Source organism: Flavobacterium notoginsengisoli, assembly GCF_042686225.1.
In the GTDB taxonomy this organism is placed as follows: domain Bacteria; phylum Bacteroidota; class Bacteroidia; order Flavobacteriales; family Flavobacteriaceae; genus Flavobacterium; species Flavobacterium notoginsengisoli.
Window position 1 is genome coordinate 1 of the sequence record NZ_JBHUOT010000016.1, and the last position, 57,671, is coordinate 57,671.

Annotated in this window: 48 protein-coding genes (1 of these 48 running past the window's edge); 41 read left to right on the forward strand and 7 right to left on the reverse strand. The window is 33.5% G+C overall.

Annotated features, from left to right (window positions below):
* The 3 genes from ACFS3A_RS25145 to ACFS3A_RS25155 form a co-directional block, all read left to right on the forward strand.
* Positions 1 to 1,136 (forward strand): thioesterase domain-containing protein (locus ACFS3A_RS25145; protein ID WP_379828310.1); only part of this gene is annotated, 1,136 nt, incomplete at its 5' end.
* A gap of 34 nt (positions 1,137 to 1,170) precedes the next feature.
* The gene (locus ACFS3A_RS25150) at positions 1,171 to 2,085 is read left to right on the forward strand and encodes a cupin-like domain-containing protein (RefSeq protein ID WP_379828311.1); all 915 of its coding nucleotides are present in this window, start codon (positions 1,171 to 1,173) and stop codon (positions 2,083 to 2,085) included.
* A gap of 153 nt (positions 2,086 to 2,238) precedes the next feature.
* Positions 2,239 to 3,852, forward strand: coding sequence for an MBL fold metallo-hydrolase (locus ACFS3A_RS25155; RefSeq protein ID WP_379828312.1), 1,614 nt, complete (start codon positions 2,239 to 2,241; stop codon positions 3,850 to 3,852).
* Between the two features lie 389 nt (positions 3,853 to 4,241).
* Here the strand turns inward: ACFS3A_RS25155 and ACFS3A_RS25160 are convergent, their stop codons facing one another.
* Positions 4,242 to 5,513 carry an MFS transporter gene (locus ACFS3A_RS25160; protein ID WP_379828313.1) on the reverse strand — a complete coding sequence of 424 codons (1,272 nt, stop codon included), beginning with the start codon at positions 5,511 to 5,513 and terminating at the stop codon, positions 4,242 to 4,244.
* A 272-nt stretch (positions 5,514 to 5,785) separates the two neighbouring features.
* On the opposite strand from ACFS3A_RS25160, the gene ACFS3A_RS25165 reads away from it, so the two are divergent.
* Positions 5,786 to 6,004, forward strand: coding sequence for a TraM recognition domain-containing protein (locus ACFS3A_RS25165; protein ID WP_379828376.1), 219 nt, complete (start codon positions 5,786 to 5,788; stop codon positions 6,002 to 6,004).
* Positions 6,005 to 6,164: 160 nt separating this feature from the next.
* Here the strand turns inward: ACFS3A_RS25165 and ACFS3A_RS25170 are convergent, their stop codons facing one another.
* Positions 6,165 to 6,449: a hypothetical protein gene (locus ACFS3A_RS25170; RefSeq protein ID WP_379828314.1), complete on the reverse strand. Its 285-nt coding sequence runs from the start codon at positions 6,447 to 6,449 to the stop codon at positions 6,165 to 6,167.
* A gap of 841 nt (positions 6,450 to 7,290) precedes the next feature.
* Between ACFS3A_RS25170 and ACFS3A_RS25175 the strand changes: the two genes are divergently transcribed.
* The 9 genes from ACFS3A_RS25175 (at position 7,291) to ACFS3A_RS25215 (ending at position 20,519) form a co-directional block, all read left to right on the forward strand.
* Positions 7,291 to 7,833, forward strand: coding sequence for an RNA polymerase sigma-70 factor (locus ACFS3A_RS25175; protein WP_379828315.1), 543 nt, complete (start codon positions 7,291 to 7,293; stop codon positions 7,831 to 7,833).
* 132 nt (positions 7,834 to 7,965) lie between these two features.
* Positions 7,966 to 9,111, forward strand: a complete 1,146-nt coding sequence (locus ACFS3A_RS25180) for a FecR family protein (protein ID WP_379828316.1) — start codon at positions 7,966 to 7,968, stop codon at positions 9,109 to 9,111.
* Between the two features lie 106 nt (positions 9,112 to 9,217).
* Complete coding sequence (locus ACFS3A_RS25185; RefSeq protein WP_379828317.1) at positions 9,218 to 12,592, forward strand: SusC/RagA family TonB-linked outer membrane protein; 3,375 nt, start codon at positions 9,218 to 9,220, stop codon at positions 12,590 to 12,592.
* Positions 12,593 to 12,625: 33 nt separating this feature from the next.
* Positions 12,626 to 14,065 (forward strand): RagB/SusD family nutrient uptake outer membrane protein, encoded by a 1,440-nt coding sequence (locus ACFS3A_RS25190; RefSeq protein ID WP_379828318.1) that lies wholly within the window; start codon positions 12,626 to 12,628, stop codon positions 14,063 to 14,065.
* Between the two features lie 22 nt (positions 14,066 to 14,087).
* The gene (locus ACFS3A_RS25195; protein WP_379828319.1) at positions 14,088 to 14,843 is read left to right on the forward strand and encodes a DUF4843 domain-containing protein; all 756 of its coding nucleotides are present in this window, start codon (positions 14,088 to 14,090) and stop codon (positions 14,841 to 14,843) included.
* Between the two features lie 32 nt (positions 14,844 to 14,875).
* Positions 14,876 to 16,441 carry a PKD-like family lipoprotein gene (locus ACFS3A_RS25200; protein ID WP_379828320.1) on the forward strand — a complete coding sequence of 522 codons (1,566 nt, stop codon included), beginning with the start codon at positions 14,876 to 14,878 and terminating at the stop codon, positions 16,439 to 16,441.
* Between the two features lie 81 nt (positions 16,442 to 16,522).
* The gene (locus tag ACFS3A_RS25205) at positions 16,523 to 17,677 is read left to right on the forward strand and encodes a peroxiredoxin family protein (protein WP_379828321.1); all 1,155 of its coding nucleotides are present in this window, start codon (positions 16,523 to 16,525) and stop codon (positions 17,675 to 17,677) included.
* Positions 17,678 to 17,683: 6 nt separating this feature from the next.
* Positions 17,684 to 18,871 carry a TlpA family protein disulfide reductase gene (locus ACFS3A_RS25210; protein ID WP_379828322.1) on the forward strand — a complete coding sequence of 396 codons (1,188 nt, stop codon included), beginning with the start codon at positions 17,684 to 17,686 and terminating at the stop codon, positions 18,869 to 18,871.
* The gene (locus tag ACFS3A_RS25215; RefSeq protein ID WP_379828323.1) at positions 18,861 to 20,519 is read left to right on the forward strand and encodes a S1C family serine protease; all 1,659 of its coding nucleotides are present in this window, start codon (positions 18,861 to 18,863) and stop codon (positions 20,517 to 20,519) included. The genes ACFS3A_RS25210 and ACFS3A_RS25215 overlap by 11 nt, the downstream gene beginning before the upstream one ends.
* A 200-nt stretch (positions 20,520 to 20,719) precedes the next feature.
* Here ACFS3A_RS25215 and ACFS3A_RS25220 read toward each other — a convergent pair whose 3' ends face one another.
* The gene (locus tag ACFS3A_RS25220; protein ID WP_379828324.1) at positions 20,720 to 22,294 is read right to left on the reverse strand and encodes a hypothetical protein; all 1,575 of its coding nucleotides are present in this window, start codon (positions 22,292 to 22,294) and stop codon (positions 20,720 to 20,722) included.
* A 571-nt stretch (positions 22,295 to 22,865) separates the two neighbouring features.
* On the opposite strand from ACFS3A_RS25220, the gene ACFS3A_RS25225 reads away from it, so the two are divergent.
* The 5 genes from ACFS3A_RS25225 (at position 22,866) to ACFS3A_RS25245 (ending at position 31,423) form a co-directional block, all read left to right on the forward strand.
* Complete coding sequence (locus ACFS3A_RS25225; RefSeq protein WP_379828325.1) at positions 22,866 to 23,423, forward strand: RNA polymerase sigma-70 factor; 558 nt, start codon at positions 22,866 to 22,868, stop codon at positions 23,421 to 23,423.
* Between the two features lie 113 nt (positions 23,424 to 23,536).
* Positions 23,537 to 24,457, forward strand: coding sequence for a FecR family protein (locus tag ACFS3A_RS25230; protein WP_379828326.1), 921 nt, complete (start codon positions 23,537 to 23,539; stop codon positions 24,455 to 24,457).
* A gap of 73 nt (positions 24,458 to 24,530) precedes the next feature.
* Complete coding sequence (locus ACFS3A_RS25235) at positions 24,531 to 27,905, forward strand: TonB-dependent receptor (protein ID WP_379828327.1); 3,375 nt, start codon at positions 24,531 to 24,533, stop codon at positions 27,903 to 27,905.
* Between the two features lie 18 nt (positions 27,906 to 27,923).
* Positions 27,924 to 29,459 carry a RagB/SusD family nutrient uptake outer membrane protein gene (locus tag ACFS3A_RS25240; protein ID WP_379828328.1) on the forward strand — a complete coding sequence of 512 codons (1,536 nt, stop codon included), beginning with the start codon at positions 27,924 to 27,926 and terminating at the stop codon, positions 29,457 to 29,459.
* A gap of 146 nt (positions 29,460 to 29,605) precedes the next feature.
* Positions 29,606 to 31,423, forward strand: a complete 1,818-nt coding sequence (locus tag ACFS3A_RS25245) for an alkaline phosphatase (protein ID WP_379828329.1) — start codon at positions 29,606 to 29,608, stop codon at positions 31,421 to 31,423.
* 309 nt (positions 31,424 to 31,732) lie between these two features.
* Here the strand turns inward: ACFS3A_RS25245 and ACFS3A_RS25250 are convergent, their stop codons facing one another.
* From ACFS3A_RS25250 to ACFS3A_RS25260, 3 genes are all read right to left on the reverse strand, one after another.
* Positions 31,733 to 32,110, reverse strand: coding sequence for a hypothetical protein (locus tag ACFS3A_RS25250; RefSeq protein WP_379828330.1), 378 nt, complete (start codon positions 32,108 to 32,110; stop codon positions 31,733 to 31,735).
* Between the two features lie 436 nt (positions 32,111 to 32,546).
* On the reverse strand, positions 32,547 to 32,912 hold the full coding sequence (locus ACFS3A_RS25255; RefSeq protein WP_379828331.1) for a response regulator transcription factor: 366 nt from the start codon (positions 32,910 to 32,912) through the stop codon (positions 32,547 to 32,549).
* A gap of 688 nt (positions 32,913 to 33,600) precedes the next feature.
* Positions 33,601 to 34,371, reverse strand: coding sequence for a response regulator transcription factor (locus ACFS3A_RS25260; protein ID WP_379828332.1), 771 nt, complete (start codon positions 34,369 to 34,371; stop codon positions 33,601 to 33,603).
* A gap of 116 nt (positions 34,372 to 34,487) precedes the next feature.
* Between ACFS3A_RS25260 and ACFS3A_RS25265 the strand changes: the two genes are divergently transcribed.
* The 3 genes from ACFS3A_RS25265 (at position 34,488) to ACFS3A_RS25275 (ending at position 37,509) form a co-directional block, all read left to right on the forward strand.
* Entirely contained in the window at positions 34,488 to 36,500 is a 2,013-nt protein-coding gene (locus ACFS3A_RS25265) for a sensor histidine kinase (RefSeq protein ID WP_379828333.1), read from the forward strand.
* Positions 36,487 to 36,954: a response regulator gene (locus tag ACFS3A_RS25270; RefSeq protein WP_379828334.1), complete on the forward strand. Its 468-nt coding sequence runs from the start codon at positions 36,487 to 36,489 to the stop codon at positions 36,952 to 36,954. The genes ACFS3A_RS25265 and ACFS3A_RS25270 overlap by 14 nt, the downstream gene beginning before the upstream one ends.
* A 210-nt stretch (positions 36,955 to 37,164) precedes the next feature.
* Positions 37,165 to 37,509, forward strand: a complete 345-nt coding sequence (locus tag ACFS3A_RS25275; RefSeq protein ID WP_379828335.1) for a helix-turn-helix domain-containing protein — start codon at positions 37,165 to 37,167, stop codon at positions 37,507 to 37,509.
* Positions 37,510 to 37,627: 118 nt separating this feature from the next.
* Here the strand turns inward: ACFS3A_RS25275 and ACFS3A_RS25280 are convergent, their stop codons facing one another.
* Positions 37,628 to 39,019, reverse strand: a complete 1,392-nt coding sequence (locus ACFS3A_RS25280; RefSeq protein ID WP_379828336.1) for a UDP-glucose 6-dehydrogenase — start codon at positions 39,017 to 39,019, stop codon at positions 37,628 to 37,630.
* Between the two features lie 541 nt (positions 39,020 to 39,560).
* On the opposite strand from ACFS3A_RS25280, the gene ACFS3A_RS25285 reads away from it, so the two are divergent.
* The 20 genes from ACFS3A_RS25285 to ACFS3A_RS25380 form a co-directional block, all read left to right on the forward strand.
* A complete protein-coding gene (locus ACFS3A_RS25285) occupies positions 39,561 to 39,989 on the forward strand; it encodes an adenylyltransferase/cytidyltransferase family protein (protein WP_379828337.1) in 429 nt (142 codons plus the stop codon).
* A complete protein-coding gene (locus tag ACFS3A_RS25290; RefSeq protein ID WP_379828338.1) occupies positions 39,986 to 40,990 on the forward strand; it encodes a mannose-1-phosphate guanylyltransferase in 1,005 nt (334 codons plus the stop codon). The genes ACFS3A_RS25285 and ACFS3A_RS25290 overlap by 4 nt, the downstream gene beginning before the upstream one ends.
* Before the next feature lie 48 nt (positions 40,991 to 41,038).
* Entirely contained in the window at positions 41,039 to 42,163 is a 1,125-nt protein-coding gene (gene gmd, locus ACFS3A_RS25295) for a GDP-mannose 4,6-dehydratase (protein WP_379828339.1), read from the forward strand.
* A 7-nt stretch (positions 42,164 to 42,170) separates the two neighbouring features.
* Complete coding sequence (locus tag ACFS3A_RS25300; RefSeq protein ID WP_379828377.1) at positions 42,171 to 43,127, forward strand: GDP-L-fucose synthase family protein; 957 nt, start codon at positions 42,171 to 42,173, stop codon at positions 43,125 to 43,127.
* Between the two features lie 185 nt (positions 43,128 to 43,312).
* The gene (locus tag ACFS3A_RS25305; RefSeq protein WP_379828340.1) at positions 43,313 to 43,690 is read left to right on the forward strand and encodes a hypothetical protein; all 378 of its coding nucleotides are present in this window, start codon (positions 43,313 to 43,315) and stop codon (positions 43,688 to 43,690) included.
* A gap of 39 nt (positions 43,691 to 43,729) precedes the next feature.
* The gene (locus ACFS3A_RS25310) at positions 43,730 to 44,461 is read left to right on the forward strand and encodes a sensor histidine kinase (RefSeq protein WP_379828341.1); all 732 of its coding nucleotides are present in this window, start codon (positions 43,730 to 43,732) and stop codon (positions 44,459 to 44,461) included.
* Between the two features lie 71 nt (positions 44,462 to 44,532).
* On the forward strand, positions 44,533 to 45,606 hold the full coding sequence (locus ACFS3A_RS25315; RefSeq protein ID WP_379828342.1) for a glycosyltransferase: 1,074 nt from the start codon (positions 44,533 to 44,535) through the stop codon (positions 45,604 to 45,606).
* Between the two features lie 2 nt (positions 45,607 to 45,608).
* Positions 45,609 to 47,096: a hypothetical protein gene (locus ACFS3A_RS25320; RefSeq protein ID WP_379828343.1), complete on the forward strand. Its 1,488-nt coding sequence runs from the start codon at positions 45,609 to 45,611 to the stop codon at positions 47,094 to 47,096.
* A gap of 4 nt (positions 47,097 to 47,100) precedes the next feature.
* Complete coding sequence (locus ACFS3A_RS25325) at positions 47,101 to 48,378, forward strand: glycosyltransferase (protein WP_379828344.1); 1,278 nt, start codon at positions 47,101 to 47,103, stop codon at positions 48,376 to 48,378.
* Positions 48,375 to 49,514 carry a glycosyltransferase family 4 protein gene (locus ACFS3A_RS25330; RefSeq protein WP_379828345.1) on the forward strand — a complete coding sequence of 380 codons (1,140 nt, stop codon included), beginning with the start codon at positions 48,375 to 48,377 and terminating at the stop codon, positions 49,512 to 49,514. The genes ACFS3A_RS25325 and ACFS3A_RS25330 overlap by 4 nt, the downstream gene beginning before the upstream one ends.
* Entirely contained in the window at positions 49,511 to 50,194 is a 684-nt protein-coding gene (locus tag ACFS3A_RS25335; RefSeq protein ID WP_379828346.1) for an acyltransferase, read from the forward strand. Before ACFS3A_RS25330 ends, ACFS3A_RS25335 begins: the two co-directional genes overlap by 4 nt.
* Positions 50,195 to 50,218: 24 nt before the next feature.
* Positions 50,219 to 51,760, forward strand: coding sequence for a lipopolysaccharide biosynthesis protein (locus ACFS3A_RS25340; RefSeq protein ID WP_379828347.1), 1,542 nt, complete (start codon positions 50,219 to 50,221; stop codon positions 51,758 to 51,760).
* On the forward strand, positions 51,757 to 52,296 hold the full coding sequence (locus ACFS3A_RS25345; RefSeq protein ID WP_379828348.1) for an acyltransferase: 540 nt from the start codon (positions 51,757 to 51,759) through the stop codon (positions 52,294 to 52,296). The genes ACFS3A_RS25340 and ACFS3A_RS25345 overlap by 4 nt, the downstream gene beginning before the upstream one ends.
* Before the next feature lie 4 nt (positions 52,297 to 52,300).
* Entirely contained in the window at positions 52,301 to 53,386 is a 1,086-nt protein-coding gene (locus tag ACFS3A_RS25350) for a glycosyltransferase family 4 protein (RefSeq protein WP_379828349.1), read from the forward strand.
* 11 nt (positions 53,387 to 53,397) lie between these two features.
* Positions 53,398 to 53,946: a WcaF family extracellular polysaccharide biosynthesis acetyltransferase gene (locus ACFS3A_RS25355; protein WP_379828350.1), complete on the forward strand. Its 549-nt coding sequence runs from the start codon at positions 53,398 to 53,400 to the stop codon at positions 53,944 to 53,946.
* Positions 53,947 to 54,130: 184 nt separating this feature from the next.
* Positions 54,131 to 54,889: a glycosyltransferase family 2 protein gene (locus ACFS3A_RS25360; RefSeq protein ID WP_379828351.1), complete on the forward strand. Its 759-nt coding sequence runs from the start codon at positions 54,131 to 54,133 to the stop codon at positions 54,887 to 54,889.
* Positions 54,890 to 54,902: 13 nt separating this feature from the next.
* Complete coding sequence (locus ACFS3A_RS25365; protein WP_379828352.1) at positions 54,903 to 55,349, forward strand: VanZ family protein; 447 nt, start codon at positions 54,903 to 54,905, stop codon at positions 55,347 to 55,349.
* On the forward strand, positions 55,342 to 56,742 hold the full coding sequence (locus ACFS3A_RS25370; RefSeq protein WP_379828353.1) for an exopolysaccharide biosynthesis polyprenyl glycosylphosphotransferase: 1,401 nt from the start codon (positions 55,342 to 55,344) through the stop codon (positions 56,740 to 56,742). Before ACFS3A_RS25365 ends, ACFS3A_RS25370 begins: the two co-directional genes overlap by 8 nt.
* Before the next feature lie 18 nt (positions 56,743 to 56,760).
* Positions 56,761 to 56,961 (forward strand): hypothetical protein, encoded by a 201-nt coding sequence (locus tag ACFS3A_RS25375; RefSeq protein ID WP_179002422.1) that lies wholly within the window; start codon positions 56,761 to 56,763, stop codon positions 56,959 to 56,961.
* Positions 56,962 to 57,037: 76 nt separating this feature from the next.
* Positions 57,038 to 57,671, forward strand: the 5' portion of a protein-coding gene (locus ACFS3A_RS25380; RefSeq protein ID WP_379828354.1) for a polysaccharide biosynthesis/export family protein. 131 nt of this gene lie beyond the right edge of the window; the window shows 634 of its 765 coding nt (coding positions 1-634); it begins with the start codon at positions 57,038 to 57,040; its stop codon lies off the right edge, out of view.

Consider the following 57,671-nt stretch of genomic DNA (forward strand, 5'->3'; position numbering starts at 1 on the left):
ACAAGAAATCCCTGCCTGAACCGGATAGTTCTGTATTATCGACAAAGCAATACGTGGAACCCCGAAATGATGTTGAAATGCGATTGGCCGCTATCTGGCAGGATTTGCTGGGAGTTGAAAAAGTAGGTATCCATGACAACTTCTTTGAGTTGGGAGGACATAGTTTATTGGTTATAAAATTAGTTGTTCGTATTAATGAAGCATTTACATTAGATATAAACATTAACAGTATATTTGAATATCCAACTATTTCTGAGTTCATTGTGAATATGTATACAGCAATTTCTAGTAAGGATGCGATCATGATCCCTTTGCAGGAAACCGGAAATCAAAAAGCTTTATATTTAGCACCACCAGGAAGTGGGACAATCAATTGTTATGTAGAGTTGGCTAAATTATTAGGGGAAAATTACCCTGTCTACGCTTTTCAGTCTCCTGGATTATATGGGAAATCTAAAATTTCAACATCAATTGAAGAAATGGCATCTTTGTTTATTACAGAAATGCAAACAATAGATCCCTATGGTCCTTATCGACTTGGAGGATATTCTTTTGGAGGGCTTGTTGCTTATGAAATGGCATTGCAATTACGCAGTAAAGGATTTGATATTGAGGAATTAATAATATTTGACAGTTCTCTTATTGATGTTAATAGCATAAAACTCGAAGAGAGGGATCTCGATCAGGCGTTTAGGGATTATTTGCATGAAGAAATAAATGATATGTTCCGTAAAGAGTTTAATTGGTCAAATTTAGTACTTGAAGGAAAATCAAAGCAAGAGCAATTAGAGGAGGTATGTAAGTTATCTCAAAACTCAAATTTTAAAATAAATGAAGAAGAAATAAGAGGACGCTTGGAAGTCAAGTTTAATAATGAAAATTATTCATACTTGCATAAGCCGGAAGAAAAGAAACTAGATGTAGAGGTAACTTTGTTTAAGGCAATGTATGGTTTAATTGAAAAGGATGATGAAACTAGTATTATTGAAAATGATATGGAAGTTGATTACGGATGGAGCCAATTTACGACTAAAGAAGTGATCGTACATTTAATTCCTGCAACCCACATGTCCCTCTTAGATAATAATCATATTGGACAAATATATGAATGCTTGAAAGCAGAAGTTAAATTTTAAGAAAAAAACGTTTAAATAAAAAATAATAAATAAGATGAAAATACCAAGAGTTAAAAACATAACAGAAGAAAAATTTATAGAAGATTATATTTTTGCTAATAAACCAGTCATTGTAACAGATGGTATGGAAAAATGGGATATGGGAAAATTTACGCCCGAATATCTAAAAAAAACCTTTGGGAACCATAAAGTTCAAGTTTATAATGACTTATTTGATTTACAAACTATTCAGCCACTCGAAAAATACATAGACAATAATTTTTTTAGAACAGAAAAAGAAGGGTTCTCCAATAAATATATGAGATGGTATACAAAACTAAAAGAAGTAGAATTTTATTGGTCAGATAAAGTTTTTGAAGATTTAAAAAGTTCGTGGGGACATCCATACTTTATTCCAAAAACTTCATTAGCTATACCAAGTAATAATGATGTTTTAAACAGAAATGTAAATGAGTTCAATTATCCATATAAAGGATTATTTATTTCTGGCAAAGGTTCAAGAACAAGGCTACATAAGGATCCATTTACTAGTAATGCTGTTTTATGTCAATTTTATGGAGAAAAAAAAATATACTTATTTAGCCCAGATAAAGAATTGAATGTGATGGATAATAATCACGATTTTGTAGATGTTAAAAATCCGGATTATGTTAAGTTTCCAAATTTTAAAAATATTACACATGATTATGAAGATACATTGGTTCCGGGTGAAATCGTTTTTTTTCCTTCAGGTTGGTTTCACGATGTAACGTGTACATCAGATAGTATATCCATTACATGGAATTTCGTTCATGCTTTGCAGGTAGAGAGATTATGTAATCATATTGAAAATCATCCGGAAGATGATCAATTAGAAATTGCTAAATTTTTCCTTAAGGATGAAATCGATGGAAAAGCCGATTCAAACGAAATGATACAATTTTTTAAAAATAAATTTGCGATCGTTTAATAGATCCTAAATTGTATTTGAATACAAAATATTAAAAGATTTATTTCTATGGAGTTTCTATTTAGTAATAAGATGTAACACAATATTATAATTTAAAAGCTAATTTATAATAGAAAAAATCTGCCGCAAAAATTATATATCAAATTCTAAAAAATGAATAATCAGAAATTGTTTCTAAAACCAAATGTAGTAATTGAGCCATTGTTTGATAATTGGTATGCGTGGAGTCATTTGATTTCTCCTGCTACCAGTGCAATGAATATTACAGGGCGAAATTTGAAAATTATGAATTCCTATATTCAGGCACCTTCCGCTCATGCTGCAGCCGTTAAAAATCCTAAAATGCTCGGAGGCCCTTTTATTGATTATGATGGAAAAAGAGTTGATGAAATCCAACAATTAAAAGAAGAGACTCTGGAAAAGCAAAAAGATATGGTAGCTTTTAGTGAAGCAATCAAAACTCTGGATACTCTTTTGAAAAACAAAGCAAAAGGATACTCTTTAGATCCGTTGTATGAGGAAGTTCCTGAAATACTCAAGGGATATGTAGAACTTTATTATGACCTGAACAATCAAGCTTCTTTTAGATTTTTTGAACCTCTTTTGTATCATAGCAAATTTTACAATCCATCTTCACAAAGTATCTTATTATGGTTAACAGAAAACGATGAGCGTCCTTTTGTTTTAAGTACACCGCGTTTAGCAGATAAAGACAAGATTCATCTTAATATCCCATTCAGCCATAAAGGTCTGGATGCGTTAAGCAGAATGAAAAAAAATCCAGGAGATTTGGATTCTGTAAAAAAAGTATTAGGAATTAGTGAAGAAGACGAACCTGTTTTTGATTCTTTTTTTACTACTGAAGCCCCAAAAGAGTACAATAAATACGAAGGAGACAAGGTAAGAATGAGGTATTTCGGGCATGCTTGTATACTGGTAGAAACAAAAGATATCAGTATAATGTTAGATCCGGTAATAAGTTATTATGGATACGATCAGAAGGTTGAACGTTATTCGGATATGGATTTACCGGAAAGTATTGATTATGTTTTAATTACTCACAATCATCAGGACCATATTTTGTTTGAAACATTAATTCCTTTGCGCCATAAGATTAAGAATATTGTTGTGCCCAGATCTTCTAATGGTGCATTGCAGGATCCAAGTATAAAATTGATGCTAAATGCAATCGGTTTTGATAATGTTATTGAAATTGATGAAATGGAAGCAATCAAGTTTAGTGACTGTGTAATAACAGGTGTACCTTTTGTAGGGGAACATTCGGATTTAAATATACAGGCCAAAATATGCCATCATGTAAGTGTTGGAGATTTTAAAATGCTTTTTGTCGCAGATTCTTGTAATATTGAGTCTAGATTGTATCAACATGTTCAAAAGGTTTTGGGCGATGTTGATGTGCTTTTCTTAGGAATGGAGTGTGATGGAGCCCCTTTATCATGGCTTTATGGTCCCTTATTAACAGAAAGTTTACCAAGGGATAAAGATATATCACGAAGATTAGCAGGTTCAAATTTTGAAAAAGGTAAGGGACTTATTAATGCTTTTAATGCAAAAGAAGTATATGTTTACGCTATGGGACAAGAACCTTGGCTAGAATTCATTAGCAGTATAAAATATACAGATGAATCTAATCCAATTGTACAATCTAATATTCTTATTGAATATTGTAAAGAAAGAAATATTATTTCTGAAAGACTTTTTGGTGAGAAAGAAATTTTTTACAATTATTCAAGTGCAGAGGTTTAATTAAAATTATAAAAGGATAGAGTACTAAGAATATCTTTATTACTCAATATTACGATGCAGATCACAGGGTTTCTTTATTTTTTTACAATATAGATACTAACATAATTATTTTTTAGTGATCTAAAAAGAAATCGAATCAAGAAAACTGCATTCTGATTGAATTCAGAATGCAGTTTTTTTATTTCTATCAACGAAAAGTGTTTTTTGGTTTGAATTGCCACATTAAAAAAATTGGGACACCACCAAGTAATTTAATACGTAATATTATTAACATTAACGATCTTAAAAAATTTACTTTAGGTTATTTTAGACTCTGTGAATCGAATTTGGTTTCCTATGCAGTCAAATAAAGAGTAATTTTTTAAATAGCATTTGTCTCTTTTTTAGATTTATACTCTTGTAACCTCGTCCTCATCAGTCATATCTATAGTTTTTGGATGCAGGCTCAACAGTTGTAAAAAGATTGCAGTAAAAACTACAAATAAGAGTAGTACAAAAACGTTTCTTATTCCTCCACCATCAGCTGCTTTTCCTAAAAATTCTGTGATAACAGCTCCGGCCGAAATACCTGTAAAATTCATAATTCCATATCCCGTAGCCCTGTAGCGGGGCGCAACAAACTGACAAAGAATAGGCATATTGTTGGTGTCGTATATTCCAAATCCAAGTCCAAAAAGGATAGCGCCAAAAATAATAGCTGCTATGTCACAGCAATAGCCAAATAAAAACAATGCCGGAATGGTAAGAAACAATCCAATAGCGCTGGTATAAATTCTTCCTTTAAGATGTTTCATCACCCATCTGTCTGAAATGGCACCTCCAATTAAAACGCCAAAAAAGGAAGACATCGAAATAGTTACCGTTGCAATTGGTCCCGCTAGAGACATGTCTAAATGTAAAGTTTCAGTAAATAAGGTGGGTAACCAGTTTTTGGCTGCCCAGCCCGGTAAACTTGGTGCAGAGAAATAAAAGAGCAAAACCCAAAAGGAGATATTACCAAATAATATTCCCAATCCTTTGAACATTTGTCTGAATTCATTGTGGCCAGATGACTTTTTTGCTGGATCTGAGAAGTAAGTTTTTTTTTCTTGTATAAAAAATATTAGTATTAAACTGTAAAGCACACCGATTAAACCTACGGAATGAAAGCTGAAATGCCAGGAAAAATACTTGGAAATAGTAGCTCCAAAACCACCGAGTGCCTGTCCTAAATAAATTCCGGTGGTATGAATCGCAATTGCAAAAGAGCGTGTTTTTTCCTGATGGTAATCTGTAATTAAGGATAAGGCAGCCGGAATATAAAAGGCTTCGCTAAAACCCATAATGCCACGCAAAATATAAATCTGATTGAAAGTTGTGGCATAACCCATAGCCATAGTCACCCCGGACCAGATAAAAAGACTTCCTACAATGATTCTTTTTCGGTTAAACCGATCGGCTATAATTCCGGAAACAGGGCTCATAAACGCATAAATCCAAAGGAATATAGCCATCAAAAGACCGAAATTTTCAGCTTTAGCTAATTCAGGAATGTCATCCATCATCGCTGACTTCATAGTGGAGAGCATTTGTCGGTCTAAATAATTCAATAAAGCAACAAACCATAGTAAGCCAACAACAATCCATGGATAGGATTTTTTTTCATTCAATTTTGCAATCATTCTCTTTTTTCAAAATAAAGGCCGAATATACGAATTCAAACGCAACAGGAGAGCATTGTTTTTCCATGTTGTTTGTTTAATATGTTCGTACCGTAACTTCTTACATCCCGATTTTGCTGAATTCTTTATTTTTCAATATGTAAAGTGTCAAGATTGTGCCACAAAACTTTTGTTCGGCTTTATGAATATTGAAAATTGTTAGTTAGTTTAAGACTGTTTTGTGATTACTTTTGTTTTTCTTTTTGGACGGAGAAGGTACAGCTGGCAATAAAGTGGTCACCTGTTTAGTAATACAGGGCTTCAGCCAGCTGAGCAAAGGCTATGGTTGCGACCAGACCGATGTGATTATGAACATTACTGCAAATATTATCTCGGAACAGATAAACGGAGGCACCAGCAAGCAGATTTCAGAATGGTTAGGCAAGATTATCCAGGACAGGGAGAGGATTTCAATCAATAGCGCAGACATCTCCATCAGCCGTTCCAGATAATTGGATGCAGCGGGTTCTCCTTCTAAGATTTCATTAATGAGCTCTTTATTTATACCGAAATGGAATGGCTTTTTCAGGTTCCGGCACCGAAACATATGATTGTAAAAAAATGAAGGATTATTGATTTATTTAGTAATGGGTAAATTGCCCGCTACTGAAATTAATTACATAAAATCCTGTTATGGATTTTAAGCAGTCCTTTTATGGTGATAACGCTTCGGTCTGTATCGGAATCTAAAAAGATAAAACCCTGATCATGCAGCAGTATGAGAGTTTCTAATATAACCGCCTGATTTTGCTTCTCGGATGCTTTACTTCTTTCGAACGATAGGGAGCTGTTAAGAGCCGGACAGATTAATTGTGACAGCTCTTCCAGGGAACAGCTCATACCATATCTGGCAGAAAGAATCTGAAGAACTTTTGGTGTTATAGGTGAGGTTTCCATGATTGAAGTCTTTTACTTATATACGGGAAATAGCACCTTGTAGTTTTTATTAAGTTGCCGTTTTCTTTCTTTCTTTTTTTCTTTCTTTCTTTGAGACTGTTTTTATTTTTTTAGATTATTTTTATTTTAGACCGGTGAAGTGAGACAGGATTGGATTGGTCTATTTTTTGTAATGAGAGTACTACCTTTTAAATATGTTGTAAAAGAATTAATAGCATAGTATTTAATAAAGCAGCCTGTTTAATACCTCTTGGAAACCAAAAACATTATTTGCCGTAGATTCTAAGTTTTTGCTCATCAAAAAACGATGTGCACTGGCTTTGAAAAAAAATGAATATTATTTGAGGGAGGTTTAAATAATCTAAAAAATTATAACAGGATTTTCTTCTTTAAAAAATTTGTTGATTTTCGTTTTTGACATGGTCTATAACTGTTAAGCAGTTGAAAAGTATAAATGATGGTGAAGGGAATCGATTATTTTAGTATTTTGCCATAATTCCTGTTTCAGTACTTTGGTTATTTTCTGATATAAATTCTTCAGATTAAGAAATTTCTGAGACATAAAGATTTGAAGCAAGATCTGAGTGTAATGTTTTAAACTTGTTAAGTTTCATGCTTTTAGATGTTTAAATAGAGATTACTTTATTTAGAAAAAAAAGATGAAGAACTAAAACGATTAACTCTATCGAAATTGTAGAATTTATATTTATATTTGCTTGCTTTAAATTTGAAGTGTTTAATTAATTTTTTAAATGTTGATCTTCAACTGCGAAGATGCGGTATAATCTGACGTCTGGTATTTTTAAACTATTTTGAATTTCTAATATTTCCAACTGCAGAGATGAAAACATTAACATTGAAAGAATACAAGTATATATTTGACAGTATGTATACTAGTTTATGCTTGTTTGCCAATAAGTATATTGAAAACCTTGAAGCCTCACAAGATTTAGTACAAGATGTTTTTATCAGAATATGGGAAGAAAAAATTGCTTTTAAAAATGACAAAGCTATTAAATCATATTTATATACCGCCGTTAAAAATCAGTCTCTCGATTATTTGAAGAGTGTCTATGTAAGAACAACGCAATCTTTAGATGTGCAGGACATATCTAAATGGGAGGCGGATATGTTTTTTCATAGTGAGGTAGTTATCTCTGACACAAATCATATCTTGGAAAAAGCCATAACAGCGTTACCTGAAAAATGTGCTCAAATTATAAGATTGAGTATGAAAGGGATGAGTAATCCGGAAATTTCTGAGGAACTTAAAATTTCTGTAAATACCATTAAACTACAAAAAAAGATTGCTTACAAGCGCTTACGTCCCGTATTAAAAGATTATTTTCTTTTATTTGCTTTTTTAACCGAATTAAAACAATAGCTAAATATTATACAGTAATATGTCTGTTTGATTGTGAATATTTAGGCGTTTTTTTAAAAACGTTAAAAAAAATATTTTTTTTCTATACCCACTTTATCTTTTTTGTCGTCTTAGTATAAAAACCTAACTAAAATGACAACTTTAAACAAACTTTATAAACTTTCAAGACAGATTGCCCTATCGCTGGTCAGAGAAGAAGACCCAAAAGAATTAAAGGAGACAGATCTTTTTGAGCAGAAGTATAAAGATTATATTTTTGAAAACATAAACGATCCTGAAAAAAGGAGACAGCGACAATTATTATCCCAACAAATAAATAAAAAAAGAGCCTGGAAAAATGTACAAAAAGCCATTGGCGTAACTAAACCACCTATATGGAAATATGCTGCAGCAGCAGTGATTGTATTGGGTACTCTATTTTATTTTGCCCAACACGATTCTATAAACAAAATCGAAACCACCATTGTATCCGGAAAGCCAGTTATTGCGCCGGGTACCGATAAGGCTATCTTAGTTTTAGGAAATGGAAAGACTATTATTTTAGGAAACGGAAATTCATATAAAGGCAACGGCGTGACTGCAAATGATAAATCAGTAACCTATTCAGATAATAGTGTAGCAATAGAGTACAATTACCTTACCATTCCACGTGCAGGACAATTCTCTTTGTTATTAGCCGATGGAACGAAAGTGAGGCTTAACTCTGAAACCCAGCTGAAATTTCCTAATCATTTTATCGACGGTAAACCTCGTTTTGTAGAGCTGGTATATGGTGAGGCTTATTTTGAAGTATCTCCAAGTTCAGTTCATAAAGGGTCGCACTTCAATGTAAAAACTAAAGGACAAAATGTTGAAGTACTCGGTACCCAATTCAATATAAAAGCATATAAAGATGAAGAGAATCTAATAACCACCTTAAAAGAAGGTAAGGTTGTTATTGATTATGCTGCTAAAAAAGAACAATTAAGCCCTGGGGAACAATCTGTCGTAAGTGTAATGGCTTCTTCTTTAAGAATAGCTCCTGCCAATCTAGATAGGGAATTAGCCTGGTTGAATGGTCAATTTGTTTTTGATAATTTGACATTAAAGGATATTGTAAAAGTTTTATCCCGATGGTATGATGTGGAATTTATTATCAAAGATGAAACAATTAAAAATGAGAAGTTTAAAGGACAATTCAGCAAAAACCAAAACCTTGAAGTGATACTAGAATTAATTAAAACTACTAACCAAATTAAATCCTATGAAATAAAAGAAAAGACTGTGATTTTTAGATAAATATAAAAAGAGGGAAAGCATATAAACTTTGGCCGGTGTATAACAATCCCCCTTTTTGATTCCCAATGACCAATTATTTTTAATAACCAATCACCAATACAAATTTATGAAAATTAACCAAACCATTTTTCGTCCCTCCTGCAGGGATCGATATTTTATTTTTATGATCCGAACCATACTGTTATTCTGCTGTCTCACTGCTTTTAGTATGTCGCCAACCATCGCTTTTTCCCAAAACGAGAAAATTATTATAAAGCAAGAAGTTACAATCAGCGTTAATGAAATATTTGACTTAATTATCCAACAGACCAATTACAATTTTATCTATTCTCAAGATTTGTTTTTAAACGCACCCAAGGTAAATTTAAAAAAGGGAACAGTTAAAATTTCAGATTTACTTGAAAAATGCGTTACTGCTAATAAGCTTGAGTTTTCATTAGCAGGAAATAACACTATTGTAATCAAACCTGCTGTTGCAGCAATTCTCCGTAATTCTAATCAGCAAATAGAAATTCAGATATCTGGTATTGTAACAGATGCTAAGGGTTTAGCTATACCGGGAGTAAGTGTAACTTCAAAAAAGACAAAAAATACTGAAGTTACAGACTTGAATGGCCAATTTACTATACAAGTTGCTGAAAATGATATTCTTCAATTTTCATATATAGGTTATAAAACTAAAGAAGTTCCAATTATTAATAATAAGCAGCTTAAAGTAGCTTTAGAAGAAGATGTTACGGAACTTCAGGCTGTAAAAATTGTGTCTACAGGGATCTACACCAGAAATAAAGAAAGTTTTACCGGCGCGGCATCTACATTTACTGCTGCTGAATTGAGAACTATAGGAAATCAAAACTTAATTCAAAGTTTGAAAATACTGGATCCTTCATTTGTTCAAATAGATAATATAGCCGCAGGTTCGAATCCGAATATTTTACCAGACGTACAAATCAGGGGAGCTAACAGCCTGCCCGGTTTAAGCGGTGAATATGCAAATAACCCCAATTCCCCTTTGTTTATCTTGGATGGATTTGAGACTACTCTGCAGAAAATCTACGATTTGGATATGAACAGGGTAGCTGCTGTAACAATCCTTAAAGATGCCGCTGCAAAAGCTATTTATGGTTCCAGAGCGGCAAACGGAGTTGTTGTAGTTGAAACTAAAAGACCTCAAAAAGGGAAACTGAGAGTAAGCTATACGGGAGATCTAAATGTAACCGCTCCGGATTTGAGCAGTTATCATCTAACCAATGCCGAGCAAAAACTTCAGGTAGAATTAAATGCCGGGAGGTATAGTTCTAATTTTTATTATAGTGAACAATTACTCAAAGAGCAATATAATAGAACTTATGCTGAGGTGGCAAGAGGAGTTAATACCTATTGGCTTTCTCAACCCTTAACAACAGCTGTGGGGCACAAAAGCACATTATCTCTTGAAGGAGGGGATGATAATTTTACTTATGGAGCAGATTTAACGTATAACTCCATACCGGGAGTTATGAAAGAATCGGGGCGAAGAACCACTTCGGGCAATATATTTTTATCGTATCGTGTTAGTGATTTTATTTTTCGAAATATTCTGACGGTTACTGGCAATCATGCCTACGATTCTCCTTATGGTTCATTTTCTGAATACACAAGATTAAATCCGTATTGGACTCCTTATGATGATAATGGCAATATTAAAAAATTATTAGGACAGTTTAATTCCGGATCTGGAACTCCTATAAACTATTATAATCCATTATTTAATGCTACGTTAGGAACTAAAAATTTTAATGATTACATTGATATTACCAATAATTTTCAAGCAGAGTGGACTGTTTCCAAGGCACTTAAAATTGTTGGTCGTTTGGGCTATACGCAGATTCATGAAACCAGAGAAGATTTTTATCCTGCCAATCATACCCGCTACGCTGAATATTCAGAAGCAGATTTCTATAGAAGAGGCGATTATACGATAACCGATGGCAAAAGCCATTCTATTAAAACAGATCTTACGCTAAACTATTCCAAAACGATCAATAAACACCTTTTTTACTTAAATGCGGGATGGAACTTATACGAAGTGGGAAGCGAAAGCCATGGCGTGCATGCTCAGGGCTTTTTAAATGACAGAGTAGATTATATAAATTTTGCAAGGCAATATGCTCAAGATGAGCGACCATCAGGTTCTGATGCTCTTACTAGGGAAACAGGATTGCTTTCTGCGTTAAACTATTCATACGATGACCGTTATTTAGCAGATCTTACTTATCGTTTACAAGGATCCAGCATATTTGGCGCCGATAATCGCTGGGGGAGCTTCTGGTCGGTTGGTTTAGGATGGAATATCCATAAAGAAAAATTTTTCAAACAAGATTGGATAACACAGTTAAAATTGCGCACATCTACCGGATATACTGGAAGCCAAAATTTTAATCCTTATCAGGCCATGGCTACTTACAACTATTTTACAGATAGTTATTATGATAATATAGTGGGAGCAAAATTAATAGGTTTGGCAAACGATCAGTTGAAGTGGCAGCAAACGCAAGATTATAATTTTGGTTTGGATTTAGGCTTATGGAGCAAATTATCTTTACGATTTGATTATTACATAAGTCTCACTAACAACCTGCTTACACAGGTAGCTATGCCAGGATCAGTAGGGTTTAGCACTATTTCAGAAAATTTAGGCGAAATAAGAAATAACGGTGTCGATGCCACTTTAAACTATAAAGTATGGAGTAATCCGTCTAGCAATAGTTTTGTTAATTTATTTTTAAACGTTGGATCTAATAAAAACAAATTAGTTAAAATTTCAGATGCACTAAATTCAGTTAATGATGAATTAGAAGCAGATAGAGGTGCATCTACAAAACCTTTTGTAAGATATCAGGAGGGAAAATCTACTACTGCTATTTGGGCCGTTCGATCTATGGGAATTGATCCTGCTACAGGGAGCGAAATTTTTGTAAAAAAGAATGGAGAGCTAACTTATGTCTGGGATCCAAATGATCAGGTAGCTGTAGGAGAATCTACCCCTAAAGTTCGAGGAAGTTTTGGATTTAATGCACAGTATAAAGGTTTTGGTATCAACTGCGCATTTTCGTATCGTCTAGGAGGCCAATATTACAATCAAACATTAGTGGATAGAGTAGAGAATGTGGATATTCAATACAATGTGGATGAACGTGTATTTACTGATACCTGGAAAAATCCAGGGGATAATGCTTTTTTTAAAGCAATTGGCCGTACTCCAACCCGAACCAATCCAAGCTCCCGTTTTGTTCAAGATCTTGATGAATTACTGTTGAATTCTGTTAATATTTCTTATGATTTTAGAAATAAAAACTTTTTAGAAAAAGCGAGGTTGAGCAGATTAAGAGTTACACTATTCGGCAACGATTTAGCAAGAATGTCAACCATTAGAGCCGAACGAGGATTAGATTTTCCTTTTGCAAGAACGTTTTCTTTTTCTGTCCAGGCATCATTTTAACAGATGCAATATTAACGTATAAAGTTTTAAATCATGAAAGTATATAAAATATTTCCCCAAATAATTGTCTTAACACTATCGCTAGTTTTGAGTTCTTGTACAGACTGGCTCGATGTTGAACCCAAATCCCAAGTTCGCGATAGTAATTTATTTTCATCCGAAAGCGGCTTCAAAGAGGCATTGGCAGGCGTTTACACGACTTTGGCCTACGAACCATTATATGGAAGAGAAATGACCTTTGGATTAATGGGAGTTTTAGGGGCTGAGTGGGATTTTCAAAGTATTTCTTATGACTTTGATAAAACCTATGATTATAAAAATAGCACCACCTCTTTAAATAGAATTGATGCTATTTGGAATCAAATGTATAATGCAATAGCCAATGACAATAAATTATTAGAAGAAATTGATGCTAAAAAAGGAGCCTTTAGAGATAATAATTTTAACATTATAAAAGGAGAGGCTTTAGCACTAAGAGCATGGATTCATTTTGATCTTCTTCGTGTATTTGGAGCAAGCTATAAGGAAAATCCAAACAAATTGTCTATTCCGTATTTCACAAAAGCGAGTAAGGAAATTGCGCCGCAACTTTCAGTAGATGCAGTAATTACTAATGTTATTACTGATTTGAACCAGGCAGCAGAGTTATTGAAAAACGATCCTATAGTAACAGGTCAGCAAATTACTATTGCAGATGATAATGGATATTTAATGAATCGTCAGGTGCATTTAAATTATTATGCGGTTAAAGGGCTCTTAGCAAGAGCTTATCTCTATAAACATGATCATGCTCAAGCAGTCTCAAATGCTATGGAGGTAATAAATTCAGCGAAATTCCCCTGGATTACTCAAAATAGTTTGGTAGATGCAAATAATGCAGACCTTATATTTTCTACGGAACATTTGTTTGCTTTAAATATTGTTCGAATGAATACTATTTATCAAAACTCGTTTACCACAACAGGTGGCAGTAATGTTTTTTATATGTTTCCTGCAACCAGAACCGAATATTACGATAGTAACTCAGACGATTACAGATATCTATACTGGTACAGAGCAAACAATGAAGGGAATTATTTTTTAAGAAAGTACGAACAGTTAGAAAGTACAAGCTGGCCGACTGCTTATCGCAATAAAATGCCAATTATAAAATTGTCTGAAATGTTCTTTATTGCTGCGGAAGCACTCAAAGATACTGATATTACAAAGGCTTCAACATTGATTAATGAGGTACGCGTACACAGAGGGCTCAGTGCAATGACTATTGACAGCTCTGTATTTGATACTGTTTTATTACAAGAATTTAGAAAGGATGTTATAGGCGAAGGACAACTGTTCTTTTTTCATAAAAGATTAAACTCAAGCCGTATTCCTCGTTCGCCAATTAATGATATAATAGCTATTAAAGGTTACAAATTACCAATTCCAATAAGTGAGCTTAATAACGCACCTGGCAGAGTAGATAATCAATAATTAAAAAACACATTTCATCACTATGAAAAATATAACATTTGCAATACTAATCTGCTCCTTGCTATTTATAGGATGTGAAGAGGAACCCAAATCAATATATCCTGAAGATTTCAGCGGACTGAATTTATGGTTAGGCACTAACACTACAAAGCCAGATAGTTTGGAGTACAACTATGCTTTTAAATCACTTAACAGCGTCGACAGCATAATGTTTTCTGTTAGAGTAACTGGATTTTCTAATGCTCAAGACCGAACTTTCAGGCTAAAGCCAATAGGTGGAGATACCACTGCAATTGTAGAAGGAGTGCATTATAAGTTAAAGGACTATGTACTGAAAGCAAATACCTATCAGGATGTTTTTCCTGTTTATATCTACCGCTCTTCTGATTTTAAAAATAAGTCTGCTAAGATTGTTTTTGGACTTAAAGAAAATGAAAACTTTAAAAAGGGAATTACAGAACGTTCTGATTTAAAAATTGTTTTTAGAGACAAATTTAGTAAACCAGCTCATTGGGATGTAGACCCGCTTCCTTATTATAGGTTGTCTACCTTTTTCGGTGTCTATTCCGATGTTAAATTTCAATTCATTACAACTATAATCGGTGAAGCTCCAGTATTTAAAGTTCGTTATACAGGCACACCTGTTCCTCCTAATGAAATTAGTTACACGCGTGCTCAGTATTATCAAAATCGCTGCAAAAGCGAATTAATAAGATATAATCAAGAGCACAGTCAGCCTTTGAGAGATGAAAATAATGTATTAGTTGTTTTTCCATAATCTTTGGATAAGACTAATTAAAAAAAATAAAAATGAGAAAAGCAAATATATTTAAGTTGTACAGCTTCTTGTTTCTAATGATTGCAATGGTTTCCTGTTATGATGACAAAGGGAATTATGAGTATCAAAAGTTAGATGAAGTAACTATTGATGTTTCTGAAATGGAAACCTCTTATTCTATTTTACGTTATGATACCTTAACGTTGCAGCCTAAAGTAATCTATAAGGGCACACAAGTAAATCCTCAAAATCCTCAGTTTAAGGAATTAAGTTTCAGCTGGGAAATGTATCCTGCCCAGATCAATAGAGATGTACAGGAAAGACATGATTTAGCAACTACTTTGCACCTTCATAAAGAGATTACAGCCAATGAATTAGTTTGGGAGGTTCTTTTTACAGTAACCAATACAAATACAGGGGTAAAAACATTTGCAAAATTTCCTGTGGCTGTCACTCCTTCTTTAGCTGAAGGTTGGATGGTACTCTACGAAAAAGATGGCAATACAGATGTTGGTTTGATAACTAATAATGAAATTTCTAAAACCGCCACTAATGAACGGGTGTATTATGACTTATATTCAAATGCTAATGGAGCTCCAATACCCGGTAAACCTGGTTCACTAATTTATTCACTTGCTAACCTTACGGGAGCTCATGCCTTGTATATTCAAAGTTCTAATAATGCGGTTCGCGTCGATCCCACAACATTTAGAAGTACTGCCGTTTTTAATGATAAATTGTTTTGGACACCTCCAGCAGTACAAAGTCCCGAATTTGTTACTGCAACTATAGCCAGAAAAGAATTTCTAATAAATAACAATCAGCTGCATGTGGTTGATTACACCATTATTGCACCTGGAGACAGAGCGTTTAATGATGCCTTAGCTGGCAGTTATGGAAAATTAGCACCTTGGATGGCGACTGCAACAAGTGCTGCTTTTGATGCAATTCTCTACGACCAAACCAATAAGAGGTTTGTTAAAGTGGTTTCAAGGGGTGCAGAAATTATTCCTATTGCAACTACACAGCTTGCAACAGCAGCATTTGATGTCAAAAACGTTGGTTTAGAATTAATCGATTCTGATTTAGGATTCAGCAATTTCGAACATATGCTTATGAAAGATGCTGGCGGCAGTTATTTTTTACTAACCGCAAATTTTATTGGCGGAGAGACCACTACAATTGGACGAGGTAAATATAACATGAGTTCGTGTCCCGAAATAGCAAGTGTTAATGCCATTACCGCCGGGGCATATGGCGAAGTGTTTTACTATAGTTCTCCTAATAATTTATATCAATTTAAATACACGCCTGGCACTACAGATAAACTTTGGACTCCGCCAGCTGGCGAAACCATAACGACAATTTCTTTGCAAAAATATTACAATCAGAATAGAGCTACTGGTGTTATATACGATCCTAAGAATTTTTGTAAAATTTTATACATAGCCACTTATAATGAAAGTACAAAAATAGGATCGGTTTATCAAATGGGGGTAAATGAAACCAATGGGGCAATAATAACTGGTACAGAAAAAAAGTACACAGGGTTTGGTAAAATTAAAGCCATGGCATGGAAACCATTTATTGTCAGGTAATCGATTTCATCCCGATACGCCACAAATGTATCGGGATAAAATAATAAGTAATTAATAACAAAAAACAATAAAACTAAATAAATGAAAAAGTTTATAATTTCAGTGATAATGTGTTCTGCTACAATTGCAGTTAGTGCACAAGATTTTACCATTAAAGGAAAAATTAAAGGACAAGGCAACGAGCAAATAATTGTTCCTGGGCCTGAAGGAGATATTAAAGTACAAGCAAAAAATGATGTATTTGAATTGAGTGGTAAAGCCACAGATGAGCCTATTGTTACACAATTACGAACAAGTTACGATCGTAACATCTATTTAGGTGGAGGTAAAACAGGTATGTATATGCCAGCTCCAGGTTTAGAAATTGTCCTTAGTAAAGGAGCAAATATTACTGTCAATGGTAATGTAGAGGAACTGCATCTGGCTGAAGTAACAGGCGATATCCATAATGACGGTTTTACAAAACTAAGAAAATTACAAGCCAAAAACATAAAAGAAATGATGGCGCTTCAACAGCAATTCACAGAAATACGTATGATGGGTATTAAAGAAGAAACTGAGAAGCATGTAAAAAAGATGATGGCCAACCGAAAGGCTATTGAAGATGGTAAAAATACTTTTATTAAAGAAAATCCCGATTTACTTGCCAGCATTTATTACTTAAATCAAACATCCAAAAGTTATTCTGAAAGCGAGTTAGAACAAGCATTCAATGCCTTGTCTCCAACATACAAAAATACCAGATATGGTCAGGGTATAAAATCTAAAATTGAGGCCAATAAAATAATAAGTGATGGTGGTGCGATGCCTGATTTTACCAAACCTGATGTAAATGGTAAGCTGGTTAAACTTTCTGATTTTAAAGGAAAATATGTACTGTTGGATTTTTGGGGCAGCTGGTGTGGTCCGTGTCGTGCCGCTAATCCTCATTTAAAAGAATTATATGCTAAATACAAATCGCTAGGTTTTGAAATTTTAGGTGTTGCAAGTGAAAAAGTTCAAAGTCAGACTATAGCTGAAAAAAATTGGAAAGGAGCTATTGAAAAAGATGGCTTAACCTGGACAAATGTTATTAACAACGAAATTAATCTAAAACAGGATGTTGTTGAAATGTATAGTATAGAGGCATATCCTACACAAATTTTATTAGATAAAGAAGGACGATTAGTTAAACGCTGGAAAGGCTCCGGTCACGAAGAACTAGATCAAACATTAAAAGAAATATTTAAACAATAAATAGATATGATACCATTAAAAAAAATAAACCCTTTTTGCCTGAGTTTCATTCTTTTCTTTTTCGCATCAGTTGTCTTACAGGCACAGTCGGAGAAATCAATTGCTGTTTACGGACATGTTCAGAATCTAAACCCGGAGATTTTTAAAAAATACAATAAAATCTGGTTATATGAAGGCATTGGGAATCAAAGAAAACTTATCGATTCAGCAGTAGTAAATGAGCAGGGAGATTTCAGACTAAAAACGAATAAAAAACAAACGTTGTATTCCTTAGATATTTTAAAATGGCAGACCGCATCTTTTTGGGCCGATGCAGACGTAAAAGTTTTGGCTCGTGGTTATGATACGTCTAAATTTAAAATGAAAAATTCTGGTTTTGTTGAGCTGCAAAGTAGTTCTAAAGCAACTAAGATTATTAATACAGCAGATTACAATCAGTATCTAGCCTCCGAAGAAATGAAAATATTGAATGATGAATGGCTTGTGGCAAATCGTACGGCACAGCAGGATTCAACCTGGAGAAAATACATAAAGAGTGATGGGTTTATCAAAAAATCAGGAGAATTTAATAGACTTCGTTTGGAGAAATTTATTGAAGTTAACTCCGATAGCCCGGCCATCGCTTATTTACTGAGTTTGTATCCTACTGATAGTGACAGTGCGTTTTTTGAATCAAATATACAGCAGGCACTTAAAAAATATCCGCAATCCGAAAATCTGAAATATCTGGATAAGGAATATCAAACCAAAAAGAATATTAGAAATTCATTAAAAAATAAAAGCCAGATACCTGCATTTGCCTATCCTTCTCCTAATGGAGATGTAATCAGCATAGAGTCTTTTAAAGGTAAATATGTTCTGATTGATTTTTGGGCAAGCTGGTGCGGTCCCTGCAGAAAAGCCATTCCTGCGGTAAAAGAACTTTACGCTAAATATAAAGATAAAGGATTTGACGTGCTGAGTGTTTCCGTAGATTCTAATGAAGAAGCATGGCGCAAAGCTATGGCACAAGAAAATATGCCCTGGCCTCAGGTGTTAAGTCCTGATAAAGAAAAGACACTAAAAGAATTTATGATTGTAGGTATACCAACCTTATTTTTAATTGATAGAGAAGGTAAAATAATTCAGAAATTTACTGGTTTCAGCGAATCTTTAAAAGACCAGTTAGCTAAAGCAATTGAAAGTGAGAAGTAAAAAAACAGCATTTTTTCTACTGAAAAAGATATTTGTATTGCTGCTGTTAATCCACAGCGTTTTAACAGCACAGAATACAGAAAGTCAGGATAAAATCGTCAAAAAAATTTTAGAAAAATCTTATCCTGCAGTTGTAAAGCTGTGGGGTATTGATAGTTTAAACTTAAAACAAAACAGCCCGCAGTTTTCGGGTGTTGTCGTGAAGCAGGAAGGAATTATTTTAACGGCAGCTCATGCCATCCATCCGGGTAATTTTTATAGTGTACATTTTCCTGATGGAAAAACGGCGAGAGCTAAAGCTTTGGGAAGAATGGGAATTAAATCCATGCAGGGAAGACCTGACATAGGTCTGCTTAAAATAATTGATCCGGGAACTTACCCTTTTGCAGAAATGGGTTGGTCTGATAGCATGAGCACTAACAATTTGTGCGTTAGTATAGCTTATCCAACAACACTCGATCAAGAAATTCCAACAATACGTGTAGGTAAAATAGCAACCGTATTAGATCCGTGGGGATTTATGGTTTCAACTTGTAAAATGGAACCCGGAGATTCTGGAGGTCCGCTTTTTGATAACTTAGGAAGAGTTATTGCAATTCATAGCCGTATAGCTGTAGATGAAGATATTAATTACGAGTCACCGATCAACCTTTTCAGAGAATATTGGGAATATTTGCTGCAACCGATAAATTATGCAGAACTACCTTCAGATAAACTACAGTTTAAATCTGACACTTTAAAGTATAAACTTATAAATCTAAGCACTACACCGCATAATTTGGTAGCAAAAGCGATAGTTGAAATAGTAAGTAAGGCTGATGAGGTAAAAGTAATAGCTTTTGGGACACTTATTAAATCTCAAAATAAATCAAGAAATTCTTCATGGATTGTTACTAAAAGTAGTCTGCTAACAAACACTGTTTTAGTTAAACTTGATGGTAAATTATACGATACAAAAGCTGTTGCTACTAATTTACCAAATGATCTGGCACTTCTAAAAATCAATAAAATTAATAAAGAAGGCATTTCTAAAACTAAAGCTGCTGACTCATTTGAAAATCCTGGAATAACCCTTGTTAGTTTTTTAAGTGATAATAAAAATGAATTAAGTTCTTTAGGATCTAATGTTTTTAAATTTACCACTAAACCTGCCAAAGGTTACTTTGGTGCTGGCGCCAATTTTATTAAAGGAAATATAACCATTACAAGTTTAGGTCCCAATAGTCCCGCTGCAAAAGCAGGTCTGCAGATACAGGACCAGATAAAGTTCATTAATGGTATTGCTGTTGTGAAGCCAGAAGATTATGGCAGAGAATTAATGCAGTATAGGGTTGGTGATACTATTTCGATAAAGGGATTAAGAAACGGAGAAGAGTTCGATCATGCCGTAGTATTAGAAGAATTCCCCTTAAGCGACCATCCTTCGAATAAATTTCTGGGTGGCAGAAGTGAAAGATTTGATAATTTTGAAGCCGTTTTTGCTCATGATGCAAAGTTGCTGCCTTATCAATGTGGAGGGCCTGTTTTTAAAGCCGACGGAACTTTTATGGGAATTAATATAGCCCGGTTCAGCCGTACCTGTTCACTCGCAGTACCCGCTGATGTAATTTTTAATTTTGTAGAATCCGCTTTAAATAATGAAATTTAATTTTCCGTAAGAAAAAATTGAGAGAAATTAATTCGCATTGGTTATATGTTTTTAATTTTTTCTCAGATTTCTTTTATTTTTAATTTTGCCCGGCTGCAGGACAAGATGGTTTGGAATAAAAAAGCTTCAGATTCTTCTGAAGCTTTTTTTAATTCATAGCAGGGAATTGTGGTTTATTTCTGGATTGAATGCTATGAGTCTTACTGGCAGTTAATTTTGGTACCAGTTAAATCATAGCAGTCAGTCGCTGCGGCTTTTGCAGTATTTTTTTTTGTGAGCTCGAATACTTTCTTGTCTGAATTATAGCGGATGTAATCGGGAACAATAATTTCCGGAATTACCACTTTGCCTTTTCTATTGACAATGGTGTATTTATTTTCTCCATTTGTTTCCTTTGAGACCTTGTAATAACTCTCGGTGCCGGAGATATAGCCAAGACTGGAAACATTCTCAAAAAGAAGCGTGCGGCTTTCCCTGTCATAGATGTCCAGATTTTTACCGGCGCTTTCTGCTGTTCCGTGTTTTTCGATGCTGTACATGTTTGCGGTAAAACGAAGTTCTTTTACGTTTTTAGACGCGCCGTAAAGCAGTTCTTCTGTTGCATTGTCACAGATCTGGATATAGCCGTTATATTTGGCTACATTGAAAGGCCCTTCTGTAGAGAGGCTGTTGTAAAAATCGCCGTAGACAAAAGCTTTTTTGGCCAGGTCATAATAATTGCCTTTTCCTTGCAAATTTTCCACAGAAAAGGTATTTCCTGAAACATAAAAGCCGAATCTGGCATACTGTCCTTCGATGACTTTCTTCCCATTGATATCTACAAGCTCCTGGCTACCACTGTTTCCTAAAGCAAAATAATTTTCAGGGTTTACATCGCTTGGATAATAAACTTCCTGTATCCTTTTATCAGATTCAAAAAGCACTTTGTCGGTGGTAGGATCGATTAGAAAGTATTTATCATTTTTCTTTCCGATAAGATATCTGTTGATTTCGAGTCCTTTGACGTAATCATATTTTGAAATGTCTATTTTTTTTCTGCTATTCAGCTGCATGAGCTGTTGCGGGTCTCCCTGTTTTTCTTCATAAATAATGAATCCCGGAACTATAAAGCTGATACTAAACAGATCCGAAGGAAAAAAAGTGCTTCCGCTTTCGGTGATAATATTCTGACCTCCTGATTCGGTATAAACAATTACATAAGTGTGGTCTTCAGAATTGTACAGATTCTGCTTCATATTAAGTGCAAAATAATATCTGGAAAGATCAGCATTAAGTTTTTTTCCGTCAGGACCGATAATTCTGATATTGGAACACTTGGACATTTCAACCTGATTGATGCATTTATCAGTGAATATCTTAGAATTATTTTTTGTAGCGGTGATTAGCCTTGTATCAGCCGGGATCTTTTCAATAGTTCCGTTAAGATTGGACAGATAGGATTCCTGCTTTTCTCCGTACAACAGAAAATAATCATACATAAAGTTCTTTTCTGCAGCTGCGGGAATTTTGAAAGTATTGCTGCTGATGTTGACACCCATTTCCTTCAGCTTTTTGATCAGCTCTTCTGGCACTGGTCTGCTCGGGGCTAGATCCAGTAGTTTAAAAGGGACGCTGCTCTGCAAGACAGGGGCTGTAGAAGCTACTTTTTCTGTCGTTACTGTTTTTTTTGGAGGTTTTGCAGCTGTTTTTTTCTGAGAATAGCAGACAGGCGTTGCTAATAATGCTGTTAAAAGAAACGCTCCTGTAATACTTTTGGTTTTTGTAATTTTTTTCAATTTGATGGGCTGTTTAGAGTTAATTTTTTTAAGGTAAAAATTGAATTGCCTAAGCAAATAAAGAGAATAATTTGAGATATTTTTTACGGTTTTCCTCATTTTTCCGTAATTAGAGCGGGATTATTTTTTTTAGTTAGTTTTAGACTGTTTATATTTTTATTAGATTTTTTTAATTTGATTTTGGCCAGTGAGTGGATGATGGTTGGGGGCTTATTTGAATAGCATGAAATAATGTCAAAATCCAATTCATTATTTCACAAAACTAACTTAACTTTTTGTAGCAAAAAAGATATCCCTTTCTTAGGTCCAAGTTCCAAATGGGCAAGTAAGCTTGTTTACAGTTTACTTTTGAATTTAAATGTTAATAATATGTTTTGTTTTTAGGTGGATTTATTAATGTAAACGTAACCTTTTCGACCTACCCTCATCTTTAAATTTGGAGACATATAAGAAGAACTCAATACTTTGTATATGTCATTTTTTACAGAACAGGATTATTATCAACACGAAATCGGAAGAAAGCCTTCGTTAGGCATTTTTCATTTGATTATTCATGCCAAAATAATAAATCATGTATAAGAAGTTTACAGACGAAGAACTTGTTGACTTACTAAAGTCTGGCAAGGATAAAGCTTTTGATGAACTTTATTTTAGATACCGTGATATACTGGTTCGTTTTGTATATCTCAGAATGAAGTCGGTTGCTATTTCAGAAGAAATTGTTCAGGAAGTTTTTACCTCTATTTGGGAACGTCGTAAAACGATTGTCATTCAGAAAAGTTTTGCTGCTTATATCTATACTTCAGTGCGTTATATGACTTTGGATTATATCAAATCGTACGCCGTTTCGGATCAATACATACAGGAAGTTTTAGAGAAAAACACTGTTTCGTACGGCAGTCAGAATGCAACAGAAGATGCTGTTTATTATGAAGAATTGCAAAAAGCGGTTGATAAAGCAACCATGCTGCTGCCAAAGAAATCCAAAGAAGTTTTTATTCTCAGCCGTATCAAACATTACAGCAATAAAGAAATCGCAGATGAGCTCAATGTATCAATTGAAACCGTTAAGTATCATATTACTTATGCGTTGAAATTTATGCGTACTTATTTGGGCGAATTCAATTAAAAGGAAATTTCAAAATGTAAGGTGCAGCTTTTTCTTAACAAAAGCGTAACCTGCAGCGCCTACCCCAAACTACGATTCCCAAGACTTACTATTATAGACATAAAGAAATTATAATGCCTGAAAATTCAAATAACGAAATCAAAAATTTTTTAAACGGAAAGTATTCTCCAAAAGGACAAGAAATGTGGAATAAATGGTACGACCGTACAGATGATTTTTTTGAGAATATGGAAGCGATTCAATCCGATCGTTCAAAACTAAAAAAAGAATTACGACATATAAAGAATACAAACCAAGTGATAACTCTTCATTATAAAAACTGGGTGGTTGCCGCTTCTTTAGTTTTCTTAATCGGATTGTCGGTTTTTTTCTATCAATCCTCAAATTCAATTGAAAATACCCAATTAGCAGTAAAACTGGGAGAGCATGCGCAAATAACCCTAAGCGACGGAACGCAGATTTGGCTAAATGCCGGGAGTATTTTAAAATATCCAAAAGAATTTAAAGGAGATACAAGAGAAGTTTTTTTGAGTGGCGAAGCTTTTTTTGATGTGGCCAAAGACAAAAAACATCCCTTTATTATTCATACCAATAAAATGGACACCAAAGTACTCGGAACAAGTTTTAATGTTCAGGCTTATCCAGAACAGACTACTCAGGAAGTTTCGGTTTTAACGGGAAAAGTGAATGTAAAATCAACCGTTACAGACGAAAATGTGTATGTCACTCCGGGACAAAAGGTAGTTTTTAAATCTCATAATAATAAGCTTCAGGCTTTTAAAGATATTCCAGTAAATACCATTTCGCTTTGGCGAAAAAATATTATGGTTTTTGAAGAAACACCTCTGCCAGAAGTCGTGGCAACCATAAACCGCAATTATAATGTGGCAATTGAAGTCAAAAACAAAAATCTAAATGCTTTAAAGATAAGCGCCTATTTTAAAGAACTTTCTGCTGATCAGGTAATTGGTTTGGTGTGCAACATCATCAATGCCGATTATAAAATGGATTCAGGAATTTACAAAATAGAGTAAGTCTTTAGGCATCAAAAATAAAACTACGTAGCATCCTTAAATAAACAAAAACAATCAACTAAATCTAAAAATTATGAATGAAAAACAAAAGCGGTATGCCCAAAAATCTCAGAGCATAAAGGCAATAGGAATGAAGTTATTCCTGTTTATGACTTTGTTTTTTGCGACGCTTACAGTAAACGCCGGAACTGTTGACATTAACAAAAGAGTGACACTAAAAGTTGAAAATGAAAGTATCAAAACCATTTTTCAAAAAATAGAAAATCAGGTTGATGTGCATTTTATGTACGAAAGCAGCCAGATCAATACCAATCAGAAACTGAGTTTAAAATTGAGCAATGTAACGCTGGAGCAAGCGTTGGATAAAATCTGCGGTGCTGCACTACGATATGAAATTGTGAGCAATAATATCGTGATCAAGAAAAATCTAAAAGTAGCCGATCAGAACAAAATTATTATCTCTGGAACGGTGTTTAGCGGAGACGATAATATGCCTTTGCCAGGTGTTGGAATTAAAGATAAAGGTTCTAACGCAACAGCTGCAACCGATTTTGATGGAACATTCAAAATGGAAGTTAATGCTTCAGAGGCGACTTTAGTTTTTTCTTATGTGGGTTATGTAACACAAGAAGTTAAAGTGACAAGTACACAAACTATTACAGTAAAATTAGCTGCTGATGTAAAACAGCTTCAAGAAGTAGTTGTAATGGGATACGGAAGTGTGAAAAAGAATGAGGTTTTAGGAGCTGTTGGTTCCGTTTCTATGAAAGAAACTTCCAGCAGAACCTATAACAATGCAGGCGAATTATTGCAGGGAACTGTTGCGGGTGTAACGGTTATTAATGATGGAGGAGATCCAACTGCTTCACCAACAATCAACATTCGTGGTATTGGATCTTTAAATGCTGAAACGCCGTTAATTGTTTTGGACGGAATTATCTACAGCGGTTCTTTAAATACTATAAACCCAAATGATATTGCTTCGATCAGTGTTTTGAAAGATGCGGCTTCTGCGGCAATTTACGGAGCTAGAGCTTCTGGAGGGGTAATTTTAATTACTTCTAAAAAAGGAGTTTCAGATCGCATCAATGTCAATGTAAATTATCAGGGAGGTTTCCAAAATGTAGCTAAAAAGCTTGATGTTTTAAACGCAGCAGAATATGCTGATGCTATGAATATTGCAAGAGATAATGCTAAACTACCTAGAATTCCTGCCTTTGATACGGCATTTGAACCAACTGCAAGAACAACAAAAACAAACTGGATGGATGAAATTTTCCGTACAGGACAAATCAATGATTTATCGATTTCGGTAAACGGAAAAACAGAAAAAACGAATTTCTTCCTTTCTGGAAGCTATAGAAAAAATGAAGGTATTTTGCTAAATACTTACGGAGAACGTTATACAGTAAGAGCCAATTCTTCTTTTAAACTGGCTGATAATTTTACCATTGGAGAAAACTTATCATACTCTTTAACAGACGGTCAAACGGCGAATACAGCAAATGCTTATACAGGAGCAATTTTGGCAGCCATTTTTTATCCGCCAAATGCTACAATTTATAGAGAAGACGGTTCTGGACAATTTGGAGGAGTTCCGGAAAAATATATTGGTTCTTATGGAGATGTTGTAAATCCTGTGGCTTATCTAAAAAGATTAGATAACAAAAATCCAATTTCTACCATTTTGATTAATCCTTATGCAGAATGGGAAATTGTTCCGGGATTAAAAGTAAAATCAAATTGGGGATATACTAGAATTCAGGATAATGCAAGCGATTTTACAGTTAAAGTTACAGAGCCTGGAAAAATATTTGATTTCAACAGATTGACTCTTAAAAATATAACGACTACAGATTTATTAAGCGAGCAAACTATTTCTTATGAGAAATCATTTGGGAAACATAATTTAAAAGCTTTAGCAGGTTATACTTATCAGGAAACTAAAAGAGATTTCTACACCGTTGAAGGAACTGGTTTTGATAACGAAGATCCATCTCAACGTTATTTATTGAATGCAAAATTAATTCAGCAGACAGCAGCAGGAAGATCAGATGAAATTATTTCTTCTTATGTAGGAAGAATTAATTACGACTTCAACCAAAAGTATTTACTTTCTGGAATTGTTCGTCGTGACGGAACTTCAAAACTTTTACAGGATAACCGTTGGAAAGTATATCCTTCAGTTTCTGCGGGTTGGTTAATTTCTGAAGAAAGTTTTATGAAAGGTATAGAACCAATTGTAAGCAATTTAAAATTACGTGCAAGCTGGGGACAAATTGGAAACTTAGGAAACCTTGGACCATACCAGTTTAGCGTGCCTTTGGTGCAGACTCAGGCTTTAATTGGTGCAACTCCAACTATTAATTATGGTTACGCTGAAAGCGAATTATCAAACCCTAATTTGAAATGGGAAAGTTCTGAGCAGACTAACATTGGTTTAGATTTTACCATGCTGAACAATAGTTTAGTAGGATCTGTGGATGCTTATGTAAAAACAAACAAAGACATGTTGGTTCGTGATCAATTACCTGGAGTTTCTGGAACGCCTCAGGGAAGAATTGTAAACTCTGGAGATGTTGAAAACAAAGGTATTGAAGTTAGTTTAACGTATCAAAAAACTCGCGGGGAATTCAAATTTGATGTAACTGCAAATGCTGGATTCCTAAGCAATAAAATTGTTTCTATTAAAGATGATTTAACTTCATTAGAGCCTTTAAACTTAAGCAGAGTTCGTAGTTTGCCTTTAGCTAATATTTATCAGGTTGGAAGTCCGGTTGGTGCTTTCTATGGATATGCAACAGATGGTTTGTTCCAAAGTGATGCTGAAGCAAAAGCGTATGTAAATGCAAATGGTGTGGCATATCAGCCAAATGCAGTTGCGGGAGATATTAAATTTAAAGATGAAAATGGAGATGGTGTAATCAACAACAGCGATAGAGTAGTATTGGGAAGTCCGTTTCCAAAAACAACATACAGCTTAAATGCTAATTTTAGATACAAAGGATTCGATATGAATATCTTTTTCAACGGAGCAGCAGGTAATAGTGTTTTCAATGCTGTAAAACATACAGGTCTAAATGCTTCTTTCCCAGGATATAATTTATTGGCTGATTCTAAAGATGCTTGGTCGCCAACGAATACCAATACTAATGTTCCGGTTCTTTCTTCAACAGACAACAACAATAACTTCGGTCGTATTTCTGATTTGTATATCGAAGATGCTTCTTTCTTACGATTGAAAAACGTATCAATTGGTTATACCGTTAAAGAAAGCTGGTTGAATGGAAAAGCGAAATTAAGGTTCTTTATTTCAGCACAAAACTTATTTACAATTACAAAATATTCTGGAATGGATCCTGAAGTGGGTCTTAGAAACTTCGGAATGGATTTAGGAAAATATCCGCTTTCACGTATTTACATGACTGGTGTTAATGCCACTTTTTAAAAAATAAAAACAATTACAATGAAAAAAATAAGTCTTTTATTATTGAGTTTTGTGCTTTTAATGGGCACTTCGGCTTGTGAAAGTGAACTTGATGTTATACCGCAGGGAGCTCCTTCAAGCGGAAATTTCTGGAAAACTCCAGCAGATGCAAAGGCAGGAGTAAATGCTATCTACGCTTTGTATTCTGATGATAATATGTACGGTCGTGGTTTCTTTTGGCTGAATAATGCCAGCGACGATATTGGAACAAAACCAAGACAAAACGCAGAACGTATTAAAAACTTTATTGTAGACGGAGCAGAATCGGATACTAAAGATATCTGGAGAATTCACTACGAAATCATGAAAAGATGTAACGATGTGATTCGTAACATTCCAAATATTCCTTTGGACGAAAGTACTAAAAACGGAATGCTGGGAGAAGCTTATTTTAATCATGCTGTAATGCATTTAGAATTGGCTTATCATTATGGAGACGATCGCGCTGGAATTCCAATTCAGGATAGAGAAAATTTTACGAATGTTTATGTTCCTCGTGCAAAAAATGTGGCTGAAAACTACGCTTACATCGCAGCCGATTTAATCAAAGCAGCTGATTTATTACCGTATTTCGATCAGCTTACACCAGACAATTACGGACGTGCGCACAAAACTGCGGCTTGGGCTTATTTGGTTCGTACGTATTTGTATGCAAAAGATTGGGACAATGCTATAAAATATGCCAACATGATTGTAGCAAGTGGTAAACACAAATTGCTGGATAATTTTGAAGATGTATTTAAAATTAGCAATAACTGGTCTACAGAATATATTTGGGCAGTAACTTCAAGTGCACAAAATACGTCGTTGGGATCTATTTTTCCTGGAGTTTGTTTAGAAGATAAAGGTTGGGGAGTTTACAACGGCTGGGGAAATTTTTATCCAACAAAAGAATTGTTTGATACGTATGCTCCAAACGATAAAAGAAGAAGTGCTACGATTCTGCAAAAAGGAGACAAGTTTGTTTATTTTGGACAAGAAGTAACTTTTAACGAAGGAAACCACATTGTAAGTTCAAGTAACAGAACAGGTTATCAGTTTAAAAAATATATGGAGCCGTTTAGTTATCCAAAAACAACATCGGGAGCAGTTGATATTCGTTATGTAAATGCCAACGGAGATAAACCTTCGACAGCTTTAAATGTACCTCTTTTACGTTATGCAGATGTGATTTTGATGTTAGCGGAAGCGAAATTAATGAAAGGTCAGAATGCAGATACAGAAATTAATATGATTCGCCACCGTGCAGGTTTGACCGATCTTTCCGGAGCAACATTGACCGATTTAAAAAGAGAAAGAAGATGCGAATTGGCAGGCGAGTGGACAGACCGTCATTTCGATTTAGTACGTTGGGGCGATGCAAAAGAAGCTTATGCAAAACCATTGCATCATTATGATGGAAGCGTTATTTATCCTGCTCGTAATTTTAATCCTGCTATTCATCATGTTTGGCCAATACCGCCAGACGAGATTGCAATTAGTAAAGGAATGCTGCCTCAAAACCAAGGCTGGTAATCAATTATTTCATTTGTGTTTTTTTAGTTTTTTTACGCTGCAGCCTTTTTGTTAGGAGGCTGCGGTTGTAAAAAATTATGAAAACATTTTTTTTTGCAACATACTAAAAAGTAACCTACGACTTTTTGGTATTTAATTTATTTTCAATGAAAAAAATAATCACCCTTTTTTGCCTTCAATTTTGTGTTTGTATCCAAGCACAGGAATACAGCTCTTCTAATATTCATTCTCATAATGATTATGAAAGCAAACTGCCATTTTATGGTGCTTACTCTAATGAAACTGGTGTTATTGAAGCCGATGTTTTTTTAGTAAATAATGAATTGTTTGTAGCTCATACGTCAAAAGAAATTGCTTCTTACAATACTTTAAAAAGTATGTATTTGGAACCGCTTTCGGCTAAATTGAAAACGTTGCAGGGAAAAGCCTATCCAAGCAATAAACCTTTGATTTTAATGATTGACATTAAGTCGGATGCTGATTCAACTTTAAAAGTGATCACGCAGCAGTTAAAAACCTATCCTGATATTATTTCGAATAAAAATATTAAAGTGGTCATTTCCGGAAACAGACCTTTGCCGTCTCTTTGGGCAACGTATCCGAATTTCATTTATTTTGATGGAAGGTTAAACGAAAATTATACTGCGGATCAATTAGCCAGAGTTGAAATGATCAGTGAAGATTTGCATGAAATTACGGTTTGGAATGGTAAAGGTGCTTTGACACAACCCGATTCTGAAAAAATTCAGGCAATTATCAAAAAAGTGCACGATCAGAATAAGAAGATTCGATTCTGGGCAACGCAGGATAATGTGAATACGTACATGACTTTGATGAACCTTAAAGTTGATTTTATCGGAACTGATAAAGTTGCTGAATTGACACAGTTTATCAACAGCATTAAAACGACATTTTACCAGAATAAAGAATTTCATCAAGCTTATGTTCCTAAAAATTCTTTTAAAAACAAACGCCCAAAAAATGTGATTCTTTTGATTGGAGACGGAATGGGATTAACACAAATCTATTCGGGTTATACGGCAAATAAAGGGCAATTGAATCTTTTTAATATTCCAACCCAAGGATTTTCTATTACAAATTCATTTGATAGCTATATTACTGATTCGGCTGCTGGAGGATCTGCAATGGCAACAGGACATAAAACCAATAATCGCTTTATAAGTGTAGATGAAAAAGGAAAAACACTTACATCGCTTACAGAACAATTAGTTAAGAGAAACTATAAAACAGCCATTATTTCAGCTGGAGACATTACAGATGCTACTCCAGCGGCTTTTTACGCACATCAGCCGGAAAGAAGTTTAAGCGAACCTATTGCAAATGATTTCTTGGCAAATCCTTCTGATATTTTAATAGGAGGTGGCCAAAAAGCATTTACAGCTCGAAAAGATGGTAAAGATTTGTCTAAGGCATTAATTGAAAAAGGGTATACCTTTTCAGATAAATTCGCAAGTTTAGATACGATCAAAAATAATCGATTTGTAGTCTTAGAAGATGCCGCAGTGGTTTCTATGAAGAATGGAAGAGGAGATTTTTTAACCCAATCTTTAGCGAAAGCGACTAACACTTTTTTAAAAACAAAAAATCCGTTTTTTATTATGGCCGAAGGTGCACAGATTGATTACGGAGGACATCAGACTAACGTTGAATATGTAGTTCGTGAAATGCTGGATTTTGATAAATTGGTAGGACAGGCAATGGAATTTGTAGACAAAAATCCTGAAACACTTTTAATTGTAACTGCCGATCACGAAACAGGCGGATTATCTCTAATTGATGGAAGCATCGAAAAAGGATATGTTCACGGAAGCTTTAGCACAAACGATCATACTTCAATTCCGGTTCCTGTTTTTGCTTACGGGCCTGGAGCTGATAAGTTTATGGGAGTGTATCAAAATACTGCGATTTATGATAAGATAATGGAGCTGCTTTCAACTAAATAAAGTTGTATTGGCTTTTGGGGTAAAATTTGAGGTAAGCCTAGTCTTTTTTAACTTTTTTCTACAGTTTTAAATAAATTTCGCCTTAGTTATTTGTACCAGAAAAGGTATTGAGTTCAGGATCGTTTTTGATTGGAAGTCATATATAAAATCATTATGATTTTAAGATTTTTCATCGTTTTAAGTTTTTGAATTAGTAAAAAAACTTGTAGCTATCAATGAAAACCTAAAAGAGCTGTCTGAAGAGGCAGCTCTTTTTAATTAGGATTATTATGTATCTTGGAAAAATAAAAAACAAGTTTATCTTAAGATTTAAAACTTATGCAACTGTTGTAAGTGGTTGATCAGGTTTTCTGCATCTTTGCTTAATTTTTTTTCTACATCAATTTTTAAGAAATCATTTTTTCTAATAATTATGACTTTATGCTGAGTTAATTTTTGGTTGAGACAAATCAGTGTAAGAATCAATATGATTAAAGCTATTAGTAATGATTCTTCAGAAGACTTTAGGATATTAAAGATTGTAATTGCTGCTAGCAAAACGACATAATTTAAACTGAATGTTTTTCTTTTGATAAACCTAATGTTGATAATGTTTTTTAAAGGAATGGTCTGCTTTTTATTTAAAATCAGCAGGCTGATACGATCGTTATAAATTTCTCCGAAATTATTTTGATAAAGATCCTGCATGGATATTTTTTAATAAGTTTTTGCTATGATTAAATGAAATAAAAATTATTTTATATCATCAAATTCTCTAAACAAAAAAACGATAATGAGATTACCGAAATTAATACAATCTTTTATTTGCCAATAATTTGTCCCTTTTTATAGTTCAATTACTGGCTTTAATGCCAGTAATTGAATTTCTATATCTATTGATTGGTTATTTATAATATAACCGATTTTAGATTATTGATACTGATTCAGTTTATTCCAGGCAGAATAATAAAGAATCATAAGGCTTCCCCCAAAAAAGCTAATCAATATCTTCAATAGAGTTGTTTTACAACGATTGCAAATTTGGTAATGTTTTATGAGTTTTATAGACCGGTAAAGAAGTAATATATTCTTTATTGAGGAATTATTTCCTTTTAAAGGTTTTTTGTTTTTTTCCTATTATAATTTAAAGTATAGATAAGTGATGCTCTATAAGCTCTTTTAGTTCACCGAATACAAAAGGTTTTTTTAAAAATTCTTTCACTCCTAAGCTCCAACCCATTTTTTTGTCTTTAGGCTCAATTTTAGCGGAAAGAAATATAACCGGAATATACGAATATTGAGATTTGATATGCTGCTCCATAAAACCATAGCCATCAAGTTTTGGCATCATAATATCGCAAAGAATAATATCAGGTTTAAATTCTTTGACCTTCTCTAACCCGTCTCTTCCATCTTCTGCTGAGCAAACGATATGGCCAACAAAAGAAAGCAACTCGCAAATTGTAATTCTTAATGTTTCTTCGTCATCAATAATTAATATTTTAGCCATATTCCTTTTATTTTTTTCTTTGGTAATTTTAGTGCTGTGCAAACTTTTGAATTAAATACGAGGAACGACTTCTTTTGGATCTTATGTAATATCCAAATAATCAAAAAAACTCCTTTAATAAATTAAGAACACATATTTTTCTAGTGTATTAACAAATTTAAAAATAGCTTATAAAGTATTGGAGTATGAGGGGTATACTAACTTAACTGCACTAAACAACAAACTAATGCCTTAAAATAAATATTAGATTAATCTTAAATGCTACGTAAACTTAGATTAATAATTTAAAAATACAAAAGAAAAAGTTAAAATATTATTTTTTAATTGTAATACTTATATCACAAATTTTGTTTCATTTCTGTGAAAAATAGCTTAATTTGTTAAATTTGTACGTATTGTGTGTTGACAATACATGAGATCAATTGTCTTAATGGTCTTTTAGACAATAAGATACTTTGTCCTCAATTTAAACGTAGTAATTAAAAAAGGATAATTAGAATAATAATGCTTTACAGATTTGTGTACAATTAAGAGCTGTGAATTTAATTTTTTTTTTATCATTAAACTGAAAAATTATTTAATAATAGAATTAATGTAATGGTTTTTTGTTTTGAATAGAAAAAAAATACCGTCACAATTTATACTATGAGACGGCTGCTTTTATTTTTTAAACGAAGATCTAAAATGTTTAATTGTTTTCTGTTTCAATAGATTTTATGTAATCACGTGGAGTCATATTGAGATATAATTTGAAACTGGTTGAAAAGTAGGATAATGAACTGAATCCGGTTTGGTCAACTATGTATTTGATATTCCTTTCCCCTGAACGAATTAATTTAACAGCATAATCCAGTCTAAATTCCCTAATATACTGACTGGCATTTTTGTGGGTTAATTTCCGCACTCTTTTGTCCAGTGTTGATTTGCTGATGGCAAGATCTCCGGCAAGCTCATTCATGTCAATATTGGTTTTCATTTTTTGAATTAAAATTTCATTTAATGAGGTAATAAAGTCCTTTTCAGACAGTCTAATTGTAACTTTAGAAAATGGATCAGGGCTGAATTTTTTTTCAATGTTATTTTTAAGAAAAATTAAGTTGTTGATTTTATAGATTAATTCTTGTACTTTAAAGGGTTTTATAATAAAATCAGTAACGCCGTTTTTAAGCTGTTTAAACTTTAAATCGTCATCAATATTGGCAGTAATCATAATAAAAGGGATTACATTAAACTTGTTGTTTTTACGAATTTTAAAGAAGAGCTCTTCTCCGTTAAGGTTAGGCATTACCATATCACAAATAATAATATCAGGAATATTTTTATTCAGATACAACAGAGCTTCCGGACTGTCTTTGAAATAGATTACATCAAAATTATTTAATTTTAATATTTCTGATATAGTGGTTCCCAGCACTATATCGTCTTCAATTATGGTTAATTTAGTGGTTTGTTTTGTCATTGGTTTAATTTATTTTAAATCATTACGGTTATTTTTTAGATTATCAGTATTATTTTGAAAATAAAGCACAAAATGTAATACTTTTAGTTTCTTATTTGAAAAATTGATAAAAACAGATGAAAAAACTACTGTCGTATGTTTCTAAAATCAATAATCATCTATTGGAATGCTCAACCATAGATGACGCTTTAAATTTGTGTATTAGAGATATTGGTTTAGAGCATAACATGGATAGATGTTACGTTCTAAAACATAAAAATAATAGCGATTTGTTAGGTTTGGATTATGCTTACGCTTACGAATGGTGTAATAATGGTATAACATCTTATATTCATCATTTTGATGTAAGTAAAAGTCTTATTAATGCATTTTTATCTATCGATACTATTTTATCCAGAGATAAATTAAGATTTGGGATGGGTAAAGATATTGATAATAAATTACTAAAAAATATTTTCGAAATACGGGGGGTTAAATCTTATTTTTTTGCGCCAATTTTTTCTGACAATATATTCTGGGGATGGATTGGGCTTGAAGACTGTACCAACGAACGAATTTGGGAAGAGGATGAAGTTTCGGTGTTACAGACCATCATAAAAAGCTTAGGAATTCGTCTTAGCCAAACTGCAACTGTATCCAAATTAGAGAGAACTATAGAAAAATTTAATTTTTTTATGTCAAGCTCAAATCAGGCAATGTGGGAATTTGATATTGAAACTGAAAAAACAAATTTTAGTTTAAATTGGTTTGGAATATTAGGATACACTCCTGAGGAAATACATGAAATTCCAAATTTCTGGGCAAAAGTTTTTTCTGCTGCTGATCATGAAAAGATTCTAAGTGATTTTAAAGATTTTGTATCTGGAAAATTGGAGCGTTTTGAAGGCAACGTACGAATTATTCATAAAAACGGAAATTCTATTTCTGCAAGATATTCAGGTTTGTTAAAACTAAATAAAAACGGAATACCCAAAAAAGTTATAGGAACCTATATGGATATTAGTGAACTAGTGGAAAAAGAAAAACAATTAATGCTGTCTGAAGCCAAATACAGATTTATTGCCGAAAATACAACAGACTTAATCTGCCAGCATTCTAAAGACGGAAATTTAGTATATGTTTCCAGTTTGTCAAATGATGTAATAGGTTATGATTTTGAAGAATTGATTCATAAGTGTCCCTGGGATTTTATTCATAAAAGAGACTTGGGGAATATTAAAAAATATTACCATTCTATTGTTAAGAATCAACAAATTGAAACTATTACATTTCGATTTAAGAAAAATGACGGCACATATATCTGGCTGGAAACTGCAACAAAGGTTATGCTGGATTCGGAAAAAAACATCATAGGTTTTCAAACTTCCAGCAGGGATATAAGTAAACGTATTAAAGCAGATAAGGAAATGAAAGCAGCCTTTTTGAAAGAAAGGATGTTTAATGAATTAAAGTCGAATTTCGTTTCTATTGCCTCACATCAGTTCAGAACTCCTTTGACTGTTATTTATTCTAATGCCGAACTGTTGGAGCTAAAAATAAATCATCAGGAAAAAGAATTGCCTAATGACTGTAAAGTTATTATTTCCAGAATAAAAAACGAAGTAGAGAGAATGACTGAACTGATGAATAATATTTTAGTTTTTGGAAAGCAGGAAGCGAAAAAAATTGAAAAAATAATTCAGCCTATAGATCTCAATGAATTTATTGAAACATTAACAAAGACTTATTTTAATAAAGATAGTGGTTCCAAAATCAGAGTGACAAAGATAGGAGAAAAAAAAATCTTTTTTTCTGATGAATCCCTCCTTGTCCATATACTCACAAATGTTATTAATAATGCATTTAAATACTCAGTTGGTAAACCTGATCCTGAACTGATTATTAGTTATTTAAAAAATAACATTGAAATACAAGTTGTAGATTATGGCCTGGGAATACCCAAGAAAGATATTCCAAATCTGTTTACTTCGTTTTTTCGGGCTTCCAATACCAACTCAATTATAGGTTCCGGATTAGGCTTAGTTATCGTTAAACAATTTACCGAATTTCTAAATGGTAAAGTAGAATTGAAAAGCAAAGAAAATTTCGGAACAACAATTAAATTGACATTTCCTTATGAGCACCAATAAAATTCTACTTGTAGATGATGAACCGAATGTTAGGGAAACCATAAAGGAACTCCTTGTCTTTAAAAATTATGATGTAAGAACTGCTGAAAACGGGCAGGAAGCTCTGGATCTTTTAGAATATTGGATTCCTGATTTAATATTATGTGACATGGTTATGCCGGTTATGAATGGAACCGAGCTACATGAAAATATAAAAAACAACGAATCTTTGAGACTCATTCCTTTTATCTTTTTATCAGCAAAAAATGAAATGGATTTAATACAAAAGTGTTTGTTAAATGGCGCAGATGGTTTTTTAACTAAACCATTTAAAATTAATGAACTAACCCTTGTGGTGTCAGCCGGACTTGAAAGATTTGAAAAGAATAAAAATGTAAAGAGTAATTTACAATTAGGAAAAAAAAAAAGACTTTCGAAGTTAACTAAACTACTGATGTCAATCTATTTTTCTTAATTTATTGAAGTGTAAAAAGAGCAGAGACACTGAGGTTTCTTCTGTTAAATTTAATCCTGAAAGAGCCTTTCAACTTCCTATTTTAATTCTATGCCATTTTTTTTTAAACAGTGCGTACTATTTTAGTTTTTAAAATGATGTTTTTATTTATTTGTTGCCATAAATAAACGGTTGGGAATTATACTATTATCAAATACATTTAATCAAATTATGAACAAAATTGTTTCTCAGAATATCAGAACCATAAGGGAAATGAAAAATCTTACCAGAGATTTTGTTGCTGGTGAATTGGAAATGACTTACAGTGGTTATGGTAAAATTGAAAGAGGTGAAATTGATATAACAATTTCTAAAATATCTAAACTGGCAGATATTTTTGGAATTTCAATTTCTGATTTATTATTTTTTGACGTGTCGTATTTTTTTAATACTGATGCAGAAGATAAATTTGATGGACAATCTGGAAGTTTCAGTAATTCTGGAGTAAGAACATTGAAAATGCCAAGCAGTAGGCTTTTGGATTTTCAGGTAAAAAAAGTGAAGAATAACGTATAACTTTAAGTTGTAAGTTTAAAGGAGAACCGCTGAAAAAATGAGGCGGTTTTTTTGTTATTAATTTGGAAGTGAAAGAGACTGTTCATGATAGACAGTCTCTTTTTTTATTTTCTTTAGATTAAGATCCGATTCCTTGGTAAACAAATCCTATTTTTTGCAGTTCTGTTTTGTTTAGTATATTTCTTCCATCAAAAACAAAAGCAGGTTTTTGCATGGCGTCATAAATTCTCTGCCAGTCATACTCAATAAATTCTTCCCATTCTGTAAGCACAGCTATAGCATGAGCACCTTGACAAGTCTCATAAGCATTCTCAAATGATTTTATGCTTGCTGCATTTTCTGCAGCTGATCTGGTTTCTAAATAATCCAAGTCGGCTAAAATTTTCTTTTGATTTACTTTAGGGTCGTAAACACAAACGCCAGCCTGCTCATTTATTAAATCATCTGCTACATAAATGGCTGCAGATTCTCTCGTATCATTAGTATCTTTTTTAAAGGCCCAGCCTAAAAAAGCAATTTTCTTGCCGGCAACAGTGTTGTAAAGCGTTTTTACAATCTTGTCAGCAAATCTTTTTTTCTGGTGGTCGTTCATTATAATTACCTGTTCCCAGTAATCTGCCGTTTCATTCAGTCCGTAGGATTTAGCAATGTAAACTAAGTTCAAAATGTCTTTTTTGAAGCAAGAACCACCGAAGCCAACTGATGCTTTAAGAAACTTTGATCCAATTCTGGTATCCATTCCTATTGCTCTGGCCACTTCGTTTATGTCAGCTCCTGTTTTTTCGCAGAGTTCAGATAAAGCATTGATGGATGAGATTCGCTGTGCTAGAAATGCATTAGCAGTCAATTTTGATAATTCGGAAGACCATACATTTGTAGTTAATATCTTGTCCTGCGGCACCCAGTTTGCGTATATGTCGACTAAGGCTTGTATGGCTTTTTGCCCTTCAGGAGTCTGATCGCCTCCAATTAATATTCGATCGGGATTGAGTAGATCTGATATGGCAGTTCCTTCGGCAAGAAATTCAGGATTAGATAAAATTTGGAATTGGACACCATTACCTGTATTATCAAGAATACTTTTAATAGCTTCAGCAGTTCGTACAGGAAGGGTTGACTTTTCTACTACAATTTTATTGTCTTTTGCCACTTTTGCAATTTGTCTGGCGCATAATTCAATGTATTTTAAATCTGCCGCCATTCCTTTTCCTTTTCCATAAGTTTTTGTGGGAGTGTTTACAGAAATGAATATAATTTGAGCTTCTTCAATTGCCTTTTCTACGTCATTAGAAAAAAACAAGTTTTTCCCTCTTGTTTCTGCTACAACACTACTTAAGCCAGGTTCAAATATTGGAATATTATCTGTGTTTTCATCATTCCAGGCATCAATTCGTTCCTGATTTAAATCGACTACTGTAATGTTGAGGTGTGGACATTTTTGTGCTATAACTGCCATGGTAGGTCCGCCGACATATCCGGCTCCAATGCAGCATATTTTAGTGATTTCCATTTTATCTGTTTTATAGTTTTTAAATTATTCTAAAAGGATATTTTCCTGATTATTTAATGTGCTGTTTTTTAATAAGGAGTAGTTCTTTTCGATGAGTAGCTTTTACAGCTGTATTTATGAAAGAATCAATCGTTTTATTTTCTTATTCTAAAAGTATAACGATGCAATTTTAAAAGATTATAAAAGTAATTTCTGCTGTTTTTTTTTGCTTCCTTTAAAGAGTTATATGTTCCAAAATCAGGTTTTATTGTCTTTTACAGTTTCTGTGTTGCCCTTTCGTTTGTAGTAATTTTGTTGCTGTAGAGTTTTAGTTTTTTGATTCTTTGTAAGAAGTGAATGATGAGATTTGGAATGCTATTTTTAAGTCTTTTCTATAAGAATTACCGGCTCTGACTTTTATAATTTATAATGTTTTTTTAGATAGTTAAAATGTAACTATCTACGGGGAACCCTTGTTCAGTTTTATTTTTTTATTGTTTTCTGCATGTTTTACCTACGCTCATACAAAAACAGTTTTTTTATATTTTAATCTAAATCAATTATGAAAACAGGAATAACATTTAGTGCCTTTGATCTGCTTCATGCAGGTCACATTAAAATGCTGGAAGAAGCAAAATTAAATTGTGATTATCTTATTGTTGGACTGCAGACTGATCCAACTCTTGACCGACCAGAGAAGAATAAACCGAGTCAGTCAGTTGTAGAACGTTACATCCAACTCAAAGGATGCAAATTTGTAGATGAAATAGTTCCTTATGCTACAGAACAGGATTTAAAGGATATCCTACAGTCTTTTCAAATTGATGTACGTTTTTTGGGAGACGAATATAAAGACAGAGACTTTACAGGAAGAGCGTATTGTGAAGAAAAAGGAATAGAGTTCTATTTTAACACACGAGATCATCGTTTTTCAAGCAGCGGTCTTCGCAGAGAAGTTTTTCAATTGGAACTTTTAAACGGAAATAAATGATTGCATCAGCTACTATAGTTCATGTTGTTTTAACAGGCGGTGTTGGCAGCAGATTATGGCCTCTTTCTCGTAAAACAAAACCAAAACAATATCTTGATTTGTTTGACGGATGCTCCCTCTTGGAAATGACAATTGATAGAAATAAAAGCATTGCTGATAGATTAATCATTGTTGGCAACGTAGAAAATCATGCCCTGAGTTGCAAAGTGATGGAGAAATTTTCTCTTGATCATTCGCATATTGTTGAGGCGGCACCGAGAAACACTGCTGCAGCGATTGCCTTTGCTGCTTTTCAGTCTAAAGAAGAGGATGTTTTAATTGTTACACCTTCAGATCATATTATTAATGGAGAAGAAGAGTATTTGGCAGCACTAAAACAAGCAGTCGAAATTGCAGAGAACGATTATCTAGTCACTTTTGGCATCAAGCCATCAAAACCTGAAACTGGATATGGTTATATTGAGTTTGAAGGAAATCATGTATTGGCTTTCCATGAAAAACCGAGTTTAGATAAGGCTTCAGATTTTTTAGAACAAGGCAACTTTTATTGGAACAGCGGTCTTTTTTGTTTTAAAGCTGGAGTATTTCTTCAGGAACTTCAAAAACAGGAACCAGAAGTTTACAATAAGGCAAAAACAGCTTGGGAAGCCAATGATTCAGGATTTTTAGAGTATGATTTGTCTATGCAGATTCCTTCTATTAGCATTGATTATGCCGTTATGGAACGAAGTTCTAATATAAAAGTTGTGGCTTCACAGTTTGACTGGTCAGATCTTGGATCGTTTGAATCAGTTTATGATTATTTAGTAAAAAAAGGCCATCAAGCCGACGCTAACGGAAATATTCTAATAGGATCTGCCATCCATACTTCTTTTATTGGGGTAGAAAATTGTCTTTTAGTTCATACTCCCGATGCTTTTTTGGTAGTAAAAAAAGAAAATTCGCAAGAGGTAAAACAAGTTTATCAAGAATTGGAAGCGGCAAATTCTCCACTGCTTTAGAATATAAGCTACAATTAAATACAAAATTATTACAACATCAAAAATATTATGACCAATACACCAAAAATAGCTTTAATAACCGGAGTTACAGGACAAGATGGAGCCTATTTAAGTGAATTTTTACTTAAAAAAGGGTATATAGTACACGGGCTTAAAAGACGTTCTTCTTTATTTAATACGGACCGAATCGATCATTTATACCAGGATCCGCATGTAGACAATCAGCGTTTTATACTCCATTATGGAGAGATGACTGACAGTACCAATTTAATTCGTCTGATTCAGGAAATACAGCCAGATGAGATTTACAATCTTGCCGCGATGAGTCATGTTCAGGTATCTTTTGAAGTGCCAGAGTACACAGGTAACGCTGACGGATTAGGAACTTTAAGAATTTTAGATGCTGTCCGTTTGTTAGGACTGGAAAAAAAGACGCGTATTTATCAGGCTTCTACATCTGAATTGTATGGAAAAGTGCAGGAAGTTCCACAGACAGAAAAGACACCATTTTATCCACGTTCTCCTTACGCTGTGGCTAAAATGTATGCCTACTGGATTACAGTGAATTACAGAGAAGCTTATGGAATGTATGCCTGCAATGGAATTCTGTTTAACCATGAATCACCAATTCGCGGGGAAACTTTCGTAACCAGAAAAATTACCCGTGCAGTATCGCGTATTGCTTTAGGATTACAGGAAAAATTTTATTTAGGAAATCTGGATGCTCAAAGAGACTGGGGACATGCCAAAGATTATGTCCGTATGATGTGGATGATTCTGCAGGCCGATGAACCGGAAGATTGGGTAATTGCTACAGGAACAACTACAACAGTTCGTGATTTTGTCAAGATGAGTTTTGCTTATGTCGGGGTCGAAATTGAGTTTAAAGGCAACGGTGTTGATGAAAAAGCTTACGTAGCGGCATGTAATAATCCTGATTTTCAAATAGAAATTGGAAAAGAAATCTTAGCGGTAAATCCTCGTTATTTCCGTCCTACGGAGGTGGAATTATTAATTGGTGATGCTACAAAAGCAAATACTAAATTAGGATGGGTGCCTGAATATGATTTACAGGATCTGGTAAATGATATGATGCAGTCTGATATAAAAATAATGCAGAAAGACCATCATTTAGAGGAAGCAGGATATCAAACAATGAATTATTACGAGTAAAATGAATATAGATAAAACTTCCAAAATATACATTGCAGGTCATCGCGGTATGGTGGGATCTGCAGTATGGAGAGCGTTGGAAAACGAAGGTTATCAAAATTTAATCGGACAGTCAAGCAGTGAGTTGGATCTGCGTGACCAGCAGGCGGTTCAGGGATTTTTTGAAAAAGAGAAACCGAAGGCAGTTATAGATGCAGCCGCAAAAGTAGGAGGGATTTTGGCAAATAATAACTATCCCTATCAATTTATTATGGAGAATATGCAGATTCAGAATAATTTAATTGATACTGCTTTAAAATCCGGAATAGAGAAATTTATTTTTCTTGGCAGTTCTTGTATTTATCCTAAAATGGCGCCACAGCCTATTCAGGAAGATTATTTATTAACAGCAGCATTGGAACCGACTAATGAATGGTATGCCTTGGCAAAAATTTCGGGAATCAAAGCTTGTCAGGCTGTTCGTAAAGAATTTAATAAAGACTATGTAAGTCTAATGCCGACTAATTTGTACGGGATTCACGATAATTTCGATTTAAAAAGCTCACATGTTTTACCAGCTATGATCAGAAAATTTCATGAAGCTAAGGTAAATGATCATGCAACAGTAACACTTTGGGGAACAGGAAATCCTATGAGAGAGTTCCTTCATGCAGACGATATGGCTAAGGCTGTAGTGTTTGCCTTAGAAAATAGGTTGCCGGATTATTTATACAATGTTGGATCTGGTCAAGATTTAAGCATTAAAGAACTGGCATTGATGATTCAAAGCATTGTAGGACATCAAGGTAAAATTATCTGGGACTCTTCTATGCCTGATGGGACACCTCGAAAATTGATGGACAGTTCAAAAATGCAGCAATTAGGTTGGAAACAACAGATTCATCTTAAAGATGGAATTGCAAAAACATACGAATGGTTTTTAGCCAATGCTGAAAATATAAAAGAAGTTTCAATCGGCTTGTAATTGAATTATGTGTTTCGTTTAGCTGTTCCTTAAATAAATTAGGAGAATACATTTTTCAATGGCATAGATTAAATAAACAATCAAAATAAAAGTGAAAACTAATCATTTTCCGTTCTTAAACCGCCTCAAATCACTTGAATACGCATGAATATTTTAGTATAAATTCAATTTAACAATTAAAAGTTATGGATGCAAACAGAGTAATGGTTTATGATAAATTTCATTATTTCTCAAGGTTTTTGAAATATGAGTTTAAGGATATCAATTTTGTTGCCGGGCATAAAGCAGATATTCTTTATGGGCACGAAATGACAGATGATCTTTCATTAGTAGTTTTTGTTTTTTATTCGGAGAATGATTTGATCGATCTTTTAAGGATTAATTCATACGGAATTCCGGTATTGGTCTGTAATCATTGTCCGCAGTTCCTCAATAAATTTAAAAACATACAAAATATTGAAGTTTTAGAATGCCTGGATACAAAAAGGGGATTTAGAAACGATCTTCGACTGCATTTTGAGGAAAAATTTAATTTGGTTGATGAACAGTCAGTATGTAAATAGAAAAACGTACAGCTTTATTTTTTAGTAAAATTAGAAGAAATGAACAAGCTAAAAGAGAGAAAGAGAATCAGCATCAGTGATTTGAAAGCCGTAAACAAAAATTTAGAAAGTTTTGCTTTCAGAGTATCACATGATCTCCTTTCACCAGTTAATGCTTTAAAAATGCTGGTTTCTTTAATAGAAGAAGAAACTCAGGAAGAAAGCACGATTGAATATATACGAATGATAAAAGACCGCGTAGTTCATCTAGACCAGACGATTCGAAACAATCTAAAAAACTCAAAAGCCGATTATCCGGAACTTCAGATCACAAAAATTCCACTTGAAAAAACGGTTGCAGACGCAGCTGAAATTTTTTCTAATGAAATCAAAACTTTAGGAATTCATTTTCAAGTAAACATTAAAGAACAAGAAGCCTTTTTTTCAGATAGATTCAGATTAAATACAGTATTAGAAAATTTGATAGGTAATGCTGTAAAATATCACAATAAAGAGGTTGTTGGTAAAGTGATAGTTGTAGAAGGTTATTCAGATGGCAATACGCTTAAAATTTCTGTTTCCGATAATGGGATTGGGATTGCCAAGATGAATCAGGACAGAGTATTTGATAAATTTTTCAGAGAATCCAATAGTTCTGAAGGATACGGAATAGGATTGCATATCGTAAAACAAACCGTTGAAGCCTTGGAAGGTACTATTAATGTGAAGTCTGCTCAAGGAAGAGGCAGCTGTTTTATTTTAGAATTAAGAAACTTTAAAAATCAAAATTAATACTTTAAAAGGGAATGAAACAGTTGTTGTATATAGCGCCAGTGATAATTGATTTTGAAAAATTAAATGGGGTGTCAAAAAAAATACTAAATCAATATAAAGTTTTTAGTAAATCGTATAATGTCACGCTAATCTCTTATGGCCCAGACTGTCTTTATTATCTGAATAATAGTTTTTTTGAAACGATTCCTTTAGAAAAAGCCAATCGAAGACTCAAAATGTATTCTTTTATTGATAAAACTCTTTCGGTAAACAATTACAGTTTTATTTACACCAGATACCATTTGTGTGATTTTTTGTTTCTCAATTCCCTGAGAATCTTAAGTAAAAAAAAGAGCAAAATTGTTATTGAGATCCCTACGTTTCCTTACAAGCACGAACTGCTGAAATGGAAGGGAGGAGCAATGCGTTATTTCATAGATGCTTCTTCTAATTTTTTGCTTAGACTTTATGTTGGTCGAATTGTTACGTATTCAAATGATCATAAGATTTTTGGTATAAAAACCATAAATACCATGAATGGAGTTATTTATGAAAATGTTATTCCAGTGGAAAAGAGAATTTACAATGCCAATGAAATACATTTAATTTCGGTATCTCTTACCATGAGTTGTCATGGTTACGACAGGTTAATTGAAGGATTAAACGAGTATTACCAGCTTGGAGGCGATATTAATTTTGTCTATCATTTAGTTGGAGAGGGAGATGAAATCAAAAAGTATCAGGAATTAGTAGCGAAATATGGCATTGAAAAACATGTTTTATTCTACGGTTTCAAAAGCGGGAATGATTTAGATGCGCTTTATGAAAAGGCAGATCTTGCTGTAAATTCAATAGCAATACACCGAATTGGTTTAGAGACAGAAAGTACAATAAAATCAAAGGAATATGCCGCTAAAGGACTGCCTATGATTTCTTCTTATGTTGTGGATGCTTTTTCAATTCAGGACAATGAAAAATATGTGCATCAGATAAGTCCTGATGAAAGTCCTGTTAACATTTACGGACTTATAGAATTTTACAAAAAAATGTACCAGAATGCAGATCGTAATATTTCGGAAGAAATCAGATCAGCCTCTCAAAAAAGATGTGACATGTCTGTTACGCTTCAAGGTGTTGTTGAGTATTTTAATGCAGCAGTTTAAGTTTGAAAAATCATAATTATATTACAATTGGATTAGCGCTGCTGGGTATAATCGAAAGTTATTATATCTATAACCAGCCCATTGCCAGGAAAGGTCTGGAATTACTGTTCCTAATTCCTTTGTTTTTTACCGTATGCATTTCCATTTACGGCAGTACAATACTTCGGTATCATAAGCAGGGAATAGGACTTAAAATTTATTACAGCATTGTTGTGGTTCGATATCTTATTCAGCCCTTTTTGATCACGCTTTCAGAAGGAAAATTGAATTTCAGAATGCCTGAAGCCAAAGCTGCTTCGTATGATATTGCAGTGCTTATTTATGGAATTGAATTATTTATTGCCTGCATTGCCATAAAAAAATGGTTTTCTATTTACATAAAAAAATATCGGAAGAAAGATATTTCACATAGACAGCTACCGCTAAATTCCTACGGAAAACGAGTGCTGATTGTTTATTTTTTATTCCTTTTAGTCCGATTTAATTCCTGGATGCCGGGACTGAATATATTAGCATTAAAAGAATCAGTTTCTAAAGTGGCAGTTGTATTTGATGCTACGATTTTTAATAGTATAAAAATCTTTATTTTCATTCTATTGCTTGCTGAGGCAAAAAAATATACTAGAAACAAAGCTGGTTTTCAGTTGTATTTTGGTTTAGGTGTTATTGCCGCCATCTTTAATTTTATATCTTATTTTGGAAGCAACCGTTCGCTGATATACGAAACAGCGATTGCTACAATTACCATTTTGATTGTAAGTTATCCGCAGTTAAAAACAAAGATTTTGGCAATATTGCTTCCGTTTGCCATTGTTATTATGGTTTTGTCTTATGCAAATAAACAATTTGCAGAAGATAATGCAGGAACTTTAGAAAGTGGCGATTCCAACGTGGTAGTTTCCAATTTTATTGAGGAGTATGCCAATGGTTTATGGACTGTTGCGCGTTCTTATCAAGCTTCGATAGGTATCAGCGCTGCAAAGTCAAATGAGGCTTTGATTAAAGATTTTTCAGATGGACTTTCAGGTTTATCAGATTTACCAGGATTTAAGACTTTGTCCAATAGTCTGAAAGAGCTGCGTTCTTCTTCGGATGTTTTTAAAGATTCATTAAAACAAAGAGATGACAGGGGACAGATGCTCTCGCTTTCAGGAGGTTTTTTAATTATAGGAGGCAATCTGCTGGGTTGGCCGGCTCTGATTTTAGGGAATTACATTATGATTATGCTTTTAGTAAGAATGGAAGCCGCTTCTAAAATTGTTCAGGATCTATACTATAAATACATGTACATCTGGATGTCCATTCTTATGGGATTAGTTCATTGTTATTGTCTGCAGACCATTATTTTCTGCTGGAGTAAATACATACTTTTTTATTGGCTTGTCTTGTGGGTAAATCGTATGGGAGTTTTAAAACGAAACAAATATAGGAGAGCAGACGCTCGTGTAGAGAATCTAAATTATAACTGGACAGCTGGGTCTATTGTCTAAAAAAATGAAAAACAGTAAAAAAAGAGTACTCATAGTAGTCAATACACAATTTCCTTATGGGAAATCGGAAGATTTTTTATCCAATGAATTAGAATACGCAACGGGTTTTGACGAAATAGTATGTTTTCCGATTTTAGTTTATGGCGCTAAGACGTTTGAGGATATTATTTATAAGAAACCCAAACAATCCGTAACATTTTGCAATAGTGCTCTTTCTTATAAAAGCAAATTAAGATTAATAAAACTTCTTTTTTTGACTTGTACTGATTTAAAGTTTTATAAAGAATTATGGCTTTTGATACAGACAAATCGACTGACATTAAGAAATATTAAGCAGCTCTTTATCTTTTTATTTATTGCACACAACGCTTTAAATGATTTGGAAAAAGTTATTAAAGAGAAGTATAAAAATTGCGATGTAGTATTATATTCTTACTGGATGTACATTACTGCTTTTGTAATTATTTCATTAAAAAAGAAGTTTCAAAAGACCATCCATTTTGAAAAAAAAATTACACGTTGTCATCGATTTGATCTCTACGAATATGCTGATGCAGGCCGTTATCTGCCTATGAGAGAATACATTTTATCTGAGATGGATGAAATACATTCGATTTCAAAAGATGGTGTATCCTATTTAAATAAAAAGTTTCCACAATACAGCGATAAATTAAAATTGTCAAGATTAGGTTCTTTAGATAAAGGCATCAAGATTTTTCCAAAAAGCGAAACACTTCATCTTGTTTCCTGTTCCTGGATGCGTCCTGTTAAAAGAGTATCTGCTATTTTGGAAGCAGTTTCAAAGATTTTTGTAAAGATAGAATGGGTGCATTATGGCGATGGAGAAGAATTTGAAAAGATAAGTAAAATAGCCGCTCAGATCGATAATCCTTCAGTAGCTGTAAAATTGATGGGCGCTTACAGTAATGAAAAAGTACTTGCAGAATATGCCAATAAAACCTACGATGTTTTTATCAACGTAAGCGAAAATGAAGGCGTTCCGGTTTCTATCATGGAAGCAATGTCTTTTGGGAAAATTATAATCGCTACAAATGTTGGGGGAACGGCAGAGATTGTTGAAAATGGAGTAAATGGTTTTTTACTCGATAAAGATTTTACTAATGAAGAACTGGTTCATGTACTGACCAAAATAGCCTTATTAGAAGCCGAAGAATTCAATGAGATGTGCAGACAGTCCAGAAGAATTTGGGAAGAAAGATGTAATGCGGCAGCCAATTATCAAAAATTTTATCAGCAGCTTAAAGTGAATTCTGTACAATGAAAAGAAATACCATAAATATAAATCTACAGCCTGTAAACAATCAAGGTTCTGGAATTGCTCTGTTTGCCAATAAATTAATATCCGAGTTAGAAAAAAGTAAATTATATAAAATTTTCGGCAGTTTTAATTTTGTGAGAGGGGTCAAAAAAAAGGAATTAGAGAGATTCTCCTTTCCTGTAAAATATTCATCAGTTCCCGCTAAAGTTGTGTATTCGAGATTGATAAAAAAAGCACTGCCTTTTTATTACCACAATATGATGCGTGGCGAGTCAGATATTAATTTGTTTCTGACTTATAAAATCCCAAGAGTCAATTACAGCGGTATTGTAATCACTACAATTCATGATTTAATTCCCTTAAGAGTTGCTACAGAAAACGATAAAATACAAACAGATTACAGAAATGATATTGATTATGCAATCCGCCATTCTGATTATTTGATAACAATATCTGAGGCTTCTAAAAAGGACATTCTGGAAGAGTTTTTATACAATAAAAATAAAATTTTTGTCATTCCTAATGGTGTTGATTTTGACTTGTACAACAACGAAATAGAACAAGAACACTTAACAAAAGTCAAAGAAAAATATCAGTTACCCAATAAGTTTGTGGTGTATCTGGGAGGAATACGCATCCATAAAAATGTAGATAATTTGATTCGTGCTTATGCTTTGCTTTCTGAAGATATAAGAGCAGAAGTCAGTTTAGTGATTACTCAGGGAAATGAAGATTTGAAAAAGCTGGCAGCTAATCTTAACATAGAAGAGCAGGTTTTCTTTACGCCTTATATCGATGAAGAAGACAAACCGGCGGTTTATAAACTGGCTTTGGCAATGGCGTTTATATCGTCTTATGAAGGTTTTGGTTTGCCCATTATAGAAGCCATGGCTGCAGGAACTCCTGTTATTACTTCTAACGTTTCGTCTATGCCGGAAGTTGCCGGCGATGCAGCAGTATTAGTAGATCCATTTGAAATTGAGGAAACTACAGATGCTTTAGAGCGTATTATAGTAGATGCCGATTTTAGAAAAAAGCTGATTGAGTCTGGTTATGAAAATGCCAAAAAATACAGTTGGACGAATTCAGGCGAAGAATTAATAAAATTATGTAATACCATATTAAAGCAACAGGCATGATTCATTTGTTAAAAAAAGTAGTACGATTAAGCTTCAGCCTTCCTAAAACGATTTATTTTAATTTCTGTTTGTTTGAACCTAAAATAGCTGTTAAACTTCCCATTTTGGTAGACTATAGAACTAAGTTTTGTTCACTGCACAGAAATACAGTTGTATTAAATGAAACCCCAAGATTTGGAATGATTAAAATAGGTTGGGGAGAAGGTGCGGTTGGAAATGAGTGCAATCGCTTTAGCTACTGGACCATTAAAAAAGAATGTAAAGTTGCTTTTGTAGGCAGTGCCCATTTTGCAAGAGGAGTATCATTAAGAACGGATGAAGGTGGACAAATCGTTTTTGGAAAAAACTTTACAGCAAATCAGAATTTCTTTTGTGCAAGTAACACTACTATAACTTTTGGAGATAATGTACTGGCAGGCTGGAATATTCATATTCGGGATGGTGATGGACACCACATTTTTGACCAAGACGAAAACATCATCAATACCAACAGGCCAATTTCGATAGGAAGCAAAGTCTGGATAGGAAGTTATGCGACTGTTCTAAAAGGAGTGACAATTCCAGACAACAGCATAGTGGCTTTAGGATCAATTGTAACAAAATCTTTTTCGGAGCCTAACATAATTATTGGTGGTATACCGGCAGTAATGGTTAAGAAGAATGTTCGTTGGGAGAAGTAATCTTATAAAAAACAATAATTTTTAATGACAACAAACAGAACCCGAAGTTCTATAAAAAATTCTGCAACAGCTTTAATAGGCCAGTTGATCACGATAATTTTAAATTTTGCCGTCCGTACTATCTTTATAAAAACATTAGGAGCGGCTTATTTAGGAATTAATGGGTTGTTTACCAATATTCTTTCGGTGCTGTCTTTTGCAGAGATTGGATTTGGAACGGCAATTATTTATGCCATGTATGCGCCGCTGGCTGAAAAAGATGTAATTCAGGTTTCAAAACTAATGAATTATTTTGCCAAGGTTTATGAAATCATTGGTACAGTAATTTTTATTACGGGTCTATTTTTAATTCCTTTTTTACATTTTTTTATCAATGATTTATCAGAATTGCCTAAGGAACTTCCTTCTTTATGGATTATCTATCTGCTCTATTTATTTAATACTTCTATAAGCTATTTTTTTAATTATAAAAGATCATTAATAATTGCCAGCCAGAATGGACATATAGATTCCTTAAATCAGCTTTACTTTAATATTATCAAGGGAACTTTACAAATTGCAGTCCTATTTTTATTCCATGATTTTTTAAGTTTTCTGATTATTCAGATTCTGTGTACTTTTTTAGGGAATTATTTTATATCTAAAAAAGCAGATAAGTTATTTCCTTATCTGATGTATTATAAGCATAAAAAAATTGAGAAAAAAGATAAGATTGCTTTGAGACGCAATGTCTTTGCGATGTCGTTCAGTAAATTAGGTTCTGTTGTCATTACCGGAGTAGATGATTTGTTGATTTCAAAATTTGTCGGAATAGTAGCCATGGGGATTTATTCCAACTATTTATTACTGACTAATACCATTAGAATTGTTTTCATGCAAATGCTGCTTCCAATAACGGCAAGTGTTGGAAATTATGTAGCAGAAAAATCAGACGATGAATCGCATACTTTTTTTAAAAAGTTATTTTTTATTAATGCCTATTTTGCGATCTGCTGTTTTATAGCCCTGAGCACATTAGTTAATCCTTTTATACATTTAATTTGGGGAAAAGAATACGTTTTTTCTGCATTAATAACCTTTCTAATAACCTTCAATTTCTATTTGGATAGAATGAGAACTACTTCTCAGATTTTTATAGACGCCAAAGGCCTATTCTGGCCCATTAAATGGAAATCTTTATTTGAAGCAGTTATCAATTTATCCTTTTCATTTTACTTTTTATTAGTCTTAAAATGGGGAATCGAATCTATAATTATCGCGACAATAATAAGTAATCTAACAACAAATATATGGTGGGAACCTTATGTAGTTTTTAAATATGGTTTCCAAAAAAAAGTCTTGTCTTATTACATTATGCTGGTTAAATATACGGTTATTCTGGCTGTTTCATATCTAACAGTAAATTATTTACAGGAATTCCTTTCGGATAATTTTTCAGGTTTTTTTGGAAAGGCAGTCATTGCTTTAGTAATTCCAAATATCATTATTCTTCTCTTTTACTTTAAGACAGCTGAACTGAAATATTTTATCACTTTAATACAAAATATAATAAATAAAAAACTATGATCAAGAGGCTGTTTTTAAAACTGGCATTTCATATTCTTAAAACCTTTTTGAAGCCTTTTGACGGTAGAATGCCCAGGTTTTATATGAAGGGGTATAATTTCATTTTGAAAATGGTTGGAGTAAAAATGAATGGCCTTCCAAGGTATATTTCAACTCAGGTAAGATTTGATGATTTTAATAAAATCTACTTATCAGAGCGTGTGGTCATCTCCGAAAAAGTAATTCTGCTCACACATGATTATTCCTTAACCACTGGTCTTATTGCATTGAATAAAAAGCCTGCTACAGATCTTGCTTTCAAAAAAGAAATTCATATCGGCAGAAATGTATTCATAGGAATGGGGGCTATCATCATGCCTGGAACCATTATTCACGATAATGTGGTAATAGGAGCAGGAAGCGTGGTAAGAGGAACCATTCATTCTGACTCCATTGTTATTGGAAATCCAGCGCAGATAATTGGAAAATTAACCGAAAAAGCCCTCAAATGGGAACAACATATGGAGAGTTCAATAATACAGAAAGATAGCATATAAAAACATGAAGATACTTATTATCGGTCCGTTTCCTCAGCCAATAAACGGCTGTTCTTTAGCCAATGAAATTCTATTAAAGCAGTTAAAACTGAAAAAAGAAATTTCTGTGGATATAATTAATACGAATTCAAAAAATATTTCTTCAGATAATGTCGGGCAATTCTCTTTTAGTAAAGTCTTTTCATTTGTAAAGGTTTATAAAAAAGTAACAGCTATTTCTAAATCGGATATAGTTTATACAACGCCGGGACAAACTTTTTTTGGGATTGTAAAATATATGCCTTTCTATTTTTACTGTTTAGCAGCCGGAAGACCTTATATTATTCATGTTCATGGAAATCATATTGGGAATGAATATAAATCTTTGAAAGGGTTTAAAAAGCGATTTTTTGCATTCTTTATCCGTAAAGCTTCAGCGGGAATTGTGCTGTCTAACTCTTTAAAGACCAATTTTGATGGATTGCTTGATGCAAAGAAAGTTTTTATAGTTGAAAATTTTGCTCAGGACGATTTGGTTCAAAAGACAGGTATAGCTAAACCAAAGGATAAACTTAGACTTCTTTATTTAAGTAATCTAATGGAGGAAAAAGGAATCCTGGACTTTTTAGATAGTTTAATTCTATTAAGAAATGAGGGAATTATTTTTGAAGCAGATATAGCAGGTAAAATTGAAGACGAATCAGAGGCTATTATAAACAATAAATTCCAGGAACTTCAAGGATTTATTAAATACCATGGTGTTGTATCGGGACAGAGTAAAACTGATCTTCTTCAAAAGTCAAATGTTTTTGTCCTGCCTACCTATTACCGTATGGAAGGGCAGCCGATTTCGTTAATAGAAGCTATGGCAGCCGGAAACATAATTGTAACAACAAAGTTTTCCGGGATACCAGATATTATCAGCACAGAAAATGGCTGTTTTATACCTTCCAAAAGTCCTGAATGCATATTTAACACTCTGCTGGAAATTAATGAAAGACTAGCAGAATGGGTCGATAAATACAGCAAGGTGAATACAGAGTATGTACAATCGTATTTTACCGAAGCACAATTTGCAGCTAAAGTCTTTAAAGTTATTAAACATATTTAAATTAAAGTATTATGAAAAAAGTTCGTTTAGATTTATTCAACTCTCAGTTAGGTCTTGACAGGGGGGCATCTAAGGCAAAAGAGATGTTGTGGTATGTTGTAAAGGTTGTTTTTTTTCTTTCCGCTATTCCATATCCTTCAAAGTTTAAAGTATTTTTATTAAAAGCCTTTGGGGCCAAAGTAGGTAAAGGATTAGTAATCAAACCCAGGGTAAACATCCACTTTCCGTGGAAGTTAGTTGTAGGAGATAATGTTTGGATTGGTGAAGAGGTATTTTTTCTAAACTTTGAATTACTCACTATTGGAAATAATGTTTGTATTAGCCAGAAAGTTTTTGTTTGTGGAGGCAATCATGATTATAAAGATCCAACAATGCCTTATAGAAATGGTGTAATAGTGCTGGAAGATGGAAGCTGGGTAGGAGCGGCCTCATTTGTTGGTCCCAATGTCAAAATCGGTATTAATACTATTGTTTCAGTTGGTTCAATAGTAACAAAGTCATTACCTGAAAATGGGGTTTTCAGCGGTAATCCGCTTCAATTGGTAAAAGAACGTTGGTAATTTATATTCATCTATGTTCTTTAAGTTTCTATTCCTGAGAGTATTTTAAATAAGCATTTTGTTTTTTGATGATCAAAAAAGCATCATTTTTTAACATGATGAAGGTCTTCTCTGCCTATTCTTAACCCATTTTTACTATAGCCATTACTACTTCAAATATTCAAATTAACTTAAAAAAATCATCATGAAAGTTTCTATCATTACTATTTGTTGCAATAGAAAAGAAACCATTGCAAATTGTATAGAGAGTGTCTTATCACAAGAGTACCCTAATATTGAATATATTGTTATAGACGGAAATTCAACTGACGGTACAAAGGAAATTATTCAATCTTATGAACAGAGAATAAGCACCTATTTGTCTGAGCCTGATAAAGGAATGTATGACGCCATTAATAAGGGCTTGAAAATGGCAACTGGAGATATTATCGGTTTGATGCATTCTGATGATGCATTTTATGATAATGAGGTTGTCTCAAAAATCGTTACCATGTTTAAAATATTTCCTTCTCATGATGGAGTTTATGGTGACGGAATTTATGTGACTAATGATAGTGAAGAAAAAGTTGTAAGAAACAGAATAGGAGGAGCTTACAATTACAAAAAAATAAAATCCGGCTGGTTACCACTTCATCCTACTGTCTATCTCAGAAAAAGTATTATTGAAAAACTAGGCTATTATGATCTTGATTTTAAAATAGCTTCAGATACAGAGTTTCTGCTGCGTTATTTATTTAAAAGCCGAATAAAGCTAGCCTACCTTAATACTTATTTAGTAAAAATGAAAATGGGCGGTTTAAGTACCTCCCGCAGCAGGGCATTTGAAGTTCTTTACGAAGATTATCGCATTTACAGATATCATGGTCTTCCAGCCTTCACAGCAGTATTTAAGAAAAAGCTACGGGCATTAAAACAATATTTGAATTTAGAACCCATTGCTTAGATTTTTTCCTGTAATGCAAAATAGTAATCACAAAAGTAACAGAAGAGGTATTATAGCAGTATTATTTTTAATATGTACAGCAGCAATTTTTTATTATTCATGGTTGCCTTCTTCCAATTTAAGAACCGAAACTTATTTACCCCAATTTATAATAGAATGGACTAATGAATATCTCAATCTGCGTACAGCAGTTCCTTTTCTGCTGTTAGGATTTTTGTGTGAAGCCGGTCAGGAATCAGCGGCTGATTACAAAGAGATGAATTTCTTTTTTGTAGGGAAGAATACTATTATAATCTGTACAGTGATCGTTTGTCTGGCAGAAGCAGGACAGTTTTTTATATCAGACAGACATCCCGATTTTATGGATATTGTTTTTGGAATAGCCGGAGGTATCTGTGGCGGAACAGCTGCTTTATCATTCAAGAAGTTAAATCATTATTTTTTTTATAAAAATGCGTAACAGACATAAATTTACTTTTATTTTTTGCAGTATCTTATCTGATATTGCTGCGGTAGTTATCAGTATATCATTATTCTTTTATTTTGGCGAAAAAACAGCTGTACAATGGACTTCGTCTTTTGTCAATAATAGTCATTTAGTTGCTGCTGCGGGATGGTTATTGACGACTTTATATTTTAATTTATATCGTCTGGATACTGTTTTCAGTTTGCCAATTTTTTACCGTAACAGCTGGCGTGTGTTTTTAGGCCAGTTTATATTCTGGCAAAGCTATATTGTTTTTTTTGAGGGCTTAAAAAGATATCAGCTGACTATAGGAGCCAGTATGCTGCAGTTTACTTTTCTGCTTTTTTATCTTTTGCTGTCGAGGGTTATTTTCACTTTTGTTTTAAACAACATAAAAAAATGGGTTAAAAAGCCTTTTGTTGTTGCTATCTATGGGTTTAATTCAACAAGCATTCAATTGGCATCTAAATTAGAAAGTAATTCTTATTTTTTTAATTTTCTTGGAATCATTAATGATGTTGAAGATCATAATTTAAGAGATAAATCATCTTTTAACGAAGAACTCATAAATGCTATTCACCAATCATCCGAAAGAGGAATTCAAGAACTATACATTGTAGTAAAAACCGAGTTTATAGATGACCTGAATACTTATTTTGAGCTGGCAGACAGGTACTGCATCCGATTAAAATTTGTTCCGGATTTATCTGATATTTCTAAACATTCATTCAGCAGCACCAGTTACGAAAACTTCCATATTATTCGACCGAGATATGAACCGCTTCAAAATGCTTACAATAGACTGGTAAAGAGGATTTTTGATATTGTTTTTAGTCTACTGGTCATCATTTTTATCCTTTCATGGCTGTATCCTATTTTGGCATTGATTATAAAAAAACAAAGCAAAGGCCCTGTTTTATTTAAGCAGCTTCGTACAGGCAAAAAAAATCAGTCTTTTTATTGCTACAAATTTAGAAGTATGGCTGTAAATACAGACAGTGACAGCCTGCAGGCTAAAAAAGGAGATATGCGGGTTACGCCAATTGGCAGGTTTATAAGAAGAACCAGTTTGGATGAGCTTCCTCAATTTTTCAATGTTTTATTGGGCGATATGAGTGTAGTAGGGCCGCGTCCTCATATGCTGAAACATACAGAAGATTATAACAATCAGATTAATGATTTTATGGTGCGTCATTTTGTAAAACCAGGAATTACCGGTTTAGCCCAAATATCGGGACACAGAGGCGAAACTAAAAAAGTGTCTGATATGAAACGAAGAGTAAAAGCCGATATAGATTATCTACAAAACTGGAGTCTGATAAAGGACTTGAAAATTTGTCTGCTCACAGTTGTATTAACCCTTAAGGGGGATGAAAATGCATTTTAACCTAAAAACTAAATAATTATGAATGTAACCTATTATGTTGCCGGATTTCTTTCAGGTATTTGTATTGCCGGTTTTTTTATTGGTAAAGAATTATACCGCTATTACATTAAAGACAAAGTTCAGAAGAAACAGTTAAACCGATTGTCTAAACTGAATGATAAAATGAAAGCAAAGAGAACAGCCCAGTACGAATCAGGCGAGTTGTCCAATTCTTTGTAATGGCTTTTTACTTTCCAGTGCTTGAGATAAAGCACAATCCTAATGCCTTAAATTTTAAAATTTATTCCAAAATACAATGAATCGATTACTATATATAATACTTATTAGTATTTTATTTTTTTCTTGTGCTTCCAGAAAAGATATTATTTATTTTCAGGATGCCGGTAATTATGCATCAGTTGCAACAAACTTAAAACCTGTTTCTATTGAACCAAATGATATTCTCAGTATTAGAATTGGAGCCTTGGTTCCTGAAACGGCGCTGGCATACAACATTCAAGCAGCAAATACAGTTGGGGTAAGCAGCACCCTAGATATTTTGAAAGTGCAAGGCTATCTGGTTTCTCCAGATAAAACCATTGTACTGCCAATTTTAGGAGAAATAAATACTGCAGGTCTATCTGTAAAAGATCTGGAAACAAAGCTTAAATCTGAACTCGAAAAAGGAGGACATTTAGTGAATCCTTCTGTAGCAGTGCGTATTTTGAATGCAAAAGTGACGATTTTGGGAGAAGTAAAATCGCCGGGAACTTATCCCTTTTTAGAACAGTCCATTTCTATTCCGCAGGCTCTTGGCTATGCCGGGGATTTGACTATTAACGGGAAAAGAAATGATATTTTGCTAATTAGAGAATCTGAAGGAAAAAGAATCATCACGCATGTTGATTTAACAACAGCAGACTGGATGAATAAAGAACAATATCAGGTTC

Coding starts and splice junctions, on each gene's coding strand:
- ACFS3A_RS25150 (WP_379828311.1), top strand. CDS start 1,171: ATGAAAATACCAAGAGTTAAAAACATAACAGAAGAAAAATTTATAGAA.
- ACFS3A_RS25155 (WP_379828312.1), top strand. CDS start 2,239: ATGAATAATCAGAAATTGTTTCTAAAACCAAATGTAGTAATTGAGCCA.
- ACFS3A_RS25160 (WP_379828313.1), bottom strand. CDS start 5,513: ATGATTGCAAAATTGAATGAAAAAAAATCCTATCCATGGATTGTTGTT.
- ACFS3A_RS25170 (WP_379828314.1), bottom strand. CDS start 6,449: ATGGAAACCTCACCTATAACACCAAAAGTTCTTCAGATTCTTTCTGCC.
- ACFS3A_RS25175 (WP_379828315.1), top strand. CDS start 7,291: ATGAAAACATTAACATTGAAAGAATACAAGTATATATTTGACAGTATG.
- ACFS3A_RS25180 (WP_379828316.1), top strand. CDS start 7,966: ATGACAACTTTAAACAAACTTTATAAACTTTCAAGACAGATTGCCCTA.
- ACFS3A_RS25185 (WP_379828317.1), top strand. CDS start 9,218: ATGAAAATTAACCAAACCATTTTTCGTCCCTCCTGCAGGGATCGATAT.
- ACFS3A_RS25190 (WP_379828318.1), top strand. CDS start 12,626: ATGAAAGTATATAAAATATTTCCCCAAATAATTGTCTTAACACTATCG.
- ACFS3A_RS25195 (WP_379828319.1), top strand. CDS start 14,088: ATGAAAAATATAACATTTGCAATACTAATCTGCTCCTTGCTATTTATA.
- ACFS3A_RS25200 (WP_379828320.1), top strand. CDS start 14,876: ATGAGAAAAGCAAATATATTTAAGTTGTACAGCTTCTTGTTTCTAATG.
- ACFS3A_RS25205 (WP_379828321.1), top strand. CDS start 16,523: ATGAAAAAGTTTATAATTTCAGTGATAATGTGTTCTGCTACAATTGCA.
- ACFS3A_RS25210 (WP_379828322.1), top strand. CDS start 17,684: ATGATACCATTAAAAAAAATAAACCCTTTTTGCCTGAGTTTCATTCTT.
- ACFS3A_RS25225 (WP_379828325.1), top strand. CDS start 22,866: ATGTATAAGAAGTTTACAGACGAAGAACTTGTTGACTTACTAAAGTCT.
- ACFS3A_RS25230 (WP_379828326.1), top strand. CDS start 23,537: ATGCCTGAAAATTCAAATAACGAAATCAAAAATTTTTTAAACGGAAAG.
- ACFS3A_RS25235 (WP_379828327.1), top strand. CDS start 24,531: ATGAATGAAAAACAAAAGCGGTATGCCCAAAAATCTCAGAGCATAAAG.
- ACFS3A_RS25240 (WP_379828328.1), top strand. CDS start 27,924: ATGAAAAAAATAAGTCTTTTATTATTGAGTTTTGTGCTTTTAATGGGC.
- ACFS3A_RS25245 (WP_379828329.1), top strand. CDS start 29,606: ATGAAAAAAATAATCACCCTTTTTTGCCTTCAATTTTGTGTTTGTATC.
- ACFS3A_RS25250 (WP_379828330.1), bottom strand. CDS start 32,110: ATGCAGGATCTTTATCAAAATAATTTCGGAGAAATTTATAACGATCGT.
- ACFS3A_RS25255 (WP_379828331.1), bottom strand. CDS start 32,912: ATGGCTAAAATATTAATTATTGATGACGAAGAAACATTAAGAATTACA.
- ACFS3A_RS25260 (WP_379828332.1), bottom strand. CDS start 34,371: ATGACAAAACAAACCACTAAATTAACCATAATTGAAGACGATATAGTG.
- ACFS3A_RS25265 (WP_379828333.1), top strand. CDS start 34,488: ATGAAAAAACTACTGTCGTATGTTTCTAAAATCAATAATCATCTATTG.
- ACFS3A_RS25270 (WP_379828334.1), top strand. CDS start 36,487: ATGAGCACCAATAAAATTCTACTTGTAGATGATGAACCGAATGTTAGG.
- ACFS3A_RS25275 (WP_379828335.1), top strand. CDS start 37,165: ATGAACAAAATTGTTTCTCAGAATATCAGAACCATAAGGGAAATGAAA.
- ACFS3A_RS25280 (WP_379828336.1), bottom strand. CDS start 39,019: ATGGAAATCACTAAAATATGCTGCATTGGAGCCGGATATGTCGGCGGA.
- ACFS3A_RS25285 (WP_379828337.1), top strand. CDS start 39,561: ATGAAAACAGGAATAACATTTAGTGCCTTTGATCTGCTTCATGCAGGT.
- ACFS3A_RS25290 (WP_379828338.1), top strand. CDS start 39,986: ATGATTGCATCAGCTACTATAGTTCATGTTGTTTTAACAGGCGGTGTT.
- gmd (WP_379828339.1), top strand. CDS start 41,039: ATGACCAATACACCAAAAATAGCTTTAATAACCGGAGTTACAGGACAA.
- ACFS3A_RS25305 (WP_379828340.1), top strand. CDS start 43,313: ATGGATGCAAACAGAGTAATGGTTTATGATAAATTTCATTATTTCTCA.
- ACFS3A_RS25310 (WP_379828341.1), top strand. CDS start 43,730: ATGAACAAGCTAAAAGAGAGAAAGAGAATCAGCATCAGTGATTTGAAA.
- ACFS3A_RS25325 (WP_379828344.1), top strand. CDS start 47,101: ATGAAAAACAGTAAAAAAAGAGTACTCATAGTAGTCAATACACAATTT.
- ACFS3A_RS25330 (WP_379828345.1), top strand. CDS start 48,375: ATGAAAAGAAATACCATAAATATAAATCTACAGCCTGTAAACAATCAA.
- ACFS3A_RS25335 (WP_379828346.1), top strand. CDS start 49,511: ATGATTCATTTGTTAAAAAAAGTAGTACGATTAAGCTTCAGCCTTCCT.
- ACFS3A_RS25340 (WP_379828347.1), top strand. CDS start 50,219: ATGACAACAAACAGAACCCGAAGTTCTATAAAAAATTCTGCAACAGCT.
- ACFS3A_RS25345 (WP_379828348.1), top strand. CDS start 51,757: ATGATCAAGAGGCTGTTTTTAAAACTGGCATTTCATATTCTTAAAACC.
- ACFS3A_RS25350 (WP_379828349.1), top strand. CDS start 52,301: ATGAAGATACTTATTATCGGTCCGTTTCCTCAGCCAATAAACGGCTGT.
- ACFS3A_RS25355 (WP_379828350.1), top strand. CDS start 53,398: ATGAAAAAAGTTCGTTTAGATTTATTCAACTCTCAGTTAGGTCTTGAC.
- ACFS3A_RS25360 (WP_379828351.1), top strand. CDS start 54,131: ATGAAAGTTTCTATCATTACTATTTGTTGCAATAGAAAAGAAACCATT.
- ACFS3A_RS25365 (WP_379828352.1), top strand. CDS start 54,903: ATGCAAAATAGTAATCACAAAAGTAACAGAAGAGGTATTATAGCAGTA.
- ACFS3A_RS25370 (WP_379828353.1), top strand. CDS start 55,342: ATGCGTAACAGACATAAATTTACTTTTATTTTTTGCAGTATCTTATCT.
- ACFS3A_RS25375 (WP_179002422.1), top strand. CDS start 56,761: ATGAATGTAACCTATTATGTTGCCGGATTTCTTTCAGGTATTTGTATT.